Raw genomic sequence first — 42,773 nt, 5'->3', positions numbered from 1 at the left:
AAATGCTGTAGCCATCGTCTTCGATATCGCCAAAGCCCTTGCTGATCGAGAACGAGTTGCTGGCGCCGCCTTTTTCTTCCGGACGCGAGTACTTGGCGTTCAGTTCCAGTGGCGCTGCGCCTTTTTTCAGGATGAAGTTGATTACGCCGGCAATCGCGTCGGCACCGTACAGGGCCGAGGCGCCGTCGGTCAGCACTTCGACGCGTTCGATGGCGGCCAGTGGAATCGAATTCAGGTCGATGGTGGTGCCCGAGTTGGACGGCGCCAGGCGGCGGCCGTTCAACAGCACCAGGGTGTAGGCAGCACCGATATCGTGCAGCGAGGCCGTGGTCACGCCACCGCCACCGCCGCCGACCGAATCGGCCGCCACGGAAAAGCCCTGCATGGCCGGGATCTGCTGGATGAAATCGGTGACAGTGGTCACGCCGGATTTCTTGATGTCTTTCTGATTGAACGACTGCACCGGCAGCGACGCTTCGGACGCGATGCGTTTGATACTCGAGCCCGTCACTTCCACGCGCTGCATCGGTGCTTCTGTTGTTTCTTGCGCATACGCAGCATGCATGCCGAGGGCAAGACTACCGGCAAACATGACGCGCAACGAACGCGCGATGACATTTTCGACCATGGTTTGAAATTCCTTGTTCTTGTAATAGACACGGCAATTATCTGGAGATAACTTGTTGCCTTATGATAATTAATTTGCTGCTATCCAAATTGGCCAATGAAAATTCGGAATATTTTCAGGCCCGCCATCAAAACATTCACACAGTAAATTGTCAATTTCGTGTCGTAATTTTGGACAGAATGCAACATTATTTTGTTAGATTTACATTGCTTCAGTAATAAAATAACGCGCGCTCTTGCCAGCCGCGCGAAGGCGCGTAAAATAAAACGGCGCACAGCATCGCTGCTGGCGCCGTCATTGCTCCCCGCTGGTCCTGCCTGTGTTTCCGCTGTTTTCCCTTCTTAAAATGTATAGCTGCCGCGCAGATACCACGCCCGGCCGACCGGATCCGTATAGCGCGGGTCATAGCCTTTCTGGAACAGCGTGCCCTGATTTGAAAACGGCGGTTCGCGGTCCAGCAGGTTTTTCACGCCGGCCGTCAGCAGCCAGCCTTGCCGCGTATAGCTGGCCGACAGGTTCAACAGGCTGTACGATGGCACCTCGTGACGGAACTGTTCCTCGACGCTGTTCTGGTCCGTATAGCCGGACTTGAACGCCTGTGACAGGGTGGCGCCCCACGCCCCCAGGCGCCAGTTGAGGGACGCCGTATGCTTCCAGCGAAACACCGGATTGTTGTCCGCATAGCGCCCCACGTTATGGATGAATTGCCCGTCGCGTTCGTTCTGGTAATCGTATTGGTGGGTCCAGGTGCCGTCCACTGCCAGGCTGAGGTCGCCATACCCGCCGCCGCGCCACAGTCGGGCATTGAGGCTGACATCGACGCCATCCGTTTTCACCTTGCCCAGGTTGTCGTTCAGGTCGAGGATGGCGTATGGCGAGCCGTCCGGGTTGCGCAGGAACAGCGCCTTGTATTTTTCGTAGTTGCCGAAGATCGATTGCTCGGGCAGCGAGGCAATCTTGTCTTTCAGGTGGATGTTCCAGTAGTCGACGGCGAGGGTGACGTCCTGCACGGGTTCGAGCACCACGCCGAAGGCAAAAGTCTTCGATTTTTCCGGACGCAGGTTTTCATTGCCGCCTTGCAGCTTGTACTGCTGCAGGTCGCAATCGCGCAGCGGATTGGCGCCAGGCTGGGGTACGCCGCCCGGGCACAGGATCGGATCGTCATAGCTGTCGTTGGTATCGTTGCGCGAGGGCGGCGCATTTTTTTCAAACAGCGTCGGCGCGCGAAAGCCGGTGCTGGCCGAACCGCGCAGTACCAGCCGGTCGCTGGCCTGGTAGCGCAGGCCGACCTTCGGATTGGTGGTGCTGCCGGCGTCGCTGTAGTGGTCGAAGCGGGCTGCCAGCTGCACTTCCAGGTTCTTCACCAGTGGCAGGTTCAGTTCGCCAAATACGGCTTCGATATCGCGCGAGCCGGCTTTTGAGAGCGAACCGGACAGGCCCGAACTGGCGGCCTGGCCGGCGATATCGCGGTTGACATTGAATGCGGCCTTTTCACGCCGCAGCTCCATGCCCAGCGCCAGCGCCAGTGGCCCGCCGGCCAGTTGCGCCAGCTCCCGGCTGCCCTTGAAATCGAAGCCGGTGGTGGTGACCTTGGCGTTCTGCACTTCGCCGCGCAGGGCGGTGCTGGCCAGATAGGCCTTGCCGGCCGCATCCTGTTCGCCGAACGGGTTCAGGATGCCGTTGAGCACGCCGGCGGCAAACGACGCATCCTGCACATAGCCGCCGGTAAAGTCTTCCGACGATTTGCTGATGGCGCGCGACAGCGCGCCCTGGTAATCCCATCCGGCCAGCTCGCCTTCGAGCGCCAGCACCAGGCGGTCGGCCTTGCCGCGCGAGTCGATCTGGCGCTGGCCCGCTTCCACCGGGCGCCAGTTGACGCTCAGCGGCTGGCCCGACAGTCCCGGCTGGGCCGGCACGCCGCCCGCATTGCCCGGGTAGTACGGGCTGCTGCCGGGCAGGATCAGTCCCGTTTGCGGCGGCGGCGCCGTGCGCGCCTTGACCTTGTTATCCGAATGCAGATATTCCAGCGTGGCCAGGTGGCCGCCGCCGAGCTTGAAGGCGCCCTTGCCGAAGAAGGCGAGCTGCTGCTGCGCCGGCAGGTCGTCGATCTGGCGCGTGTAATCCTGGCGGCAGGTGCCATTGGCGGCGGCCACCGACAGCGGCGGCAGGCAGCCGCTGGCCGCGTAGGGGTTGCCGGCCAGGCCGGCGCCGCCGTTGGCGGCCGCATCGAAATAATTGCCGGGGAACGTGGTGCCGCTGGTGATCGACAGGCCGCGCCCGGGAATGATGCCGGTGCTGGAAAAGGCGCGGTCCTGGGAAGTGAGTACCTTCTGCTTGTGATAGTCGAGTACGCCGAACAGATTGTAGCCATCGGTGTCGAGCTGCCCGGTGCCGCTCGACAGATTGACGCGGTGTTCGTCCGCGCCCCGGTGTTCGGGCGCGATGGCCTCGGCCGTGATGGTGGTGGTGTTGACGGAGCGTTTGGTAATGAAGTTGATCACGCCGCCGATGGCGTCGGTGCCGTAGATGGCCGAGGCGCCGTCGCGCAGCACTTCCACCCGTTCCAGTGCGGCAATCGGGATGATGTTCAGGTCGACGCTGGCGCCGTCATACGGATGATTGGCGATGCGCCGGCCATTGAGCAGCACCAGCGTCTTGTCGCCGCCCAGGCCGCGCAGGTCGGCACTGGCCTGGCCGCCCGTGGGCAGGCCGCTGGTATTGCCGCCGACGGCGTTGCCGCTGCCCATGCTCGATGCATTCGACGGTATCTTGCTCAGCACTTCCTGCGCCGTGCTCAATCCTTGCTTGGCAAATTCCTCGGCCTTGAAGATGGACAGCGGCGTGGCCGTTTCCGACACCAGCCGCTTGATCGAGGAACCCGTCACTTCCACGCGCTGCATGGCGGGCGTTGCCGTGTCATCGGCGGTTTGCGCCAGCGCAGCCTGGCTGGTGGCGGCCAGCATGGCGGTGCAGAGCAGGCGTAAGGATGGCGAGGGGATGGTCTTGCATGTCATGCGGCTCTCCTGTTGCGGGTTGTCGGCCGGATGGCCCAGAACCGACTTTGACAGCCGCGACAACAGGAGGATTTGCGCTAACGCAACATGCAACTTTACGCAGGGCTTGCTGGCGGATACCTGTATCTGCGCAGCCACACCGGCATAAAAAAAGGCGGTGATTGCTCACCGCCTTGCAGGCTACATTACGGCTGTGACCAGCTTAGTTGAAGGTGTAGCTGGCGCCAAGCTTGAAGTAGCGGCCGATGGCGCCGCTGGCGTCCATCGGGTTATAGCTCATGCCGCCATAGGTCAGCGGATCGAGCGGCGCGACCTTGTCGGTCACATTGTTGATCGACGCGTACAGCTGCACGTGCTTGCTGACGTTCCAGCGTGTCGACAGGTCCAGCGTGGTGAACGAGGCCAGTTTGCAGCCATTCGGTGCATCGGCGCCGCTGGCCAGGTGCGAGGCGCACAGGTCGCCGGCGAACAGGACGTTTTTCATGTCCGAACGGTAGTTGACGACGCCACTGAGATTCCAGTTGCCGATGTCCCACGAACCGGTCAGGTTGATCTTGTTCTTCGGCGTGCCGGCGCAGTTCGACGTGTCGCAGTTGCCATGCGTGCCGGCATACTGATAGCGTACCGTGTCCGACTCGGCGCGCACCCACGAGGCAACGTGGGTCCAGGTCAGGCCGAACATGGCGCGGCCGTAGTCGCCGAGGCGCACGCGCTGCTTGATGTCGAGGTCGACGCCCTTGATTTCCGTGAAGCTGGAATTGCGGTACGGCGCCTTGGTGATCAACAGGGTACCCGTGCCCGGCACGACCGCACCGTTGATGGTCAGGTTGTTGTCGGCGCGGATGGCGGTCGGCAGGGCGGCGGCCTGGTTGTACGGCAGCGGGTTGATCTCGTTTTCACGCTTGATCTTCCAGCCGTCCAGCGACAGGCTGGTGCCATCGAACGGATCCCAGACCAGGCCCAGGGTGTAGCCCTTCGATTGTTCCGGTTTCAGGTTAGGGTCGCCGATCTTGACGGCCGCCACGGAAGCGGCGCAATCGGTCGAGGTCGCGCCTGGCAGCGGAGTGCCGTTCGGGCAGCGAATCGGATCGCGCACGGTCGAGGTGCCGGTCGATTGCGAGTCGGCATTGCTTTCGGCAGGACCCGGCGCACGGAAGCCTTCCGAGTAAGTGCCGCGCAAGGCGAAGGTCTTGAGCGGCGTCCACTTGGCGCCCAGTTTTGGCGTGGTCGACGAGAAATGGTCATATTTGTCGTAACGCACGGCGCCCGACAGTTCCACGGTCTTGATTACCGGTGCCAGTACTTCCAGGTACACGGCCGAGACCTTGCTGTCGCCCTTGGCGGCAACATAGCTGGAGTTGATCTGGCCCGTTTCGGTGCCCGACAGCGATGGATTGTCCAGCTTGTCGCGGCGGTGTTCGGCGCCCACCGCCAGCCCCATGGCGCCGCCCGGCAGCTGCATCAGCTCGCGCGTGGCCTTGAAGTCGATGATGTCGAGCTTGGTGGTCGAGTCCGAGGTGGCATTGGTCACCATCGCGGCGTACAGCGAGGCGGGATTGCGGCCCGCCTGCGCGCCGATGTAGTACGGGAAATACGGGCTGTTCGGATTGCCCAGCGCGTCCTTCACGACCGCCATGTTCAGCATGTTGCTGTAGTCGAGGTGCAGCTTCGATTCCGAGTGCGTATAGCCGGCGTCGTAGTCCCAGCCTGCCGCCGTGCCTTTGACGCCGAGCACGATGCGGTTGAATTCGTTGTTGGCCGTGCGCGTGCTCGCGCCGACATCGAAGGCCTGGTAGCGCACGCGCACCGGCACGCCGTACGGATTTTGCGGATGGTTGGCGGCCAGCACGATGGTGGTGCCGGCGCCCGAGCCGTAGTTGATCACGCCGTTCGGATTGCTGGCGTTGGGCGGAAAGGCGATGGTCGGCGTGATCGAGGGCGGAATCAGCGTAAATGCGGTGTCGCGTTTCGAGTAGCCCGCTTCCGCATACACCTGGGTATCGGAATTGACTTGCCAGGTGCCGCGCGTGTACAGGTTGATCGATTCGATCTTCGGCTGCATCGAACGGAACTGGTCGTGGTGCGACAGGCAGCCGCCTTTGGGGTCCTGCGGCGAGGAGGCCGACAGCGAGGCGCAGCCGGGCAGCGACACATAATTGAGCGTGTTCGGATCGCGGATCAGGCCGGTCGGAGCCGGACTCACATCGTTGGTGCCATTGATGTAGCCGCCAGCAAACTGCGTGCCGATCGGATAGCCGTATTCGCGCAGGTCGGCCTGGCCGATCCACTTGCGGTCGGCGCGGTCGCGGTTCATCAGCATGGCCGACTTGCTGTATTCGGCATTGAAGACGAAGTTGTATTTGTCGTTTTCCAGGTCGCCCTTGCCGAAGGTCATCGAGGCACGCTGCTGGTTGCCATCGTGATCGCCGGAAGTGCCGGCATCGGCTTTCAGGGCGACGCCCTGGAAATCCTTGCGCAGGATGATGTTGACCACGCCGGCGATGGCGTCGGCGCCATAGGTCGAGGAGGCGCCGTCTTTCAGAATCTCGATCCGTTCGACGATCTGCATGGGAACGGTGGACAGGTCAGTAAAGCTTTTCTGGCCATCATCGGCACGCGCGAACGGCGCCATGCGGCGTCCGTTCAGCAGCACCAGCGTCGAGGTAGCGCCCAGGCCGCGCAGCGAAATCGCCGTCGAGCCTGCAGCAAAACCATTGCCGAAACCGGTAGGCAGCGAGCCGGCGCCATCGGCAGTCAGGGTTTGCAGGTATTCGGCAACGGTGGCCTTGCCTGATCGCAGCAGTTAATCGCGGCCGATTACCTGCACCGGCGAGGCGGTCTCTGCCGTCGCGCGCTTGATGCTCGAACCGGTAATTTCCACCCGCTGCACACTGGCGTCCTGTGCCATTGCCGGGACTGCCATCAGGCCCAGGCTGACTGCGGCCATGCTGCCCGAAAACATTCGTCGTACCGAACGGGACATCACTTTTTCCATCATCATTATCAACTCTCCGAAAGTGGCTTTGCCTGGCCGGTGTACGGCCAGATTGTTTGTGATGAACCCTGACTGCTGCGTCGGCAATCCTGTCATGCATGGCATTTTCAAGGCGGCATGCAAGACACGATCAGACCACTCGGCAAGCAGCGCGTCAACGCGGCACACGGACTATTCGTCACGGAAACAACAGGCCGGCACGATTATTTTTCGGTTTTTTTTATTGCAATTAGGGGAATGTTGCAGCGCGATGCAGGGGTTTCCATCCATATCAAAAATTCTTTTCATTCTTGCATGTAAGAGTTTTTACCAATAACTAATAATGAAGAGTCCGCTTTACTTTGTTGCACTGCCGCATATTTAACAAATGCCGCCCTGCCGATCCGCGTCGCTGGTGACGCCGCTACGGCTTTTTGCCTGGCCGGCGCAATATGCGTTATCGTTACGCGTTTTCCGGCAGGCAAATTCGTCGGCTGCGCGGAGGCAAAACAAGGCACAGATCTTGCGTAAGTGGAGAAGTTTTGGCGGCTGCATCCTGTATCCCAGGCTGGGCCAGTACAAACGCACCAATACGGTGCGACAGACATGAAGGGTATTACATGAAGTCACCTTGGATGCGGCGTTTGGCGCTGCTCGCCTTGCTGGGTTGCTCGCCGCTGCTGGCCACTGCCGACGCCCCTGCCGCCAAGCCGGTCAAAACGCTGCGCTACATCCTGCCGGCCGCCGAAACGGGTTTCGATCCGGCCACCGCGCGCGATCTGTATTCGAACCACATCACGCAAGCCGTGTTCGACACCCTGTATACCTACGACTACCTGGCGCGTCCGGTCAAGGTGGTGCCGGCGGCAGCGGCCGCCATGCCGGAAGTGTCGAGCGACGGCAAGACCTATACCATCCGCCTGAAAAAAGGCATCTTGTACACGCCCGATGCCGCGTTCGGCGGCAAGCGCCGCGAACTGACGATGGCCGACTATGTGTACTCGTGGAAGCGCCTGTTCGATCCGCGCCTGGCCTCGCCGCACAGCTGGCTGTTCGAAGGCAAGGTGGTCGGCCTGGACGAGCTGGCGAAAGAAGCCGCCAAGTCGAACAAGCTCGATTACAACAAAAAAGTGGCAGGCCTGGAAATCCTCGATCCGTACACGCTGCGCATCACGCTGACCAAGACCGATTTCAATTTTCCGATGATCCTGGCCTATGTGCCGACCGCGGCCGTGGCGCGCGAAGTGGTGGAAAAGTATGGCGACGTGAAAGGCGAGGTCGGCTCGAACCCGGTCGGCACCGGCTATTACACGCTCGGCGAATGGACGCGCGGCAACCGTATCGTCCTCAACAAGAATCCGCAGCATCTGCCGGAAACCTGGAATTTCCTGGCCGGCGACGATCCGGACGACCAGCGCATCGTGCGCCAGATGCAGGGCAAGTCGATTCCTGCCATCGACCGCATCGAAGTGACCGTGATGATCGAAGACCAGTCGCGCTGGCTGTCGTTCCAGAGCGGCGGCACCGACGTGTTCTGGCTCGACGGCCCGCTGGCGCCGAAGGCCATGCTGAACGGAAAGCTGCGTCCCGAACTGGCCGAGAAGGGCGTGCAGCTGTCGCGCCTGCTCGATCCGGAGATCAGCTATTACTACTGGAATATGGAAGACCCGGTGCTGGGCGGCTTCAGCAAGGAAAAGATCGCGCTGCGCCGCGCGATTGCCATGGCACACAATATCGACGAAGAAATCCGCATTATCTGGAACGGCCAGGCCAAGCGCCTCGACTACCCGATCCCGCCGGGCGTGGTCGGCTACGATCCGCACTATAAAAGCCTGCTGCAATACGATCCCGTGCTGGCCAACAAGCTGCTCGACAAGTTCGGCTACAAAAAGGGCGCCGATGGCTGGCGTACCTTGCCGGACGGCAAACCGCTGGTGATCCGCTATGCTTCGCGCAATGAAGCCAACGGCGTGCTGCAGGCCGAGATGTGGCGCAAGACCTACAACTCGCTGGGCATCCGCATGGAAAACGACCGCATGATCTTTTCCGATATCTTGAAGACGGAAAAGCAGTGCAAGATGCAGACGCGCACTGCGCCGTGGCTGGCCGACTATCCGGACGGCGACAACTTCATGCAGCTGTTCTACGGCCCGAACACGCACCAGAACAACAATGGCTGCTACCAGGACCCGGACTACGACAAATGGTATGCGGCCAGCCAGGCCATGCCGGCCAGCCCCGAGCGCGACGAGCTGTACCATAAAATGGCGCGCCGCCTGGAAGTCAATGCGGGTGCCCTGATCGGTTACGCGCGCTACCGCAACATGCTGGCGCAGAAAACCGTGCTCGGCTACAAGAAGCATCCGATCCTGTTCCAGGAATGGGCGTATATGGATATCGACAGCAACAGCGCGCCAGTAGCTCCCGCTGCTGCCGCGGCCAAATAAGCGCGGCTTATAACAACAAGGAATCATTATGTTTGCTTATATCCTGCGCCGCCTGTGGCAGATGCTGCCGACCATGCTGGGCGTGGTGCTGCTGGTGTTTATATTGTTCAACTGGGTCGGCGGCGACCCGGCGTATATCCTGGCCGGCAAGATGTCGAGCGCCGAGAGCATCGCCAATATCCGCCGCCAGCTGGGCGTCGACCAGCCCTACTATGTGCAGCTGTGGATCTTCATCAAGCAGATCGTCACGTTCGATTTCGGCCAGAGCTGGGCCACCGGCGAGACCGTCTCGCATATCATCACTTCGCGCCTGGGCCCGTCGATGATGGTGCTGATTCCGCTGACCGTGCTGGAAACGTTTTTTGGCGTAGCGCTGGCGCTGGCGATCGCGTTTGTGCGCGGCTCGCTGACCGACCGCGCCGTGATGATCGCCTGCACGGTCGGCATGTCGATCTCCATCCTGGTCTACATCATCGTGTTCCAGTACGGTTTCGCCTACAAGCTGGGCCTGTTCCCGGTACAGGGCTGGGGCGACAGCTTCTGGGAAAACCTGCTGCGCTATTCGACCTTGCCAATTTTGATCGGCCTGGCCGTGTCGATCGCGCCGACGCTGCGCCTGTTCCGCACCTTCGTGCTCGACGAAGCGAACCAGGACTATGTGCGCACGGCGCGCGCCAAGGGCCTCAAGGAAGGGCGCATCATGTGGGTCCATGTGCTGCGCAACGCCGCCATTCCCATCATTACCTATGTGATGTCGAACCTGCCGGCGCTCTTGATCGGCGCTTTCCTGCTGGAACGCTTTTTCGGCATCCCCGGCATCGGGCGTGAAGTGATCCTGGCCGTCGAACGCAGCGACTTCCCGGTGATCAAGGCGATCACCGTGTACGTTGCCGCCGCCACCATGCTCTTCAACCTGCTCACCGACCTGATGTACCAGGCGGTCGATCCCCGTGTCCAACTGAAGTAGAAAGTGACGATGTCGAAACCTCATACATCGCCCGGCCTGTGGGCCCTGGCGTGGCGCCGTTTGCGCGGCGACAAAATTGCAATGGTATCGCTGGCCGTGGTCGGCGCGTTTTTCCTGCTGGTGCTCGCTTCCGCCAGCGGCCTGGTGGGCGCGAACTGGGAAGATGAAGTGGCGGTCAGCTATGCGCCGCCGACCTTTGCCGGCGCTGATCCGGTGGTGGCCGGGGTTGACGGCGCGATACCCGTGGCCGACGAGCGCAGCCTGCCGACACCGGTCAACGTGCTCGATCCTCTGGCCGACGATATTGCCGAACTGCGCGCCCAGATGGGGAGCAACCCCTCGGCCGGCGTCGAGATGTACGGCGTGACGGACCCGCTGGCCGACGACATCACGGCCTTGCGCGGCACGATGGGTAAAACGAAAAAAGTCATCGCCCACAAGGCGGCGACCCTGCCGTTTGGCGCCGACAAGTGGGGCCACGACGTGCTGCAGAAAACCATCAAGGGCGGCGAGACCTCGATCGTGGTGGGCCTGGTGGCGGCCTTGCTGGCGGTCGTGCTGGGCACTATCTTTGGCGCCGTCTCCGGCTACTTTGGCGGCCTGGTCGACGATTTCTTCAACTGGTTCTACAGCATCTTCACCTCGATTCCGTCGATCCTGATGATACTGACGGTGGCCGCCGTCTTGCAACAGAAGGGCGTGCTGACCATCGTGCTGATCCTGGGCCTGACGGGCTGGACCGGGCCGTACCGCCTGATCCGCGCCGAATACATCAAGCACAAGGCGCGCGAATACGTGATGGCGGCCGATGCGATCGGCGCCTCGCACTGGCGCAAGATGTTCTCGCATATCTTCCCCAACGTCAGCCACGTGGCGCTGGTGCAGATGTCGATCCTGGTGGTCGGCTTCATCAAGGCTGAAGTGATTTTGAGTTTCCTCGGCTTTGGCGTGCCGGTCGGCACCGTTTCGTGGGGCAGCATGCTGAACGAAGCACAGAACGAACTGATCCTGGGCAAATGGTGGCAGCTGACCGCCGCCGCCGCGGCGATGGCCGTGCTGGTAACGGCGTTCTCGCTGTTTACCGATGCCTTGCGCGATGCGCTCGACCCCAAAGTGAAATAGGAGTGCCCATGGACCAGAATAACCTGTTGGAAGTGCGCGACCTGCGCGTCACCTTCCGTCTCGACAAGAAGACCACGTTCGAAGCCGTCAAGGGCATCTCGTTCAACGTGCCGCGCAACAGCACGGTGGCGCTGGTGGGCGAATCGGGCAGCGGCAAGTCGGTCAGCTCGCTGGCCGTGATGGGCCTGCTGCCGCCCGACAACACGATCATCGATGCGCAATCGGGCATCTTCTTTGGCGGACGCGACCTGTTGAAACTGTCGATCGCCGAGCGGCGCAATATGTGCGGCAAGGATATCTCGATGATCTTCCAGGAGCCGATGTCGTCGCTGAACCCGGTGTTTACGGTCGGCTTCCAGATCGCCGAAGTGCTGCGCCAGCACATGGGCATGAACCGCAAGCAGGCGCGGGCGCGCACGCTCGAATTGCTCGATGAAGTTGGCATACCCGACCCCGCCAGCAAGATCGATGCGTATCCGAGCCAGATGTCGGGCGGCCAGCAGCAGCGCGTGATGATCGCCATGGCGATCGCCTGCGAACCGAAACTGCTGATCGCCGACGAGCCGACCACGGCGCTCGACGTGACGATCCAGAAGCAGATCATGGACCTGATCGCCGCGCTGCAGAAGAAACACCAGATGTCGGTGCTGTTCATTACCCACGACCTGGGCCTGGTGGGCGAGATCGCCGACCATGTGATCGTCATGCGCCACGGCGAAGTGCGCGAAACGGGCGAAGTGCGCCAGGTATTCGAGGCGCCCAGCGACGCCTACACCAAGGCGCTGCTGCATTGCCGCCCGTCGCTGGACGAGCGTCCATGGCGCTTGCCCGTGATTGCCGACTATATGGAAGGCAAGGCCGGCCCCGGTGTGGAAATCAAACAACGCTCGCGCGGTTATACGCCAGGCGACGAGCCGGTGCTGGTGGTCAAGAATCTGAGCAAGAGTTTCTATATGCGCGAAGGCCTGTTCGGCAAGCGCGAGTTCCAGGCCGTCAAGGATGTATCGTTCACGCTGCCGCGCGGCAAGACGCTGGGCGTGGTAGGCGAATCGGGTTCCGGCAAGACCACGGTGGGATTGACGCTGTTGCGGCTGCACCAGGCCACCGGCGGCACGGCCATGTTCCATGGCAAGGACCTGATCGCCATGCCGAACAAGGAATATTTGCCCTATAAACGCCGCATCCAGATCATCTTCCAGAATCCGTATGCGTCGCTCAATCCGCGCTTTACGGTGGGGCAGATTCTCCTGGAGCCGATGCGCATCCACAAGATCGGCGCGAACGACCAGGAACGCATCGCCAAGGCCTACTGGCTGCTGGACAAGGTCGGCTTGCCGGAACAGGCGTTTCACCGCTATCCGCACGAGTTCTCGGGCGGCCAGCGCCAGCGCATCGCAATTGCGCGCTGCCTGACCATGCAGCCGGAAATCCTGGTGTGCGACGAATCGGTGTCGGCGCTGGACGTGTCGGTGCAGGCGCAGGTGCTGAACCTGCTGCAGGACTTGCAGGATGAATTCGGCCTCAGTTATATCTTTATCTCGCACGATCTGTCGGTGGTGAAATATATTGCCGACCAGGTGATGGTGATGCATCAGGGCAAAGTGGTGGAACTGGCGGATTCCGACGAGCTGTACCGCAATCCGGTCCATCCTTATACGCGTACTTTACTGAGTGCCATACCAAGAGGTGTGCAAAATTGATGCGGCTTTTGCGGTAAGATAGCGTCATGCCCAACCTTATCTTCCTGCTCGAACATTACGGTATCCTGATCGTCTTCGGTATCGTGCTGGTGGAGCAGCTCGGCCTGCCGATTCCCGCCTTTCCCATCCTGGTGGTGGCGGGCGCGCTGTCGGTCGATGGCGACATGAATGGCGCGCTGGTGCTGGCGGCGGCCCTGACCGCCTGCCTGATCAGCGACCTGACCTGGTTCAAGGCCGGCCGCTTTTTCGGCAAGCGCATCCTGCGCCTGCTGTGCCGTATTTCCCTGTCTCCCGATTACTGCGTCAGCCAGACCGAAGACAAGTTCAAGCGCTGGGGTCCGAAAGCGCTGATCGTGTCCAAATTCGTGCCCGGCTTTAATACCATCGCCGCGCCGATGTCGGGCGCCATGGGCACGCCGGCCACTCGTTTCTTCCTGTATGCAGGACTCGGCGGCTTGCTGTGGTGTAGCACCGGCATCCTGGTCGGCGTGGTGTTTCACGCCAGCGTCGAGCGCGTGCTGGACCTGCTCAGCACCATGGGCAGCACGGCGCTGCTGATCCTGGCGACCTTGCTCGGCATGTTCCTGCTGTATAAATACCTGGAGCGCCGCCGCTTCCGCCAGGCGCTGCAGGTCGAACGCATCACGATCGGCCAGTTGCTCGACCTGATCGAGCAGGGCGCAGAGCCGCTGATGGTCGACGCGCGCAGCGCCACCGCGCAGGCGCTGGAACCCGCCGTGCCGGGCGCCCTGTTTTTCAATGGCAAGGAACCGGTGCCGGCCCTGATCGGGCTGGACAAGGACCGCCATATCATCGTCTATTGCAGCTGCCCCAATGATGTAACGGCTGCGCAAGTGGCCAAGCTGCTCAATGAGCACGGCTTCCACCGCGCCAGGCCGCTGCATGGCGGCCTCGACGCGTGGAACGCCGTCTACCGCTCCGACGAACCGGCGCCGGCCGGCCTGCTGAACGAAGGCCTGGCTTCCTGAACTGGCGTTGAAAAACGGTAGTAATAATACGAAAACCGTCTCAAACGGTCCGTTGCCAGGCATGCGGGCGGGCAGATACACGTCTGTCTGCGGCCTTGCTGGAAACATGGCTTGCTGCCTGCAATAACACCATAGCGTGCTGCTGTGCAGCATGGTTTGCTGGCATAGCCTGAGTGCAAGCGCTCACCTTGTTTTGATGCTATGAGGTAATTATTGCCGGAGTTTCCTTGTTTGGAGTGGAACTACCAACAAATGCGCCTTTTGATGTACTTAAACTACAAACTTTGCTTGCCTCGAAGCTCATTCATCCTTTAAGCTTGGCGTCCCACGCGTCCCACTTATACTTACAATCATGAGCGCACCTATTCCCGCATTGCCTGATTCCGCCTACGCCGATGGCCCGCGCCTGCTGGCCGATGTCGGCGGTACCAACGCCCGTTTTGCCCTGGAAGTGGCCGCCGGCCAGATCGGCCAGGTGGAAGTGCTGCCCTGTGCCGACTACCCGAGCCTGTCCGCCGCACTGAAAGCCTACCTGGCCCTGCCGCAGATCGTCGCGGCCGGTGGCCAGGCCGTGCGCCATGCCGTGATCGCCATCGCCAATCCGGTGTCGGGCGACTTCCTCAGCATGACCAACCATCACTGGTCGTTCTCGATCCGCGCCATGCGCGAAGAGTGCGGTTTCACGACGCTGGACGTGGTCAACGATTTCACGGCGCTGGCGCGCGCCGTGCCGATGCTCTCCAGCAGCGAAAAGCACCAGGTGGGCGCCGGCACGGCCAAGCCGAACACGGCAATCGGCCTGATCGGTGCCGGCACGGGCCTGGGCGTCTCGGGCCTGATTCCATCGCATGGCGGCTGGATCGCGCTGCAAAGCGAAGGCGGCCATGTCAACTTTGCCCCGTTCAATGAACTGGAAGTGGCGATCCTGCAGTTTGCCTGGCGCGAATTCGAACACGTGTCGGCCGAGCGCCTCATTTCCGGCGATGGCCTGGAACTGATCTACCGCGCGCTGGCCGACCGTGCCGGCGTGCCCGACGAACAGCTGCCGGCGGCCGAAATCACGCGCCGCGCGCTGGCTGGCGAATCGCAGCTGTGCGACGACGTGATCGAAACCTTCTGCTGCATGCTCGGTACCGTGGCGGCCAACGTGGCCGTGACCCTGGGGGCGCTGGGCGGCATCTATATCGGCGGCGGCATCGTGCCGCGCCTGGGCGCACGCTTCGACCGTTCCGGCTTCCGCGCCCGTTTCGAGCGCAAGGGCCGCTTCGCCAATTATGTGTCGCAAGTGCCCACTTTCGTGATCACCGCCAAATACCCGGCCTTCCTGGGCACCTCCGCCATCCTGGCCGAGAAACTGTCGGCGCCCTGAGGCGAAGCCGTCTGTAGTATTTACGCCGGGCAAAATGCTGTTTTGCCCGGTTTTGCGCTTTTCCGCTTTTTATCAGGTACAATTGGCAGCGTTGGATGAAACGACGACTGTCTCACCCGCCGGCGCCCAGCGCTGCAACAGGTGGAGCAGCTGCTCCGGAGAATCGTTTCATTGCTGGTTATTTAAGGCCAGCGCCATGGATCGCAGGATTTTTTCATCGCATCCGCAAGACTCCCGCTTTGCGCGCTTAGGCCAAGGCGTCGGAAAAACAGCCTCAACTTGTAACCCAGCATGACATCGTCAGCGATGCCTGCCATCTGTTACGTTGAAATGAACGTTTTGATTTCTTTCTCTGCATACGAATTGCAATACACATCCGCACAGAATTGCTATGAACACCATTGAGGCCAAAAAAGTCCTCGAAACCGCGTTGCTGTGCGCACGTGAGTCGCTGACGATCCACAGCCTGAAAAAGCTGTTTGTCGATGCCGACGAGAATGGCCGCGTACGCGGTGTCGGCGTGGGCGCCGATACGATCAAGCAGTTGCTGGAAGAATTGCGGCAGGAATGGGAAGGGCGCGGCATCGAAGTGGTCAGCCTGGCGTCGGGCTGGCGGTTCCAGAGCCGCCCTGAAATGAAGATGTACCTCGATCGCCTGACCCCCGAGCGGCCGCCCAAGTATTCGCGGGCGACGCTCGAAACGCTGGCCATCATCGCTTACCGCCAGCCCGTCACGCGCGGCGATATCGAAGAGATACGCGGCGTGGCCGTCAATTCCCAGACGATCAAGATGCTGGAAGACCGCGGCTGGGTCGATGCGATCGGCTACCGCGACGTGGTCGGCCGGCCGGCCTTGCTGGCCACCACCAGACAGTTTTTGGACGACCTGGGTTTGAGCTCGCTGTCCCAGTTGCCGCCATTGCAGCAAATCAGCGAAATGCAGGGCAACGGGCTCGAAGCCCTGGAAGCGGCCCTGCAGGAAAATTTTGACAAAGCAACCAATGACGTTGCAGTACCGCTTGGTGCAGGTAGCAGTACGGCTGTGACAGTAGTGACAGCAAGCCCTGATGCCGGCCCCGATGTTTCGCCTACGGACGAAGCCTATACTCACGACCCTGCGCCAGAACTAACGGCTGACGCTGCGCCAGGTCAGCACAGCCAAGAAACGAACAATGAATAATCCGAATACACCCGAGACAGTTACCACCGGCGACGACGCCATCGTTGCCAAGCCCAAGCGCCGCACCAAGGCTCAGATCGAAGCCGCTGCCGCTGCCGCCGCAACACCAGCTGCTGCACCTGCCGTAGATGCCGCACCAGTTGCCGCCAAGCCAAAACGCCGCACCAAGGCCGATATCGCCGCCGATGCCGCTGTCGCTGCTGCGCCAGCCGCCGATAGTGCCGACGCTGCGCCAGCCGTGAAAAAGCCGCGTGCCAAGGCTGCGCCGAAAGCACCGGCCGACGCTGCCGTCGCCGATACCGCTGCCGAGGCGCCTGCCGCACCGGCGCCGCGTCCGCCACGCGCCCGCGCCGCCGCCAAGGCCGCCGCTGTTGAAGCCGAAGCCGCTCCGGCAGCTGTCGCGGAAAAAACCGAAGAAGCCCGTACTACCCGCGGTCCGCGCCAGATGCGTGGCGTGCAGGCCGAGCGCGCGCTGCGCCAGCCGCCGCGCCAGAAGGCCGACAAAGCTGAAAAAGCTGACGCCGCGCCACAGGAAGCGGCGGCAGAAGCGGCCGCCCCGGTCGCCGACGTGTTCGACGCCGAAGGCAATCTGGTCTCGGCTGCGCCGCAAGTGCGCCAGCCGCGCGGCGCGCGCAACGATCTGCCGGGTACCGGCAAGAATGCCGGCAAGAGCCGCAAAAAGGGCAAGGGCCGCCAGGCCGCGCCAGGCAAACTGAATGAAGCCGATGCGATCTTCTCGTTCGTCACCTCCGACGCGTTCGACAGCGAAGAGGGCGGCGCCGGCCGCGTGCAGAAAACCGCCGTGCGCCGCGACCTGACCTCCGACGACGATGCGCCGAAGCTGCACAAGGTGCTGGCCGAAGCCGGTCTCGGTTCGCGCCGCGACATGGAAGACCTGATCATTTCGGGCCGCGTGTCCGTCAACGGCGAGCCGGCCCATATCGGCCAGCGCATTTTGCCGTCGGACCACGTCCGCATCAACGGCAAGCTGATCCAGCGCCGCGTCAGCAAGAAGCCGCCGCGCGTATTGGTTTACCACAAGCCGGCCGGCGAAATCGTCAGCCACAACGACCCGGATGGCCGTCCTTCCGTGTTCGACCGTCTGCCGACCATGAAGGCTGGCAAATGGCTGGCCGTTGGCCGCCTCGACTTCAATACCGAAGGCCTGCTGCTGTTTACGACTTCCGGTGACCTGGCCAACCGCCTGATGCACCCGCGCTACGGCATCGACCGCGAGTACGCCGTGCGTACCCTGGGCGAGCTGGAAGAAGGCATGCGCCAGAAACTGCTGGCCGGCGTCGAACTCGAAGACGGCCTGGCGCAGTTCTCGAAGATTGCCGATGGCGGCGGCGAAGGCATCAACAAGTGGTACCGCGTGGTGATCGGCGAAGGCCGTAACCGCGAAGTGCGCCGCATGTTCGAGGCGATCGGCCTGACCGTTTCGCGCCTGATCCGTACCCGCTACGGCGCGATGACCTTGCCAAGCGGCCTGAAGCGCGGTCGCTGGGAAGAGATGGATGAAAACACCGTGCGCGACCTGCTGGCCGCCTACGGCATCGAAAAGAAAATGCCGGCCTCCGGTGATCCGCGTGCCGCTGGCGCCGCCAAGGGCCGCGAAGCCCGCAAGACCGACCGCAAGGAACGCGATGACGAGCCGAACGGCAACCGTATCGACGTCAGCAACCGCAACGCCGATCCGTTCCCGGTCGCGCCGCGCCGTGGCCAGCCGGCCGGCCAGTTCGCCCGTCCGCAAGGCCAGGGCCGTCCAGGCGGCATGGGTCGTCCCGGCGAAGCGCGCGGTCCTGGCCGTGGCCAGCCGCAAGGTCCGTTCCAGGGCGGCCAGCCGCGTTCGTCGGCTTCGTTCGAAGGTGCGCCGCAAGGCCGTGCTCCGCGCGTGGCCGGCCAGGGTGGCCAGGGCCGTCCGGGCGGCGAAGGCCGTGCACCGCAGCGCGGTCCACGCCAGCCCGATCCGCTGCAAACGACGTTTGGTTTTGCCAATACTGGCCCGCGCCGCACGGGCGGTGGCGGCGGTGGTGTTGGCCAGGTGCGTTCCGGTGGCCAGCCGCGCGGCGGCATGGATGGCATGCCGCGCCGCCGTAGCAACAAGGGCTGAGAAGAGCCTTTCTTGTAGCGCAAACCGGGGTATGGCCCCGGCTGCGCAGCCTCTTGTAACTGTTGTAAGTCGGGCCTGCGCGCACGTGCGGCATTGCGGCGAAGTTAATAAGAGGTTATAATCTGCAGCCTAATAAAAGTTCTCCGCAGGGTTGTTCGGTAGAGAGTGCTTTCATCTGGTTGGGGAAATACAAGAAGATGGGCAGATGCCCATTTTTTTTTTGTTGAACCGTTTGTAATGGCTCCGCGAGGGGCCATATATGATTGAATGCGTGTTTTTTTGCATGTGCCGGGTGCCAGATTGGCGCCGCCATGCCGGAAACGGGCCTTATTTCTGGAGAATTTCTTGCAGCAGTTGGGATTAATTGAAAAGACAGTCACAGGTCTGGGCTACGAGCTCGTTGATGTCGAACGTGCCGAGCGCGGAATGCTGCGCGTCTTTATTGATTTCAGCGCCGCTGATGCCGCTGAAAAAGGTCCGATCACGGTCGAAGACTGTGCCACGGTCAGTCACCAGTTATCGCATGTGTTGACGGTGGAGAACGTTCCTTACGAACGCCTCGAGATTTCTTCCCCGGGCCTGGACCGGCCGGTGCGCAAGCTGGAAGACTTTGTCCGTTTCGCAGGCCAGGAAATCATCGTCAAGCTGCGCGAGGCGATGCCGGGTACGAACAACCGGAAATCGTTCCAGGGGATCTTGCAAGAACCCGTGGGCGAGAATTTGTCGTTGGAATTCGAAGGTAAGGATGGTCCGGCGATGTTGGAGTTTACGCTCGCCGATGTGGATAAGGCACGCTTGGTGCCGCAGGTGGTTTTTAAGGGACGCAAAGCATGAGTCGCGAAGTTTTATTATTGGTAGACGCGCTGGCGCGCGAAAAAAACGTCGATAAAGATGTCGTCTTCGGCGCCCTCGAATTCGCTTTGGCGCAAGCCACGAAGAAACGATATGAGGGTGAAGTGGACATCCGCGTTTCGATCGATCGCGATTCGGGCGAATTTGAATCGTTCCGCCGCTGGCACGTGGTGCCTGATGAAGCCGGCCTGCAATTGCCGGATCAGGAGATCCTGCATTTCGAGGCGAAAGAACAGATCGCCGATATCGAAGTCGATGACCATATCGAAGAACCGATTGAGTCGGTCGAGTTCGGCCGCCGTTTCGCCCAGGACACCAAACAGGTGGTCCTGCAGCGCGTGCGTGACGCCGAGCGCGAACAGATCCTGGTCGACTTCCTGGAACGCGGCGACTCGCTCGTGACCGGCACCATCAAGCGCATGGAGCGCGGCGATGCAATCGTCGAGTCCGGCAAGATCGAAGCACGCCTGCCACGCGACCAGATGATCCCGAAAGAGAATCTGCGTATCGGCGACCGCGTGCGTGCCTTCATCCTGCGTATCGACCGCAACATGCGCGGCCCGCAAGTGATCCTGTCGCGCACCGCGCCGGAATTCATCATGAAGCTGTTCGAGCTGGAAGTGCCGGAAATCGAACAAGGCATGCTGGAAATTAAATCGGCTGCCCGCGATGCCGGCGTGCGCGCCAAGATCGCCGTCTACACGGCCGACAAGCGCATCGACCCGATCGGTACCTGCGTCGGCATGCGCGGTTCGCGCGTGCAGGCCGTGACCGGTGAACTCGGTGGCGAGCGCGTCGATATCGTGTTGTGGTCGGAAGATCCGGCGCAGTTCGTGATCGGCGCCCTGGCGCCGGCGAACGTGTCGTCGATCATGGTCGACGAAGAAAAACACGCGATGGACGTGGTCGTCGACGAAGAAAACCTGGCCATCGCGATCGGCCGTTCGGGCCAGAACGTGCGCCTGGCCGCCGACCTGACCGGTTGGAAGATCAACATCATGACGGCCGAAGAATCGGCCGACAAAGCTGCCCAGGAAACGGCTGCCGTGCGCATCCTGTTCATGGAAAAGCTCGATGTCGATCAAGAAGTTGCAGACATTCTGGTGGAAGAAGGTTTCGCCAGTCTGGAAGAAATCGCTTACGTGCCGATCTCCGAGATGCTGGAAATCGAATCGTTTGACGAAGATACCGTCAATGAACTCCGTACCCGTGCGCGTGATGCGCTGGTTACCGAAGCGATCGCTTCGGAAGAGGGTCTGGAAGGCATGGACGAAGCCTTGGTGGGTCTGGAAGGCATGGACCGCGTCACCGCTGGCAAGCTGGGTCTGGCTGGTATCAAGACTGTTGAAGCATTTGCAGCACTGGCATACGACGAATTTGGCGCAATCCTGGCCTTGTCTGCGGACCGTGCGCGTGAACTGATTACAAGTGAATTTAAAGATGTGACCGACGATGAGATGAAGTTGGTTGACTCGAAATACGACGATCGTGCCAAGGCGCTGCAAGCCAAGGCATGGAGTCAGGCTGAATCCGCAAAGGCTTAATTTGAGTATCTTTATCATCTCCGCGACACATAGAAAAGAGGACTGAATGGCGAGTAACAACGTAGCCCAATTTGCCACCGAACTGAAGATGCCTGCAGATTTGCTGCTGACGCAGCTGCGTTCTGCCGGCGTCGAGAAAAGTTCGACGTCAGATCCATTGTCGAAAGATGATAAGGACAAGCTTTTGGATCATCTGCGCCGCACCCATGGCGCAGCGGCTGACACAGAAAAGAAAAAAATCACCGTGACCCGCAAGGAAACGACTGAAATCAAGCAAGCCGATGCAACCGGCAAGTCGCGCACCATCCAGGTGGAAGTGCGCAAGAAACGCACCTTCGTCCAGCGCGACGAAGCGGCGCCGGTCGCCACGCCTGAACCGGTCGCACCTGCCGCGCCGGTAATCGATCCCGCCGAAGTGGCGCGCCGCGAAGAAGATGCCCGCAAACAGGCAGAACTGATCGCACGCCAGGAAGCCGATCTGCGTGAAAAACAGGAACGTCTGGCCAAGCTCGACGCGGAAAAAGAAGCCCAGGCGAAAGCCACGCAACAGGCTGAGCTGACCGCCAAGAAAGAAGCCGAAGCAGAAGCGAAGAAAGCCGCCGCCAAGGCTGCTGCGGCGCCTGCCGCCAGCGCCGCGGCGCCGGTCGCCGACGATGCTGCCGCGGAAGCGAAAAAAGCTGCCGCCGCTGAAGAAGCGAAGAAAAAAGCTGCCGCCGTTGCGCAAGCTGCCAAGGAAGCGGCTGAAAAAGCCGAAGCCACCGAACGCGCCCGCAAGGCCGTGGCGGACGAGGTCGCCCAGATCAAGGCCATGATGAACGCGCCGCGCCGCGCCATCAAGGCGCCTGAGCCAGTCCCGGTTCCGGTCAAGCCGAAGGCACCGGAAGGCACGCTGCACAAGCCGGCCGACAAGAAACCTGGCGACAAGCCGGGCGACAAGAAGCCTGCCGTGGCAGACAAGAAATCGATCAAGTCGGCCAATGTGTCGTCCACCTGGTCCGATGATGCGAAAAAACGCGGCACCACCGGTGGTCCCAAGCCACGCGGCAACAGCGGCCCATCGGGTCGTGACAGCTGGCGTGGTGGCGCGAAGGGCCGTCGCCCGACGCACCATGACGACCGCGAATCGAATTTCCAGGCGCCGACCGAAGCCGTCGTCAAGGATGTGCACGTTCCGGAAACCATCACGGTGGCCGAACTGGCCCACAAGATGTCGGTCAAGGCCTCCGAAGTCATCAAGCATTTGATGAAACTGGGCCAGATGTGCACCATCAATCAGGTGCTGGACCAGGAAACGGCCATGATTCTGGTCGAAGAAATGGGCCACAAGGCGTTTGCCGCCGAACTGGACGATCCGGAAGCACTGCTGGCCGATGTGGGCGAACACGCGCACTTCGAAACCAAGCCGCGCGCACCGGTGGTCACCGTCATGGGTCACGTCGACCATGGTAAAACTTCGTTGCTGGACTACATCCGCCGCGCCAAGGTGGCGTCGGGCGAAGCTGGTGGCATTACGCAGCATATCGGCGCTTACCACGTCGATACGCCTCGCGGCATGATCACCTTCCTCGACACCCCGGGTCACGAAGCGTTTACCGCGATGCGTGCACGTGGCGCCAAGGCAACCGACATCGTGATTCTGGTGGTTGCCGCCGACGATGGCGTGATGCCGCAAACGAAAGAAGCGATTGCCCACGCGAAAGCAGCTGGCGTACCGCTGGTGGTGGCGATCAACAAGGTCGACAAACCGGGTGGCAACGTTGACCGCGTGACGCAGGAACTGGTTGCCGAACAGGTGGTGCCGGAAGAATACGGTGGCGAATCGCCATTCGTGCCGGTCTCGGCCAAAACGGGCCAGGGTATCGACGATCTGCTGGAACAAGTATTGCTGCAGGCCGAAGTACTGGAACTGACGGCGCCTGTCGATGCACCGGCCCGTGGCCTGGTGGTCGAAGCCCGTCTGGACAAGGGTCGTGGCCCGGTCGCAACGATCCTGGTGCAATCGGGTACCTTGCGCCGTGGCGACGTGATCCTGGCTGGTTCTTCGTATGGCCGCGTACGCGCCATGCTGGACGAAAACGGCAAGGCGATTGCCGAAGCCGGTCCATCGATCCCGGTCGAGATCCAGGGCCTGACCGAAGTACCGGTCGCTGGTGAAGAAGTGGTCGTGATGGCCGACGAGCGCAAGGCGCGTGAAATTGGTCTGTTCCGTCAAGGTAAGTTCCGCGACGTGAAACTGGCCAAGCAGCAAGCTGCGAAACTGGAAAACATGTTCGACCAGATGGCCGAAGGCGAAGTGAAAAACTTGCCACTGATCATCAAAACCGACGTGCAGGGTTCGCAAGAAGCACTGGTGGGTTCGTTGCAGAAACTGTCGACCTCCGAAGTGCGCGTACAAGTGGTCCACGCGGCAGTTGGCGGCATCACGGAATCGGACGTCAACCTGGCAGTTGCCTCGAAAGCGGTCATCATCGGCTTTAACGCCCGTGCTGATGCCCAGGCACGCAAGCTGGCCGAGTCGAACGGCGTGGACATTCGCTACTACAACATCATTTACGACGCGATCGACGAGATCCGTTCGGCGTTGTCGGGCATGTTGGCACCAGAGAAACGCGAAACGGTCATCGGCCAGGTCGAGATCCGCCAGGTTATCCTGGTCTCGAAAGTCGGCGCGATTGCCGGTTGCCTGGTGACCGATGGCGTCGTCAAGCGTGCTTCGTCGGTCCGCCTGTTGCGCAACAACATCGTGGTGTGGAGTGGCGAGATCGAGTCCCTGAAACGCTTCAAGGACGACGCGAAAGAAGTACGCGCCGGTCTGGAGTGCGGCCTGTCGCTGAAGAACTACAACGACATCCAGGTTGGCGACACCCTGGAAGTGTTCGAAGTTCAGGAAATCGCTCGTACCCTGTAATCACAGCAAGAACAGCGCGGACATATCGATGTCCGCGCAAAACACGTGGGGCGCATTGGTCAGCGGGCAACCGTTTGACCCATGCGCCCTGCGGCACTTAGGACACCATACTCATGGCCAAACATAGCAAAACCATGCCGGCGCGCGGCTTGCGCGTGGCAGACCAGATCCAGCGCGATCTGGCCGAAATCATCGCCTACGAACTGAAAGACCCGCGCGTGGGCACGATGATCACCGTCACCGAAGTGCAGATCACGCCCGACTACGCGCATGCCAAGGTGTTTTTCACGATGTTGAAAGACAGCAAGGAAGCCATCAAGAACACCACCGAAGGCCTGATGGCCGCATCCGGCTTTATCCGTGGCCTGCTGGGCAAGCGCCTGCATATCCACACGCTGCCGATGCTGCACTTCGTGCACGACAGCTCGACTTCGCGCGGCATGGAAATGTCGCTCCTGATCGACAAGGCCAACGCCACGCGCGCGGCCGATGCCGAACCGGACGAAAAGCCGGAAGATAAAGCAGGCGAGCAATAAACGTGGCGGGACCGAAACGACCGCCCGGCATCAAGCGCGTGCGCGACCTGGTCGACGGCGTACTGCTGATGGACAAGCCCGTCGGCTGGTCCAGCAACGACGCGCTGATCAAGTCCAAGCGCGTGCTGAACGCGAAGAAAGCGGGCCATACCGGCACGCTCGATCCGTTCGCCACCGGCCTGCTGCCGCTGTGTTTTGGCGAGGCCACCAAGTTTTCGCAGGACCTGCTCGAAGCCGACAAGACCTATGAAACGCTGGTGCACCTGGGCGTGTCGACCGATACGGGCGACACCGAGGGCGCCGTGCTGGAAACGCGCGAGGTGAACGTCACGCCGGAGCAGATCGAAGCCGTGCTGGCGCAGTTCCGCGGGCCCATCCTGCAGACGCCGCCGATGTATTCGGCCTTGAAGCGCGACGGCAAGCCGCTGTATGAATATGCGCGCGCCGGCATTACGCTCGAGCGCGAAGCGCGTCCGGTGACCATCCACAAGCTGGAGTTCCTCGGCTACGAAGCGCCGTTTTTGAAATTGTCCGTGATGTGCAGCAAGGGCACGTATATCCGCGTGCTGGGCGAAGACATCGGCAACGCCCTCGGTTGCGGCGCGCACCTGAATGCCTTGCGCCGCACCCAGGTGGGCGACCTGACCCTGGACGGCGTGATCACGCTCGACGAGCTGACCGCGCATGCCGAACCGTTGAGCCTGCTCGCGCCGGTGGACGCCTTGCTGTCGAGTTTTCCCGCGGTGCAGCTGACCGAAGAGCTGGCCAAGCGCTTCCTGCATGGCCAGCGCATTGCGCTCGGCAAGGAAGACGTCGCCGTGCCAGCCGAACCGGGCAGGGTGCGCGTGTATCACGACACCAGGCTGCTGGGCACCGGCCAGTTGCAGGAATACAGCATCCTGGCGCCCGAGCGCCTGATCGCCACAGTATCGGCGTAGGTCGGATTAGCGCGCAGCGCGTAATCCGACAACACCGACGGCGTCAACAATATTGTCGGATTACGGCCCTGCGGCCTCGGCGGCCCCACCTAATCCGGCCTACGATCCCGTGTTGCATTTTTTACCCAACCAATCCTGAAGCCTGGTCCCGCCATCAATTTTAAATAGCGCCGCAACGCAACATGCTATACTACGCGGTTCCAGTTTCAGCCAGTACCGAAACGCTACGTACACCCCGTACGCACCCTGCAGTTTTTCAGCAAATATAACGACCATGTCTACTACAAAACGCGCAATTCGTAATATCGCCATTATCGCCCACGTTGACCACGGCAAAACCACGCTGGTGGATCAGCTGCTGCGTCAGTCCGGCACCTTCCGTGAAAACCAAGCGGTCGACACCCGGGTCATGGACTCGAACGACCTGGAAAAGGAGCGCGGCATTACGATTCTGTCGAAGAACTGCGCTGTTGAGTACGAAGGCACCCACATCAATATCGTCGACACCCCAGGCCACGCCGACTTCGGCGGCGAAGTGGAACGTGTTCTGTCGATGGTTGACTCCGTCCTGCTGCTGATCGATGCACAGGAAGGCCCGATGCCGCAAACCCGTTTCGTCACGCGCAAGGCGCTGGCACTGGGTCTGAAGCCTATCGTTATCGTCAACAAGATCGACCGTCCAGGCGCACGTCCGGACTGGGCCATCAACCAGACGTTCGAACTGTTCGACAAACTGGGCGCAACCGACGAACAACTCGATTTCCCTATCGTCTACGCTTCGGGCCTGAACGGCTACGCCGGCCTGACCGAAGATGTGCGCAGCGGCGACATGAAGCCGATGTTCGACGCCATCCTGGAACACGTGCCAGTGCGTGACGACAATCCGGAAGGCCCGCTGCAGATGCAGATCACCTCGCTGGACTACTCGTCGTACGTCGGCAAGATCGGCATTGGCCGCGTCAACCGCGGTACCGTCAAGGTCGGCCAGGACGTGCTGGTCATCAATGGTCCAGGCGCCACGCCAATCAAGGGCCGCATCAACCAGGTGCTGAACTTCAAGGGCCTGGAGCGCGTGCTGGTGGACGAAGCGGTTGCCGGCGACATCTGCCTGATCAACGGTATCGACGAAATCGGCATCGGTTCGACTTTGTGCGCACTCGATACGCCAGAAGCGCTGCCGATGCTGACCGTCGACGAGCCAACCCTGACCATGAACTTCATGGTCAACAACTCGCCACTGGCTGGCCGCGAAGGCAAGTTCGTGACCTCGCGCCAGCTGCGTGACCGTCTGGAAAAAGAACTGAAAGCCAACGTTGCGCTGCGCGTTGCACCAACCGACGACGACACGATCTTCGAAGTATCGGGCCGCGGCGAGCTGCACCTGACGATTCTGATCGAAAACATGCGTCGCGAAGGCTTCGAGCTGGCCGTGTCGCGTCCGCGCGTGGTGTTCAAAATGGTCGATGGCGTGCGCCACGAGCCGTTTGAAAACCTGTCGGTTGACGTTGAAGAAGCCAACCAGGGCGGCGTGATGGAAGAACTGGGCCGCCGTCGTGGCGACCTGCAGAACATGGAATCGGATGGCAAGGGCCGCGTGCGTCTCGAGTACCTGATCCCGGCGCGTGGCCTGATCGGCTTCCAGGGCGAATTCATGACCCTGACCCGCGGCACCGGCCTGATGAGCCACGTGTTCCACGAATACGCACCGGTCGACAACACCCGTGGCGAAATGGCTGGCCGTCGCAACGGCGTGCTGATCTCGCAGGATGACGGCGCTGCCGTTGCCTACGCGATCTGGAAACTGCAAGACCGCGGCCGCATGTTCGTGTCGCACAATGACCCGGTCTACGAAGGCATGGTCATCGGCATCCACTCGCGCGACAACGATCTGGTCGTCAACCCGATCAAGGGCAAGCAGCTGACCAACGTGCGTTCGTCGGGTACCGACGAAGCGGTACGCCTGGTGCCGCCAATTCAGATGTCGCTGGAATACGCGGTCGAATTCATCGAGGACGACGAACTGGTCGAAATCACCCCGAAATCGATCCGCCTGCGCAAGCGCTTCCTGAAAGAGCACGAGCGTAAAAAAGCGTCGCGTGACGCGTAATATGTAGTGCAAGCATGGCCGCTTGGCCATGCTGCTTCCAAACCCGCTGCGCCGCATGACACTAACCGGTGATGCGCGCAGCGGGTTTGTCATTTGCAGCCCCTGTTTTTCATAGACACCATGACTTCCTCTACTTTGCCTTCCCGCCGCCTGTCCGTTGCCCCGATGATGGACTGGACCGACCGCCACTGCCGCAAGTTCCACCGCGAAATCACGCGCCACACCTGGCTCTACACGGAGATGGTGACCACCGGCGCGCTGGTATATGGCGACGTCGAGCGCCATCTGCGCTTCAACGAGGAAGAGCATCCGGTCGCGCTGCAGCTGGGGGGCAGCGATCCGAAGGACCTGGCGACCAGCGCGAAGCTGGGCCAGCAGTGGGGCTATGACGAGATCAACCTGAACTGCGGCTGCCCGTCCGAGCGCGTGCAGAAGGGCGCCTTCGGCGCCTGCCTGATGGCCGAGCCGCAACTGGTGGCCGACTGCGTGAAAGCCATGCGCGACGTGGTCGATATCGATGTCACCGTCAAGCACCGTATCGGCATCGACGACAGCGAGTCGTACGACTTCGTGCGCGATTTTGTCGGCACCGTGGCCGAGGCCGGCTGCAAGACGTTTATCGTGCATGCGCGCAATGCCATCCTGAAAGGCCTGAGCCCAAAGGAAAACCGCGAAGTGCCGCCGCTGAAATACGAATATGCGTACCAGCTCAAGCGCGACTTTCCCCAGTTCGAATTCCTGATCAACGGTGGCATCAAGACGCTCGATGAAATCGACCTGCACCTGCAGCACCTCGATGGCGTGATGCTGGGCCGCGAGGCGTATCACAATCCGTATCTGATGGCGCAGTTCGACCAGCGCTATTACGGTGACGATACGCAAGTGAAAACGCGCGAGCAGGTGCTCGAAGCGATGATTCCTTATATTACTGCGCAGCTGGCGAAGGAAGACCGCATGAAACTGAACAGCATCACGCGCCATATGCTGGGCCTGATGCAGAACCTGCCCGGCGCGCGCGGTTTTCGCCAGACCCTGTCGGATTCGAAAAAGCTCGCTTCCGGCGATCCGCGCCTGCTGCTTGAAGCGGCCGCGCGCCTGTCGCCTGCCGTGCTGGCCTGATGAACGGCAGCCGTCATGGCGATCCGCGCGGCAATGCGCGCCAGCTGGACGGCTATCTGCAGGCCATCGGCGCGCTGAAAGATGACGGCACTGCACTGAGCTGTTCCTATCTGGGGGCGATGGCGCCGCAGGCAGCCTTGCCGGCCGTATGCGCGGCCCTGTCGCTGTCGCCCGCCGGCTTGTCGCTGCCGCCCTTGCACACGGTGGCATGCAGCGGCGCCGCCTGCACGCCGCGCCAGTGGCTGCTGGAACGGCTGCGTCCGATGACTGACACGGACCGCCAGCCGCTCGATCCTCGCCTGTTCGACGGCTTCGAGCGCGAACTGCTGGAGATGTTCGGCACCGCGCCGCACTGGTATCGGCTGATGTCCGATGGGCGCAGCCTGGCGATGCAGCTGGGCGCCATCTGGAGCGTATATGTATTCGGCGCAGGCCATCACGCGTATTTGTTGCATTGCAGCTGGGACAGCTGAATCCTCGTCCAGAGCGCGATTTTTCCGCCCTTCAATGCCATTCCGGCAGCTTTGCTTTTCCCATATTCCCTGCCATTTTGTGGTGAAAATGCGCCCATTTGCATGGCATCGCATCTTGACAATGCGCATTTTTGGCACATCGTTGCACAGTCATGGGGCATTTCTGCTGAGCAAGAGACGGTGTTGTTGTCATTTCCCCGAAGAAAGTTAATCTGCAACTTATCCGGGCAGTTAATGCTTGCTTAGAGGCAAAATTTACACCTATAATTGATTATAGACAAATATTTCTCATGCGAATTTTATGTGTCATAGTGGAATTAATTGTGACAAAAAGATAAATGTGAGCGACAAATTTGCATGCGCAGTCACTGTCTCATCACAGGGGCTGCCAGGAGCAGGAGCAACCCGTGCTGCGCGCAGCCGGACACCACCAGCAGGCCGCCAGGTCAGGGTGGATACCGGCGTTGCGCGGCGTTCGTCTTGTCGTGCCGGGCAAAATTCTTATCAATAGTTTCATTTACGAAGAGCCGAAATGAATTTAGCAAAAATGAAGGTTGGTACCCGCCTGGGCCTGGGGTTCGCCCTGGTACTGGTTCTGCTGGTGGCCGTGACGATACTCGGCATTGCGCGCATGGCGCAGATCCAGGAACGCCTCGATCACGTCATCAATGTCAACAACGTGGTCACCCGCCTGGTGATCGACATGCGTGGCAACGTCAGCGACCGCATCACATCGCTGCGCATCCTGACCCTGATGACCGATTCGGGCGACATGGAACCGGAAATGGCGCGCATCAAGACGCAGACCGCGACCTACCAGGAAACCCAGAAAAAACTGGAAGCCAAGTTCGCCGTCGAATCGACTGCCGAAGAAAAAACCCTGCTCGCTTCGATCAAGGAATACGAAGCGGCTGCCATGCCGGCGATTGCCAAGGCGTCCGCGCTGTGGATGGCCAACGATGCCGAAGCGGCGACGCGCGTGATGATCAAGGAAATCCGCCCGGTCCAGAAAAAATGGATCGATGCGCTGGAACAACTGGCCACGCTGGAAGACAAGCTCAACGAGCAGATGCAAGCGGATGCCCGCAAGGCCTTCGACAGCGCCCGCCTGTTCATGATCGTGCTCGGCGCGCTGGCGGTGGCCATCGGCGTGGCGGCAGCGCTGGTGATTACCCGCGGCCTGCTCAAGCAGCTGGGCGGCGAACCGGACTACACGGCGTCGATCGCCGGCAGCATCGCCAAGGGCGACCTGTCGATCGGCATTCACACCCAGAGCGCCGACAATTCCAGCCTGCTGGCGGAAATGAAGGAAATGCGCAACAGCCTGGTCGGCATCGTCGGCCAGGTACGGGTCGGCACGGAAACCATCGGCACGGCCTCGCGTGAAATCGCCGACGGCAATATCGACCTGTCCTCGCGTACCGAAATGCAGGCCAGCGCGCTGGAAAAAACCGCGTCGGCCATGGAAGAACTGACCTCGACCGTGAAGCAGAATGCCGATAATGCCCGTGAAGCCAACAAGCTGGCTGCGACCGCCTCGGACGTCGCCATCAAGGGCGGCTCGGTGGTATCGCAAGTGGTTGACACCATGAGCTCGATCAACGAGTCGGCGAAGAAGATTGTCGACATCATTGGCGTGATCGACGGCATCGCCTTCCAGACCAACATCCTGGCGCTGAACGCGGCCGTGGAAGCGGCGCGTGCCGGCGAACAGGGCCGCGGCTTTGCCGTGGTCGCGTCCGAAGTGCGCAACCTGGCCCAGCGTTCCGCTGGCGCCGCCAAGGAAATCAAGATCCTGATCGACGACTCGGCCGAGAAAACCGAACGCGGCACCCGCCTGGTCGGCCAGGCCGGCGTAACGATGGGCGAAGTGGTTGACAGCGTGCGCCGCGTGACCGACATCATGAGCGAGATCGCCAGCGCCAGCGCCGAACAGAGCGCCGGCATCGAACAGGTCAACCTGTCGATCATCGAGATGGACGGCATGACGCAGCAAAATGCGGCCCTGGTGGAACAGGCCGCCGCTGCGGCGCAAAGCCTGCAGGACCAGGCGGCCGAACTGTCGCACGTGGTCAGCATCTTCAAGCTGGTCGAAGGCGAAGAGCGTGCCGCTGCCTATGTGCCGGCCATGGCCGCCACGCCAGTGGCCGCACCTGTGGCCGCGCGCAAACCGGCGCCAGCCGCGCGTCCGGTCAAGGCCATCACGCGCAAGGCCGCAGCGCCTGCCGCGGCGGCGCCAGCACCGTCCAAGCGCGTGGTGCCGGCCACCACCAGCAATGATGAGTGGGAAGAGTTTTGATTTTGTAGCAAGGTAGTCACAGTAGCAGAGCCATGGTGGCAGTAGAGTCCTGGGCTGCGCGCTGATGCGTGCAGCCAGTTTTACGATTTTGTTTAACGTTGTTGAAAAGTGTAACTATGAATAAGCGTAGTGTTATCGCAGCTGTACTCCTGTCCGGCGTCAGCGCCACCGTCCTGGCCAGCGAAGTGCCAGCGACCTTCGATGCAAAAACCTGCAAGGCCGAATACCCGAAAGCATCGCTCGTCAATGAAGAGCAGGGCGACGTCACCATGTCCTTCCTGGTCTCGGCCGACGGCAAGGTGGTCGATTCGAAAGTCGACAAGAGCAGCGGTTTCAAGAACCTGGACAAGGCCGCGATCAAGGCCATTACCGCCTGCAAGTTCAAGCCGGGCACCAAGGACGGCAGCGTGGCCCAGACCTGGACCAAGGTCGACTACTCCTGGAAGCTGTAATCATCACTGTGTTTTGATTTTTATTGGGGAAACAAATGTCTAAAAGTATGCGTCATCTGGGTGTTGCAGCAGCATTGCTGTTTTCTGTCTCGTCCGCTAGCTTTGCGGCAGAGGTTCCGGCGTCCTTCGACGCCAAGGTCTGCAAGGTCGACTATCCGAAAGCCTCGCTGATGAACGAGGAGCAGGGCACGGTATCGATGTCCTTCCTGGTCAACGCCGATGGTACCGTGGCCGATTCCAAGATCGAGAAAAGCAGTGGCTTCAAGAACCTGGACAAGGCTGCCATCAAGGCCTTGTCGGCTTGCAAGTTCAAGCCCGGCACCAAGGACGGCAGCGCGGCCCAGACCTGGACCAAGGTCGATTACGCCTGGAAGCTGGACTGATCGCCACCGGCCTGCAGCAGCATGGCCGGACCGATGTTTGTTTTACCCCTGACGGGCGGCACCGCAATGGCGGCGCCGCCCGTTCTGCCATATGCGCCACCCGCGTGGCCATGTATCTGTTACGCTCGGCACTATATTGTCGTATTCCCATGCCCGGAGGCCATCATGCATTCCATCCTGAAACTATCCCTTGTTGCCGCCGTCGGCATTTCCCTGTCGGCTTGCGCCGGACTCAGCACGCCGCCCGGACTGGACGCGGGGCAGACGGTTGCCCTCGTCAACAGCCTGAGCTGGATCAATCCGATGAGCGGCAAGCGCGATGGCGTGCGCACCAGCTGGCCGATCAAGCACGGCAAAGTAGCCGCCGAATACTTTCCGCTGGCACAGTTGAAGCGCTGCGACGCGCAGGACAGGCAGTGCGCCTGGGGCGTGATGCGGGCCCAGCGCAGTGCGCCATCGTTCGCGTATGCCGACGGGGGAGTCAACATGACGTTTGCGCTGGCCATCGACGTGGCCCGTCGCCAGGAAGCCCGCCAGGGTGAAGTGCAGACGGCAATGGCGATTCCGAAGGACGTGGCGGCGCTGGCCGGCAAGCAGCAGGTGCAGCATGTGATCGGCTTGAAATACGGCAAGGTGGAACAGATCGAACTCGATTACGGCGTGCGCTACCAGGTCTGCGCGCAGCGCCATGGTGCCGATGGCAAGGCCATCGACAAGTGCGATATTCCATTCATTTAACGGTTGCCATGCGGACTGTGGCATCGCGGCCACGTTTCATGTTGCGCACTGCATCGGCGTGTAACATTCAGTAAAAGGGCAGCAAAGGGCCGCTTTATTTCTTATAGTACTAGAGTGGAAAAGGAGTGTGCGATGAAGACCTTGTTGGCAGTATTATCGATGGCTGCGCTGGGCGGCTGCGCCGTGGCGCCCCCCGGTCCCGCTTACTATGGCACGCGTGCGCCGCAGGCGGCCTATAACCCTTATGAATGGCATACGGTATCATCCGAGCCGGTGCAGTCGGCACGCGTGGTCAGTGAACCGCGGGTGGAATATACGAGTGAGCCAGTGTATGTGCAGCAGCAGCCGGTGTATGTGCAGCAACCGGTGTACGTGCCAGCGCCGGTGTATGCGCCGCAGCCGTATTACTATAATCCGCCGGTGTCGATCGGACTTGACTTCATGTTCGGGTTTGGCCGCTCGGGCTATCGCGGGCCGCGCGGTGGCTGGGGCGGGCATGGCCGTTATCACGGCCGCCGCTAGCCATTACCGTGCAGACCGGGCGTTTCAGTGAAAATACACCGACGCCTGGTGCAGCACATCTGCCGAGCACAAGATATACATGGCCGCGCCAGCCAGACTGATTTGGAAGGCACCAAAGCTGAAGGGGATAAGGCGGGACATGACGGACTCCTGGGCAGTGGGTTGAGCGTGTGATCGCTGACGGTATGACTCCATCATAGTTACAATTGATTCCTACAAGAATCAGATGAATGTCCGCCCATCTGTAGGACGAAAGCTTGCCAACCCAGCGATGGCGCGCTGACAGCGCGCTTACCTGTTTTTCCAGCGCACCACCGGCTCTTCCGGCGCCGTATCGGGCACGTTCGACATGGCCAGCCAGTGCGTCAGCCGTTCCGGATGTTTCAGGTTGATGCCCATGCCATCAATGATGCCCACCTGTTCCAGGAAGCGTGCATCGAACTTGCCTTTCGACACAGTCGGCGCGCCCATGACCATCCGGTCATATGCCTTGCGCGCCTTGTTTTCCCACTTGTGCAGATTGCTTTCGTCGAAACGGTTCGATTCGAAATACACGGTCAGCGTGCCGTCGTGATTGCCGAAGCCGACGATGCCGGCGCCCTTGCGGATGGTGGTCGTGTTATGGATATCAAACTCGTCCGTCGGCACGAACACGCCCGCGCGGCCATCGATATCGGGTCGGCCTACCGGTGTGTCCTTGCCATAGGAACTCGTTTCAGTAATAGGTTTTTCTTCAGCCATGGTGGGTGCTGATGGCAACTGCCATCCTGTTCAATAGTGTGTGCTGGTGATCGGGGCGGCAGGGCGGCCCCGGCGGATAGATGCGCGGTATTTCTTGATCCAAGTAAAAGCTATTGTAGTCGCAATTTAATTCCTTTTGGCAACGTTTCACAAGTATACATCGCATCATTTGCCACCGGCCATCGTGTGCCGCCTTGCGCGACGCCGATCAGGCTGGTCCACCTTCCTCTGCCGTGCCGACGGTACGTGCGTCATCGCACCACCAGATCGCTTGCGTGCGATGGACTGGGCGCGCTTCTTGTATACTGCCGTTTTCGCCGACGCCAGAATAAACATACACATGAGCCAAACCATCGAAAACCAGTCCACCGAACGCCGCCAGGGTGATGACGCGGCAGCGCCTGCCCGCAAACTCAATCTGCTGGTGGTCGATGACAACCAGGAAGTCGGCGAATCGCTGGCCATGCTGCTGGAAACGTTTGGCCACAACGTGGTGGTGGTGCGCAACTGGCAGATGGCGGTCGAGCAGGTCAAGGTCTGCGTGCCCGACGCCGTCTACCTCGACATCGAAATGCCCGGCATCAGCGGCATCGAAATCGGCCGCCGCCTGCACAACAATCCCGAAACGGCCAACGCCGCGCTGATCGCCGTCACCGGCCACAGCCTGCCGATGTACATGGACGACGCGCTGACCGTGGGCTTCCGCCACTTCCTCGTCAAGCCGGTGCGCATGGAAGACTTGGCGACGACGGTGCAGTCGGTGCTGGCGGGCTGATATTTCTTCATGTTATGGTTTGTGCTTCCTCTTCCTGGCGCAAACCATGACCGACACCCACCTGACATCCGCCGCCCTGGCCGGGCGCTATCAAAGTGCGTGCAGCCAGTCCCAGCTTCACGGCAACCGCGATCAACGATTTTATGGGGACGGACACGGTCGAAGTCGGCGCGCACGCGCTTGTGCTTGCTACCCTTGATACGGGGAGCCCCACCGGAAGTTTCAATGGTCCCGATGGCCCACTTCCCTGGTAATCTTTAGCCAGCTTAAAAATACGCGGAAGTGTTGGGTGTACGTCTTGATGGCAGGGCGAATGGCATTCCATGATGGCACATATAGAACACGAAGAAATACATCCGGCAGTCTGCTTCGGGTCGGTTTCGGCCGTCGCCGTCGTCGTTGGTTTTTCACGGCGGCAGCCTGCCATGCTGAGCAAGGCTGCCGATTTCGGCCAAAAGCGGACCTGGCTCAGGTTGATTTTAAGCAGTTTCTGCGTGATGCAGTCATCCAGGAATTCAACGTTATCGAGCGCCAAGAACTAATGATGGTGAGGGAAACTAAGATACGCTGTGCGTCGTTGCTAGAACGCGTCGACGACTATACCAGAGCTGGCTTTGCCGCTGCTATATTGGGCAGCAGTCGCTCAGATGGGGTCGTTCAATCCCGCATTTGGCAGCAATTTCACCCAAGTGAACGGCATTTTTAAGCTGATATGATTGAAAAAATTGAATTCAAAAAAGACGATATTGTCTTCGTGCTGAGACATCTCAATGAGCTGGTCGTTTCGCTTGACCGTATTACCTCTGGACATCATGACGTGCCGCGTGATGCATGGAAGGAAATTGTTGTTGAGTATTTTCTTGAGTCTGAAGGTTTGAAAGCGTTGTCGATGTGTAGGCGAATATTGGCAGAACCGTTTTCAAGAGTGCTTGGCCCCGACGGTATGGATGAGCTAGAGCGTGCCTTGGAAGGAACAAAGTTCTGGTCATATCGAGAATACTGCAATCGTCCGGAAAAGTTGGGCAACTGAGCAGAACCGCAACAAGAGTCTTGAGCCTCCATCGGGTGGCGCCGATGACGCCGCTGCGTGACCGCGCACAATCTGGTCAACCACTCCCGCAGCTTCATCAGCTCGGCCTGGCCTTTCTTGCGCTTGGCAGTGCGGTCGCCGACCGCGGCCGTTGGAAAATAAGATAAACCGTTGGAAAATGCAAAAAAAGGGTTACAAGCCGAAGCATGTAACCCTTTAATTTTCCTGCTAATTCTGTGGGGTGGCTGATGGGGCTCGAACCCACGACAACAGGAATCACAATCCTGGACTCTACCAACTGAGCTACAGCCACCACTGTCTTACTGCTAGTTCAACTACTGTTTTGCTGAACAGGTGCCGAATTATACAAAGGATTCGGCGAAGTGGCAAATCTAAATCCAGTCTTTTTTCATTCTTCGAAAGATTGCCTGTCCAGCCTGTGTTTTCCCTATGTGGCGACGTGTTCCACCGGGGGATGCAAATCCAGCAAACCGGCGAACGCGATCGCCAGTGCCTCCACGCCGGCGGTGGTGTAGCCGAGCAGTTTCGGCGCGCTGTTCGCCTCGCGGCGCAGGCCGGCCGCGTCGAGCAGGCGGGCCAGCTGGCGCGCCACGGCGTCGCCCGTGTCGACCAGGGTCACCGCTTCCTGCGTATGGGCGCGCACCGTGCGGATGATCGCGTCCTGCACGAACGGGTAGTGGGTGCAGCCCAGCACCAGCGTATCGGCGCCTTGCGCCAGCAGCGGGGCAATGTAGCGCTCCAGCATGGCGCTGGTGGCGTCGCCCGGCTCGCTGCCCATCGCGCACTGCTCGATGCGTTCGACCAGGCCGACGCAGGGCTGCAGCAGAAAGGTGGCGCCGGTCGCGCTGCTGACCTGCTCGCGCAGGGCCAGCAGTTTTTCGCCGCGCAAGGTGCGCTCGGTGGCCAGCACGCCGATCCGGCCGTTGCGGCTTAGCGCGGCCGCAGGCTTGAGGCCCGGTTCCACGCCGACGATAGGCAGTTCGGGATAGCGCGCGCGCAGCGCCTTGATGGCGGCAATGGTGGCCGTATTGCAGGCCACCACCACCGCCTTGACGCCTTGCTGCAGCAGGAAGCTTGCCACCGCCAGCGAACGGTCGATCACCTGCTGTTCCGTCTTGTCGCCATACGGCGCATGGCCCGAGTCGGCAAAGTAGATCAAATCTTCGTGCGGCAGCTGCGCGCGGATATGGCGCAGCACCGACAGGCCGCCGACGCCGGAGTCGAATACGCCGATGGGTGCGTCGCGTAAAGTAAAAGTCATAGAGAGCCGGAAAGAATAAAAAAACGCCGCGCTGATCATGCCGCGCGGCGTTCATGGTAGTGCCTGTTTAAGCAACCGTCACAGGAATCTTGCTGACGCTGTTGAGTTGCTCGATCTTCGCCTGCCATTCCTTCGGTCCCGTGTTGTGCACCGAGGTACCCTTGGCATCGACCGCCACCGTCACCGGCATGTCGACCACGTCGAATTCATAGATCGCTTCCATGCCCATGTCGGCAAAGCCCAGCACTTTCGCGCCCTTGATGGCTTTCGACACCAGGTAGGCCGAACCGCCAACGGCCATCAGGTAGGCCGACTGGTGCTTCTGGATCGATTCGATGGCGACCGGGCCGCGCTCGGCCTTGCCGATCATGGCGATCAGGCCGGTCTTTTCCAGCATCATGTCGGTGAACTTGTCCATGCGGGTGGCCGTCGTCGGGCCGGCCGGGCCGACCACTTCGTCGCGCACCGGATCGACCGGGCCGACGTAGTAGATCACGCGGTTCTTGAAGTCCACCGGCAGCTCTTCGCCCTTGGCCAGCATGTCCTGGATGCGCTTGTGCGCGGCGTCGCGGCCGGTCAGCATCTTGCCGTTCAGCAGCAGGGTCTGGCCCGGCGTCCACGAAGCGACTTCTTCTTTCGTCAGCGTGTTGAGGTCGACGCGCTTCGATTTTTCCGTGTCCGGCGCCCACGATACGTCAGGCCAGGTCGACAGCGGCGGCGGCGTCATGTAGGCCGGGCCCGAGCCGTCCAGCACGAAGTGGCCGTGGCGGGTGGCGGCGCAGTTCGGGATCATGGCGACCGGTTTCGAGGCGGCGTGCGTCGGGTGCATCATGATCTTCACGTCCAGCACGGTGGTCAGGCCGCCCAGGCCCTGCGCGCCGATGCCCAGCGAGTTGATCTTGTCGCACAGCTCGATCCGCAGCTCTTCCAGCTTGCTCTGCGGGCCGCGCTGTTTCAGCTCATACATGTCGATGTCTTCCATCAACACCTCTTTGGCCATCAGCATGGCTTTTTCGGCCGTGCCGCCGATGCCGATGCCCAGCATGCCCGGCGGGCACCAGCCGGCGCCCATGGTCGGCACGGTCTTCATGACCCAGTCCACCAGCGAGTCGGACGGATTCATCATGATCATCTTCGACTTGTTTTCCGAGCCGCCGCCTTTGGCTGCGACCTTGACGTCGACGGTATTGCCTTCGACCAGTTCCATATGCACCACGGCTGGCGTGTTGTCCTTGGTGTTCTTGCGGTCGAAATGCGGGTCGGCCACGATCGAGGCGCGCAGCTTGTTGTCGTCGAAGTTGTACGCGCGGCGCACGCCTTCGTTGACGGCGTCGGTGACCGTGCCGGAAAAGCCTTCGAAGCGCACGCCCATGCCGATTTTCAGGAAGACGTTGACGATACCCGTGTCCTGGCAGATCGGACGCTTGCCTTCCGCGCACATGCGCGAGTTGGTCAGGATTTGCGCGATCGCATCTTTGGCGGCCGGGCTCTGCTCGGACTCGTAGGCGCGCGCCAGGTGTTCGATGTAATCAGCAGGGTGGTAGTAGCTAATGTACTGCAACGCTGCGGCGACGGATTCGATCAGGTCTTCTTGCTTTATGACAGTCATGGTGTTCTCGCGAGATTAAGAAGGGTAAGACGTTGATGCTTTACTGCTTGCTGCTTAATGGGGTTGGCGGGCCTGGTTCTGGGTCACGGTCATGATGCGGTCGGTATACGCAATCGCCATCGCCGACAGGATGAAGACCATGTGAATCACGGTCTGTGCGATCACCACGTTCGGTTCCTTCGCATACGCGTTGGCGTTGATGAAAGTCTTGAGCAGGTGGATCGACGAGATGCCGATAATGGCCATCGCCAGCTTGGTTTTCAGCACCGACGCATTGACGTGCGACAGCCATTCCGGCTGGTCCGGATGGTCATCCAGGTGCATGCGCGACACGAAGGTTTCATAGCCGCCGATGATGACCATGATCAGCAGGTTCGAGATCATCACCACGTCGATCAGGCCCAGCACGACCAGCATGATGGTGGCCTCGTTCAGCTTGACCGGAGGCGTGACGCCCGGCACGGTAACGGCACTGATTACGTGCTGCAGGGCTGCATCATTGCCGAACACGGCGCCGATCAGGTCCGACAGTTCCACCCAGAAATGGAACACATAGACGCATTGCGCCAGGATCAGGCCCAGGTACAGTGGCAATTGCAGCCAGCGCGACATGAAGATGAAAGCAGACAAGGGGTGCAGCTTGGTATGGGAGGGCTTGTTTGAATGGTCGATCATGTGGAGAGTCCTGGGGATTAATGCCGACTTTTCGGCATGCCCGACATTTTACACTTGCTGATAGTCACTGCGCATGCCCCCATGTCGAGTTCTTGGTCTTGATGAAACACATGCAGGCCCAAGATAAACAGACAGGACAGTCCATTGGGGTCACTATAGAGGGCGCGTGAAGGGCGTCACGCGCTTGACGCTCATCAATGCGGGCGAGTATGGTAAGGACAGGAGCATGAAAAACACCAGGCTGTAAGGCGTCCGTAAGACGCCGGGAATATGGTATTGGCAAACAATTACTACACTGGAGATCAGCATGGCCACGACAGAAAACCAAGGCACGCAGCAGCAGGGACCGGAAGAGTCCCGCATTTTTGAACCTTCCCAGCAATTCGCTGCGCAGGCAACCATTTCGGGCATGGATGCCTACCAGGCCATGGTGGCGGACGCCGAGCGCGACTACGAGGGCTTCTGGGCGAAGCTGGCGCGCGAAAACCTGAGCTGGAAAAAACCGTTCACCCGCACCCTCAACGAAGACGACGCGCCGTTCTACAAATGGTTTGAAGACGGCCAGCTGAACGTCTCGTACAACTGCCTCGACCGCAATATTGAAAATGGCCTGGGCGACAAGACCGCCATCATTTTCGAAGCCGACGACGGCACCGTCACCAAAGCCACCTACAAACAGCTGCACGAAAAAGTCTGCAAGTTCGCCAACGGCCTGAAGGCCAAGGGCATCGCCAAGGGCGACCGCGTGATCATCTACATGTCGATGTCGGTCGAAGGCGTGGCCGCCATGCAGGCCTGCGCGCGCATCGGCGCGACCCACTCGGTGGTGTTCGGCGGCTTCTCGGCCAAGTCGCTGCAGGAACGCATTATCGACGCCGGTGCCGTGGCCGTGATCACGGGCGACGAACAACTGCGCGGCGGCAAGAAGCTGCCATTGAAATCGATCGTCGACGAAGCACTGGCGCTGGGCGGCTGCGACACCGTCAAGAACGTCATTGTGTACAAGCGCACCGGCAGCGAGCTGCCGATGGTGGGAGGCCGCGACACCTGGCTGCACGAGCTGGTCGAAGGCCAGAGCGCGCAGTGCGAGCCGGAATGGGTCGATGCCGAGCATCCGCTGTTCATCCTGTACACCTCGGGCTCGACCGGCACCCCGAAAGGCGTGCAGCATTCGAGCGGCGGCTATTTGCTGTGGGCCGCGCTGACCATGAAGTGGAGCTTCGACATCAAGCCCGACGACGTGTTCTGGTGCACCGCCGACATCGGCTGGGTCACCGGCCACAGCTACATCGCCTATGGCCCGATGGCCGTCGGCGCCACCCAGGTGGTATTCGAAGGCATCCCGACCTATCCGAACGCGGGCCGCTTCTGGGAAACCATCAAGAAACACAACGTCAGCATCTTCTACACGGCGCCAACGGCGATCCGCTCGCTGATCAAGGCGGCCGACGTGGACCCGAAAGTCCACCCAAGCAACTACGACCTGACCAGCCTGCGCCTGCTGGGCACGGTGGGCGAACCGATCAATCCGGAAGCGTGGATGTGGTACTACAAAAACATCGGCGGCGAAAAATGCCCGATCGTCGATACCTTCTGGCAAACCGAAACCGGCGGCCACATGATCACGCCGCTGCCTGGCGCGACGCCGATGGTGCCGGGTTCGTGCACCTTGCCATTGCCGGGCATCATGGCCGCCATCGTCGACGAAGCGGGCCAGGACGTGCCGAACGGGCAGGGCGGCATTCTGGTGGTCAAGCGCCCATGGCCATCGATGATCCGCACCATCTGGAACAACCCGGACCGTTTCAAGTCGAGCTACTTCCCGGAAGAGCTGGGCGGCAAGATGTACCTGGCCGGCGACGGCGCCATTCGCAACAAGGACACCGGCTACTTCACCATCACCGGCCGCATCGATGACGTGCTGAACGTCTCCGGCCACCGCATGGGCACGATGGAAATCGAATCGGCCCTGGTCGCCAACCCGCTGGTCGCCGAAGCTGCCGTGGTGGGCCGTCCGGACGACACGACAGGCGAATCGATTTGCGCCTTCGTGGTGCTGAAGCAGGCCCGTCCGACCGGCGAGGAAGCGAAGAAGCTGGCGCTGGAACTGCGCAACTGGGTCGGCAAGGAAATCGGTCCGATCGCGAAACCGAAAGAGATCCGCTTCGGCGACAACCTGCCCAAAACCCGCTCCGGCAAAATCATGCGCCGCCTGCTGCGCGTGCTGGCCAAGGGCGAGACGATCACGCAGGACGTCTCGACGCTGGAAAACCCGGCCATCCTGGATCAGCTGAAAGAGGCGTCGTAATACAGCCTCCGCCAGTCGCCGGCTGCATTCGGGGTCAGACCGTCGGGACTCGGTGTCCCCGTCTGACCCCAGCAGTCAAGATGTTGGGTTGAACCAGACTTTTACCCCAAGGTAAATATCTTTGGCAGAACGTGGATTCCTTGCTATAATCTGCGGCTTCGCGACAAGCGGAAACAGTAGCAATGCAAGTAGTACGCCAGCATTGCATGCAGGAGAGATGGCTGAGCGGCTGAAGGCGCACGCCTGGAAAGCGTGTATAGGGTAATACTCTATCGGGGGTTCGAATCCCCCTCTCTCCGCCAAAGACGAAAAAAGAAAGCTACCCTCGGGTAGCTTTTTTTTCGTCTGCCGGCGGAGAGAAGCACGCCCCCTGCGGGGCGTGCGCGGGGGATTCGAAGGGTCGGGCCTACCGGCCCGGCCCTCTCCGAATCGACCAACTGCTGCCGCTACGCGGCAGCCTCGCGCGCCTGCGGCGCGCGTTCGTGGTTCTGATCAGGTTTGCGGCTGAGCATGCTTCTACAGCGCCCAACGCATCAATCCGTATCCGACTCCCAAGACTCCCTCTACTCCCCCGCCAGCTCAAGCAACTCTGTCACCGCAACCGGGATGGCAGCTTTGCGACGCAGGCCGACCGCGAACGTTTATTAAACCTGTGCGCCAACGACCTGGCGGAACGGGGCTTCCAGCATATGAGCGTGGGCAGTCTGAAACCAAAGCATGTGGTGGCGCTGCTCGACAAGTGGAAGCAGGATGGCGTCAGTACCGGAACGATCAAGAATCGCATGAGCGCCCTGCGCTGGTGGGCCGAGAAGATCGGCAAGGAGAATATCATTGCGCGCACCAACGGCGAATACGGCATCGCGGAGCGGGTGTTTGTCACCGACGTCTCCAAGGCGAAGGTGCTCGACGCCGACACGCTCGCCCACGTGAACGATCCTTATACGCGCATGTCCCTGCAGCTGCAGGCGGCGTTTGGTTT

34 protein-coding genes and 2 tRNA genes (1 of these 36 running past the window's edge) are annotated in these 42,773 nt (G+C 60.8%); 26 read left to right on the top strand and 10 right to left on the bottom strand.

Translation table 11 applies throughout. The annotated features are described in order from the left end of the window. From RTQ46_RS05085 to RTQ46_RS05070, 4 genes are all read right to left on the bottom strand, one after another. Nucleotides 1-628, bottom strand: a 628-nt coding sequence (locus RTQ46_RS05085; protein ID WP_312435007.1) for a TonB-dependent receptor plug domain-containing protein, incomplete at its 3' end; no start/stop codon positions are given. A 341-nt stretch (nt 629-969) separates the two neighbouring features. Next, nucleotides 970-3,642, bottom strand: a complete 2,673-nt coding sequence (locus tag RTQ46_RS05080; RefSeq protein ID WP_312435006.1) for a TonB-dependent receptor — start codon at nt 3,640-3,642, stop codon at nt 970-972. A gap of 202 nt (nt 3,643-3,844) precedes the next feature. Next, complete coding sequence (locus RTQ46_RS05075) at nt 3,845-6,442, bottom strand: TonB-dependent receptor (RefSeq protein WP_312435017.1); 2,598 nt, start codon at nt 6,440-6,442, stop codon at nt 3,845-3,847. Between the two features lie 3 nt (nt 6,443-6,445). Next, complete coding sequence (locus RTQ46_RS05070) at nt 6,446-6,805, bottom strand: hypothetical protein (protein WP_312435005.1); 360 nt, start codon at nt 6,803-6,805, stop codon at nt 6,446-6,448. Nucleotides 6,806-7,236: 431 nt separating this feature from the next. Here RTQ46_RS05070 and RTQ46_RS05065 point away from each other — a divergent pair, with 431 nt between their 5' ends. The 21 genes from RTQ46_RS05065 to RTQ46_RS04965 all read left to right on the top strand — a co-directional run bounded on the left by RTQ46_RS05065 (nt 7,237) and on the right by RTQ46_RS04965 (nt 33,374). Beyond that, nucleotides 7,237-9,063, top strand: a complete 1,827-nt coding sequence (locus tag RTQ46_RS05065; protein WP_312435003.1) for an ABC transporter substrate-binding protein — start codon at nt 7,237-7,239, stop codon at nt 9,061-9,063. A gap of 28 nt (nt 9,064-9,091) precedes the next feature. Continuing rightward, nucleotides 9,092-10,030 carry an ABC transporter permease gene (locus RTQ46_RS05060; protein WP_094445700.1) on the top strand — a complete coding sequence of 313 codons (939 nt, stop codon included), beginning with the start codon at nt 9,092-9,094 and terminating at the stop codon, nt 10,028-10,030. A gap of 9 nt (nt 10,031-10,039) precedes the next feature. Then, nucleotides 10,040-11,152 (top strand): ABC transporter permease, encoded by a 1,113-nt coding sequence (locus RTQ46_RS05055; protein ID WP_312435000.1) that lies wholly within the window; start codon nt 10,040-10,042, stop codon nt 11,150-11,152. 8 nt (nt 11,153-11,160) lie between these two features. Next, nucleotides 11,161-12,852 carry an ABC transporter ATP-binding protein gene (locus RTQ46_RS05050; protein WP_312434998.1) on the top strand — a complete coding sequence of 564 codons (1,692 nt, stop codon included), beginning with the start codon at nt 11,161-11,163 and terminating at the stop codon, nt 12,850-12,852. Between the two features lie 26 nt (nt 12,853-12,878). Beyond that, nucleotides 12,879-13,841, top strand: a complete 963-nt coding sequence (locus RTQ46_RS05045) for a VTT domain-containing protein (protein WP_312434997.1) — start codon at nt 12,879-12,881, stop codon at nt 13,839-13,841. Nucleotides 13,842-14,193: 352 nt separating this feature from the next. After that, nucleotides 14,194-15,210 carry a glucokinase gene (locus RTQ46_RS05040; RefSeq protein ID WP_312434995.1) on the top strand — a complete coding sequence of 339 codons (1,017 nt, stop codon included), beginning with the start codon at nt 14,194-14,196 and terminating at the stop codon, nt 15,208-15,210. A gap of 391 nt (nt 15,211-15,601) precedes the next feature. Beyond that, on the top strand, nt 15,602-16,390 hold the full coding sequence (gene scpB / locus RTQ46_RS05035) for an SMC-Scp complex subunit ScpB (RefSeq protein WP_312434994.1): 789 nt from the start codon (nt 15,602-15,604) through the stop codon (nt 16,388-16,390). Next, a complete protein-coding gene (rluB, locus tag RTQ46_RS05030; RefSeq protein ID WP_312434992.1) occupies nt 16,383-18,503 on the top strand; it encodes a 23S rRNA pseudouridine(2605) synthase RluB in 2,121 nt (706 codons plus the stop codon). The genes scpB and rluB overlap by 8 nt, the downstream gene beginning before the upstream one ends. Before the next feature lie 345 nt (nt 18,504-18,848). Beyond that, nucleotides 18,849-19,337 carry a ribosome maturation factor RimP gene (gene rimP, locus RTQ46_RS05025; RefSeq protein ID WP_065307322.1) on the top strand — a complete coding sequence of 163 codons (489 nt, stop codon included), beginning with the start codon at nt 18,849-18,851 and terminating at the stop codon, nt 19,335-19,337. Continuing rightward, the gene (gene nusA, locus RTQ46_RS05020) at nt 19,334-20,899 is read left to right on the top strand and encodes a transcription termination factor NusA (RefSeq protein ID WP_312434990.1); all 1,566 of its coding nucleotides are present in this window, start codon (nt 19,334-19,336) and stop codon (nt 20,897-20,899) included. Before rimP ends, nusA begins: the two co-directional genes overlap by 4 nt. A gap of 46 nt (nt 20,900-20,945) precedes the next feature. Then, entirely contained in the window at nt 20,946-23,807 is a 2,862-nt protein-coding gene (gene infB, locus RTQ46_RS05015; RefSeq protein ID WP_312434989.1) for a translation initiation factor IF-2, read from the top strand. A 113-nt stretch (nt 23,808-23,920) separates the two neighbouring features. Continuing rightward, on the top strand, nt 23,921-24,343 hold the full coding sequence (gene rbfA / locus RTQ46_RS05010; RefSeq protein WP_312434988.1) for a 30S ribosome-binding factor RbfA: 423 nt from the start codon (nt 23,921-23,923) through the stop codon (nt 24,341-24,343). A 68-nt stretch (nt 24,344-24,411) separates the two neighbouring features. Further along, the gene (gene truB / locus RTQ46_RS05005; protein ID WP_409518298.1) at nt 24,412-25,281 is read left to right on the top strand and encodes a tRNA pseudouridine(55) synthase TruB; all 870 of its coding nucleotides are present in this window, start codon (nt 24,412-24,414) and stop codon (nt 25,279-25,281) included. A 274-nt stretch (nt 25,282-25,555) separates the two neighbouring features. Continuing rightward, nucleotides 25,556-27,388, top strand: a complete 1,833-nt coding sequence (typA, locus tag RTQ46_RS05000) for a translational GTPase TypA (RefSeq protein WP_312434986.1) — start codon at nt 25,556-25,558, stop codon at nt 27,386-27,388. A gap of 120 nt (nt 27,389-27,508) precedes the next feature. Then, a complete protein-coding gene (gene dusA, locus RTQ46_RS04995) occupies nt 27,509-28,507 on the top strand; it encodes a tRNA dihydrouridine(20/20a) synthase DusA (RefSeq protein ID WP_312434984.1) in 999 nt (332 codons plus the stop codon). Then, nucleotides 28,507-28,980 carry a hypothetical protein gene (locus RTQ46_RS04990; protein WP_312434982.1) on the top strand — a complete coding sequence of 158 codons (474 nt, stop codon included), beginning with the start codon at nt 28,507-28,509 and terminating at the stop codon, nt 28,978-28,980. Before dusA ends, RTQ46_RS04990 begins: the two co-directional genes overlap by 1 nt. Before the next feature lie 532 nt (nt 28,981-29,512). Next, nucleotides 29,513-31,279, top strand: coding sequence for a methyl-accepting chemotaxis protein (locus RTQ46_RS04985; protein ID WP_312434981.1), 1,767 nt, complete (start codon nt 29,513-29,515; stop codon nt 31,277-31,279). 116 nt (nt 31,280-31,395) lie between these two features. After that, entirely contained in the window at nt 31,396-31,731 is a 336-nt protein-coding gene (locus tag RTQ46_RS04980) for an energy transducer TonB (RefSeq protein WP_312434980.1), read from the top strand. 47 nt (nt 31,732-31,778) lie between these two features. After that, entirely contained in the window at nt 31,779-32,114 is a 336-nt protein-coding gene (locus RTQ46_RS04975) for an energy transducer TonB (protein ID WP_409518297.1), read from the top strand. Nucleotides 32,115-32,279: 165 nt separating this feature from the next. Continuing rightward, nucleotides 32,280-32,852, top strand: coding sequence for a hypothetical protein (locus RTQ46_RS04970; RefSeq protein WP_312434977.1), 573 nt, complete (start codon nt 32,280-32,282; stop codon nt 32,850-32,852). 132 nt (nt 32,853-32,984) lie between these two features. Beyond that, a complete protein-coding gene (locus RTQ46_RS04965) occupies nt 32,985-33,374 on the top strand; it encodes a hypothetical protein (protein WP_312434976.1) in 390 nt (129 codons plus the stop codon). A 291-nt stretch (nt 33,375-33,665) separates the two neighbouring features. On the opposite strand, the gene RTQ46_RS04960 is transcribed toward RTQ46_RS04965, so the two are convergent. Continuing rightward, complete coding sequence (locus tag RTQ46_RS04960; RefSeq protein WP_312434975.1) at nt 33,666-34,115, bottom strand: hypothetical protein; 450 nt, start codon at nt 34,113-34,115, stop codon at nt 33,666-33,668. A gap of 340 nt (nt 34,116-34,455) precedes the next feature. Here RTQ46_RS04960 and RTQ46_RS04955 point away from each other — a divergent pair, with 340 nt between their 5' ends. Then, entirely contained in the window at nt 34,456-34,890 is a 435-nt protein-coding gene (locus RTQ46_RS04955) for a response regulator (protein WP_312434974.1), read from the top strand. Nucleotides 34,891-34,897: 7 nt separating this feature from the next. Here RTQ46_RS04955 and RTQ46_RS04950 read toward each other — a convergent pair whose 3' ends face one another. Further along, nucleotides 34,898-35,425 (bottom strand): hypothetical protein, encoded by a 528-nt coding sequence (locus RTQ46_RS04950; RefSeq protein WP_312434973.1) that lies wholly within the window; start codon nt 35,423-35,425, stop codon nt 34,898-34,900. Between the two features lie 177 nt (nt 35,426-35,602). On the opposite strand from RTQ46_RS04950, the gene RTQ46_RS04945 reads away from it, so the two are divergent. Then, a complete protein-coding gene (locus RTQ46_RS04945; RefSeq protein ID WP_312434972.1) occupies nt 35,603-35,920 on the top strand; it encodes a hypothetical protein in 318 nt (105 codons plus the stop codon). 237 nt (nt 35,921-36,157) lie between these two features. On the opposite strand, the gene RTQ46_RS04940 is transcribed toward RTQ46_RS04945, so the two are convergent. The 4 genes from RTQ46_RS04940 to RTQ46_RS04925 form a co-directional block, all read right to left on the bottom strand. After that, nucleotides 36,158-36,233 (bottom strand) — tRNA-His (locus RTQ46_RS04940). Between the two features lie 135 nt (nt 36,234-36,368). Then, on the bottom strand, nt 36,369-37,202 hold the full coding sequence (murI, locus tag RTQ46_RS04935; RefSeq protein WP_312434971.1) for a glutamate racemase: 834 nt from the start codon (nt 37,200-37,202) through the stop codon (nt 36,369-36,371). 67 nt (nt 37,203-37,269) lie between these two features. Further along, complete coding sequence (locus RTQ46_RS04930) at nt 37,270-38,811, bottom strand: fumarate hydratase (protein WP_312434970.1); 1,542 nt, start codon at nt 38,809-38,811, stop codon at nt 37,270-37,272. Nucleotides 38,812-38,865: 54 nt separating this feature from the next. Beyond that, nucleotides 38,866-39,486, bottom strand: a complete 621-nt coding sequence (locus RTQ46_RS04925; RefSeq protein WP_312434969.1) for a YqhA family protein — start codon at nt 39,484-39,486, stop codon at nt 38,866-38,868. 307 nt (nt 39,487-39,793) lie between these two features. On the opposite strand from RTQ46_RS04925, the gene acs reads away from it, so the two are divergent. From acs to RTQ46_RS04910, 3 genes are all read left to right on the top strand, one after another. Next, entirely contained in the window at nt 39,794-41,794 is a 2,001-nt protein-coding gene (gene acs / locus RTQ46_RS04920; RefSeq protein ID WP_312434968.1) for an acetate--CoA ligase, read from the top strand. Nucleotides 41,795-42,005: 211 nt separating this feature from the next. Further along, nucleotides 42,006-42,096: transfer RNA gene (locus RTQ46_RS04915), tRNA-Ser, on the top strand. Nucleotides 42,097-42,336: 240 nt separating this feature from the next. After that, nucleotides 42,337-42,773, top strand: partial view of a phage integrase N-terminal domain-containing protein gene (locus RTQ46_RS04910; protein ID WP_312435015.1) — the 5' end (the start) only. Its footprint extends 445 nt past the window's final position; only the first 437 of its 882 coding nucleotides appear in the window; its start codon is at nt 42,337-42,339; its stop codon lies beyond the right edge, outside the window.

It is taken from the genome of Janthinobacterium sp. (genome assembly GCF_031995485.1).
In the GTDB taxonomy this organism is placed as follows: Bacteria; Pseudomonadota; Gammaproteobacteria; order Burkholderiales; family Burkholderiaceae_D; genus Janthinobacterium.
Note: the sequence above shows the minus strand (reverse complement) of the source record. Positions and strands in the feature narration are given on the sequence as shown.

Coding starts and splice junctions, on each gene's coding strand:
- RTQ46_RS05080 (WP_312435006.1), bottom strand. CDS start 3,642: ATGACATGCAAGACCATCCCCTCGCCATCCTTACGCCTGCTCTGCACC.
- RTQ46_RS05065 (WP_312435003.1), top strand. CDS start 7,237: ATGAAGTCACCTTGGATGCGGCGTTTGGCGCTGCTCGCCTTGCTGGGT.
- RTQ46_RS05060 (WP_094445700.1), top strand. CDS start 9,092: ATGTTTGCTTATATCCTGCGCCGCCTGTGGCAGATGCTGCCGACCATG.
- RTQ46_RS05055 (WP_312435000.1), top strand. CDS start 10,040: ATGTCGAAACCTCATACATCGCCCGGCCTGTGGGCCCTGGCGTGGCGC.
- RTQ46_RS05050 (WP_312434998.1), top strand. CDS start 11,161: ATGGACCAGAATAACCTGTTGGAAGTGCGCGACCTGCGCGTCACCTTC.
- RTQ46_RS05045 (WP_312434997.1), top strand. CDS start 12,879: ATGCCCAACCTTATCTTCCTGCTCGAACATTACGGTATCCTGATCGTC.
- RTQ46_RS05040 (WP_312434995.1), top strand. CDS start 14,194: ATGAGCGCACCTATTCCCGCATTGCCTGATTCCGCCTACGCCGATGGC.
- scpB (WP_312434994.1), top strand. CDS start 15,602: ATGAACACCATTGAGGCCAAAAAAGTCCTCGAAACCGCGTTGCTGTGC.
- rluB (WP_312434992.1), top strand. CDS start 16,383: ATGAATAATCCGAATACACCCGAGACAGTTACCACCGGCGACGACGCC.
- nusA (WP_312434990.1), top strand. CDS start 19,334: ATGAGTCGCGAAGTTTTATTATTGGTAGACGCGCTGGCGCGCGAAAAA.
- infB (WP_312434989.1), top strand. CDS start 20,946: ATGGCGAGTAACAACGTAGCCCAATTTGCCACCGAACTGAAGATGCCT.
- rbfA (WP_312434988.1), top strand. CDS start 23,921: ATGGCCAAACATAGCAAAACCATGCCGGCGCGCGGCTTGCGCGTGGCA.
- truB (WP_409518298.1), top strand. CDS start 24,412: ATGGACAAGCCCGTCGGCTGGTCCAGCAACGACGCGCTGATCAAGTCC.
- typA (WP_312434986.1), top strand. CDS start 25,556: ATGTCTACTACAAAACGCGCAATTCGTAATATCGCCATTATCGCCCAC.
- dusA (WP_312434984.1), top strand. CDS start 27,509: ATGACTTCCTCTACTTTGCCTTCCCGCCGCCTGTCCGTTGCCCCGATG.
- RTQ46_RS04990 (WP_312434982.1), top strand. CDS start 28,507: ATGAACGGCAGCCGTCATGGCGATCCGCGCGGCAATGCGCGCCAGCTG.
- RTQ46_RS04985 (WP_312434981.1), top strand. CDS start 29,513: ATGAATTTAGCAAAAATGAAGGTTGGTACCCGCCTGGGCCTGGGGTTC.
- RTQ46_RS04980 (WP_312434980.1), top strand. CDS start 31,396: ATGAATAAGCGTAGTGTTATCGCAGCTGTACTCCTGTCCGGCGTCAGC.
- RTQ46_RS04975 (WP_409518297.1), top strand. CDS start 31,779: ATGCGTCATCTGGGTGTTGCAGCAGCATTGCTGTTTTCTGTCTCGTCC.
- RTQ46_RS04970 (WP_312434977.1), top strand. CDS start 32,280: ATGCATTCCATCCTGAAACTATCCCTTGTTGCCGCCGTCGGCATTTCC.
- RTQ46_RS04965 (WP_312434976.1), top strand. CDS start 32,985: ATGAAGACCTTGTTGGCAGTATTATCGATGGCTGCGCTGGGCGGCTGC.
- RTQ46_RS04960 (WP_312434975.1), bottom strand. CDS start 34,115: ATGGCTGAAGAAAAACCTATTACTGAAACGAGTTCCTATGGCAAGGAC.
- RTQ46_RS04955 (WP_312434974.1), top strand. CDS start 34,456: ATGAGCCAAACCATCGAAAACCAGTCCACCGAACGCCGCCAGGGTGAT.
- RTQ46_RS04945 (WP_312434972.1), top strand. CDS start 35,603: ATGATTGAAAAAATTGAATTCAAAAAAGACGATATTGTCTTCGTGCTG.
- murI (WP_312434971.1), bottom strand. CDS start 37,202: ATGACTTTTACTTTACGCGACGCACCCATCGGCGTATTCGACTCCGGC.
- RTQ46_RS04930 (WP_312434970.1), bottom strand. CDS start 38,811: ATGACTGTCATAAAGCAAGAAGACCTGATCGAATCCGTCGCCGCAGCG.
- RTQ46_RS04925 (WP_312434969.1), bottom strand. CDS start 39,486: ATGATCGACCATTCAAACAAGCCCTCCCATACCAAGCTGCACCCCTTG.
- acs (WP_312434968.1), top strand. CDS start 39,794: ATGGCCACGACAGAAAACCAAGGCACGCAGCAGCAGGGACCGGAAGAG.